62 protein-coding genes, 1 tRNA gene and 3 pseudogenes (2 of these 66 only partly in view) are annotated in these 53,937 nt (G+C 64.1%); 38 read left to right on the forward strand and 28 right to left on the reverse strand.

The window, feature by feature from the left end; genetic code table 11:
• The 3 genes and pseudogenes from FPZ08_RS15205 to FPZ08_RS15215 all read left to right on the forward strand — a co-directional run.
• A pseudogene (locus FPZ08_RS15205) lies at positions 1–769 on the forward strand (zinc-dependent alcohol dehydrogenase family protein); it begins 247 nt to the left of the window's first position.
• Positions 770–813: 44 nt separating this feature from the next.
• Complete coding sequence (locus tag FPZ08_RS15210) at positions 814–1,041, forward strand: tautomerase family protein (RefSeq protein ID WP_146290790.1); 228 nt, start codon at positions 814–816, stop codon at positions 1,039–1,041.
• A gap of 9 nt (positions 1,042–1,050) precedes the next feature.
• Positions 1,051–2,034: an aldo/keto reductase gene (locus tag FPZ08_RS15215; RefSeq protein ID WP_146290791.1), complete on the forward strand. Its 984-nt coding sequence runs from the start codon at positions 1,051–1,053 to the stop codon at positions 2,032–2,034.
• A gap of 46 nt (positions 2,035–2,080) precedes the next feature.
• On the opposite strand, the gene FPZ08_RS15220 is transcribed toward FPZ08_RS15215, so the two are convergent.
• Positions 2,081–3,073, reverse strand: a complete 993-nt coding sequence (locus tag FPZ08_RS15220; RefSeq protein WP_146290792.1) for a 2-hydroxyacid dehydrogenase — start codon at positions 3,071–3,073, stop codon at positions 2,081–2,083.
• Positions 3,074–3,288: 215 nt separating this feature from the next.
• On the opposite strand from FPZ08_RS15220, the gene FPZ08_RS15225 reads away from it, so the two are divergent.
• The 4 genes from FPZ08_RS15225 to FPZ08_RS15240 are packed head-to-tail and all read left to right on the forward strand — an operon-like array spanning position 3,289 to position 6,713.
• Positions 3,289–3,657 (forward strand): Rieske (2Fe-2S) protein, encoded by a 369-nt coding sequence (locus FPZ08_RS15225; protein ID WP_146290793.1) that lies wholly within the window; start codon positions 3,289–3,291, stop codon positions 3,655–3,657.
• Positions 3,641–3,955 (forward strand): hypothetical protein, encoded by a 315-nt coding sequence (locus FPZ08_RS15230; RefSeq protein ID WP_146290794.1) that lies wholly within the window; start codon positions 3,641–3,643, stop codon positions 3,953–3,955. Before FPZ08_RS15225 ends, FPZ08_RS15230 begins: the two co-directional genes overlap by 17 nt.
• A 31-nt stretch (positions 3,956–3,986) precedes the next feature.
• Complete coding sequence (locus FPZ08_RS15235) at positions 3,987–5,216, forward strand: amidohydrolase family protein (RefSeq protein WP_146290795.1); 1,230 nt, start codon at positions 3,987–3,989, stop codon at positions 5,214–5,216.
• 27 nt (positions 5,217–5,243) lie between these two features.
• Positions 5,244–6,713, forward strand: coding sequence for an aldehyde dehydrogenase (locus FPZ08_RS15240; protein ID WP_146290796.1), 1,470 nt, complete (start codon positions 5,244–5,246; stop codon positions 6,711–6,713).
• Here FPZ08_RS15240 and FPZ08_RS15245 read toward each other — a convergent pair.
• The 5 genes from FPZ08_RS15245 to FPZ08_RS15265 form a co-directional block, all read right to left on the reverse strand.
• Positions 6,710–7,678, reverse strand: coding sequence for a LysR family transcriptional regulator (locus tag FPZ08_RS15245; RefSeq protein WP_146290797.1), 969 nt, complete (start codon positions 7,676–7,678; stop codon positions 6,710–6,712). The genes FPZ08_RS15240 and FPZ08_RS15245 overlap by 4 nt on opposite strands.
• A 68-nt stretch (positions 7,679–7,746) precedes the next feature.
• On the reverse strand, positions 7,747–8,601 hold the full coding sequence (locus FPZ08_RS15250; protein WP_186767029.1) for a polysaccharide deacetylase family protein: 855 nt from the start codon (positions 8,599–8,601) through the stop codon (positions 7,747–7,749).
• Positions 8,602–8,654: 53 nt separating this feature from the next.
• Entirely contained in the window at positions 8,655–9,470 is an 816-nt protein-coding gene (locus FPZ08_RS15255) for an IclR family transcriptional regulator (RefSeq protein ID WP_146290799.1), read from the reverse strand.
• Positions 9,471–9,542: 72 nt separating this feature from the next.
• Entirely contained in the window at positions 9,543–10,526 is a 984-nt protein-coding gene (locus FPZ08_RS15260) for a Bug family tripartite tricarboxylate transporter substrate binding protein (RefSeq protein ID WP_186767030.1), read from the reverse strand.
• On the reverse strand, positions 10,523–10,963 hold the full coding sequence (locus FPZ08_RS15265; protein ID WP_210246818.1) for an NIPSNAP family protein: 441 nt from the start codon (positions 10,961–10,963) through the stop codon (positions 10,523–10,525). The genes FPZ08_RS15260 and FPZ08_RS15265 overlap by 4 nt, the downstream gene beginning before the upstream one ends.
• A gap of 211 nt (positions 10,964–11,174) precedes the next feature.
• Between FPZ08_RS15265 and FPZ08_RS15270 the strand changes: the two genes are divergently transcribed.
• Genes FPZ08_RS15270 through FPZ08_RS15295 form a run of 6 tightly spaced genes read left to right on the forward strand, consistent with a single transcriptional unit; the run spans position 11,175 to position 15,640 of the window.
• The gene (locus tag FPZ08_RS15270; RefSeq protein WP_210246819.1) at positions 11,175–11,942 is read left to right on the forward strand and encodes a class II aldolase/adducin family protein; all 768 of its coding nucleotides are present in this window, start codon (positions 11,175–11,177) and stop codon (positions 11,940–11,942) included.
• A gap of 31 nt (positions 11,943–11,973) precedes the next feature.
• Entirely contained in the window at positions 11,974–12,453 is a 480-nt protein-coding gene (locus tag FPZ08_RS15275; RefSeq protein ID WP_186767031.1) for a tripartite tricarboxylate transporter TctB family protein, read from the forward strand.
• 3 nt (positions 12,454–12,456) lie between these two features.
• Positions 12,457–13,959: a tripartite tricarboxylate transporter permease gene (locus tag FPZ08_RS15280; protein ID WP_146290802.1), complete on the forward strand. Its 1,503-nt coding sequence runs from the start codon at positions 12,457–12,459 to the stop codon at positions 13,957–13,959.
• Positions 13,960–13,980: 21 nt separating this feature from the next.
• Entirely contained in the window at positions 13,981–14,463 is a 483-nt protein-coding gene (locus tag FPZ08_RS15285; protein ID WP_246132678.1) for a nuclear transport factor 2 family protein, read from the forward strand.
• A 23-nt stretch (positions 14,464–14,486) separates the two neighbouring features.
• Positions 14,487–15,311, forward strand: coding sequence for a fumarylacetoacetate hydrolase family protein (locus FPZ08_RS15290; RefSeq protein WP_146290803.1), 825 nt, complete (start codon positions 14,487–14,489; stop codon positions 15,309–15,311).
• A 17-nt stretch (positions 15,312–15,328) separates the two neighbouring features.
• Positions 15,329–15,640: an antibiotic biosynthesis monooxygenase family protein gene (locus FPZ08_RS15295; RefSeq protein WP_146290804.1), complete on the forward strand. Its 312-nt coding sequence runs from the start codon at positions 15,329–15,331 to the stop codon at positions 15,638–15,640.
• Positions 15,641–16,312: 672 nt separating this feature from the next.
• On the opposite strand, the gene FPZ08_RS15300 is transcribed toward FPZ08_RS15295, so the two are convergent.
• From FPZ08_RS15300 to ubiT, 5 genes are read right to left on the reverse strand one after another with little or no spacing between them, the layout of a single operon-like run.
• The gene (locus FPZ08_RS15300; protein ID WP_246132679.1) at positions 16,313–16,720 is read right to left on the reverse strand and encodes a YbaN family protein; all 408 of its coding nucleotides are present in this window, start codon (positions 16,718–16,720) and stop codon (positions 16,313–16,315) included.
• Positions 16,717–17,091, reverse strand: coding sequence for a hypothetical protein (locus tag FPZ08_RS15305; RefSeq protein ID WP_146290805.1), 375 nt, complete (start codon positions 17,089–17,091; stop codon positions 16,717–16,719). The genes FPZ08_RS15300 and FPZ08_RS15305 overlap by 4 nt, the downstream gene beginning before the upstream one ends.
• A complete protein-coding gene (gene ubiV, locus FPZ08_RS15310; RefSeq protein WP_146290806.1) occupies positions 17,088–18,014 on the reverse strand; it encodes a ubiquinone anaerobic biosynthesis protein UbiV in 927 nt (308 codons plus the stop codon). Before ubiV ends, FPZ08_RS15305 begins: the two co-directional genes overlap by 4 nt.
• 5 nt (positions 18,015–18,019) lie before the next feature.
• Complete coding sequence (gene ubiU, locus FPZ08_RS15315) at positions 18,020–18,997, reverse strand: ubiquinone anaerobic biosynthesis protein UbiU (protein WP_146290807.1); 978 nt, start codon at positions 18,995–18,997, stop codon at positions 18,020–18,022.
• A 2-nt stretch (positions 18,998–18,999) separates the two neighbouring features.
• A complete protein-coding gene (ubiT, locus tag FPZ08_RS15320) occupies positions 19,000–19,494 on the reverse strand; it encodes a ubiquinone anaerobic biosynthesis accessory factor UbiT (protein WP_146290808.1) in 495 nt (164 codons plus the stop codon).
• Between the two features lie 106 nt (positions 19,495–19,600).
• On the opposite strand from ubiT, the pseudogene FPZ08_RS15325 reads away from it, so the two are divergent.
• A pseudogene (locus FPZ08_RS15325) lies at positions 19,601–21,110 on the forward strand (UbiD family decarboxylase).
• On the forward strand, positions 21,107–21,673 hold the full coding sequence (locus FPZ08_RS15330; RefSeq protein WP_146290809.1) for a UbiX family flavin prenyltransferase: 567 nt from the start codon (positions 21,107–21,109) through the stop codon (positions 21,671–21,673). Before FPZ08_RS15325 ends, FPZ08_RS15330 begins: the two are co-directional and overlap by 4 nt.
• On the opposite strand, the gene hemN is transcribed toward FPZ08_RS15330, so the two are convergent.
• Genes hemN through FPZ08_RS22020 form a run of 3 tightly spaced genes read right to left on the reverse strand, consistent with a single transcriptional unit; the run spans position 21,670 to position 24,142 of the window.
• Positions 21,670–23,016, reverse strand: a complete 1,347-nt coding sequence (gene hemN / locus FPZ08_RS15335; protein ID WP_146290810.1) for an oxygen-independent coproporphyrinogen III oxidase — start codon at positions 23,014–23,016, stop codon at positions 21,670–21,672. The two genes, FPZ08_RS15330 and hemN, sit on opposite strands and share 4 nt — an antisense overlap.
• Positions 23,013–23,699 carry an NnrU family protein gene (locus FPZ08_RS15340; RefSeq protein ID WP_146290811.1) on the reverse strand — a complete coding sequence of 229 codons (687 nt, stop codon included), beginning with the start codon at positions 23,697–23,699 and terminating at the stop codon, positions 23,013–23,015. The genes hemN and FPZ08_RS15340 overlap by 4 nt, the downstream gene beginning before the upstream one ends.
• Positions 23,696–24,142 (reverse strand): hemerythrin domain-containing protein, encoded by a 447-nt coding sequence (locus FPZ08_RS22020; protein ID WP_246132921.1) that lies wholly within the window; start codon positions 24,140–24,142, stop codon positions 23,696–23,698. The genes FPZ08_RS15340 and FPZ08_RS22020 overlap by 4 nt, the downstream gene beginning before the upstream one ends.
• 138 nt (positions 24,143–24,280) lie before the next feature.
• On the opposite strand from FPZ08_RS22020, the gene FPZ08_RS22025 reads away from it, so the two are divergent.
• Positions 24,281–24,736, forward strand: a complete 456-nt coding sequence (locus FPZ08_RS22025) for a globin family protein (protein WP_186767033.1) — start codon at positions 24,281–24,283, stop codon at positions 24,734–24,736.
• Here FPZ08_RS22025 and ccoS read toward each other — a convergent pair.
• From ccoS to ccoN, 8 genes and pseudogenes are all read right to left on the reverse strand, one after another.
• On the reverse strand, positions 24,733–24,906 hold the full coding sequence (ccoS, locus tag FPZ08_RS15350; protein WP_082555283.1) for a cbb3-type cytochrome oxidase assembly protein CcoS: 174 nt from the start codon (positions 24,904–24,906) through the stop codon (positions 24,733–24,735). The genes FPZ08_RS22025 and ccoS overlap by 4 nt on opposite strands.
• Positions 24,903–27,154: pseudogene (locus FPZ08_RS15355) on the reverse strand (cation-translocating P-type ATPase). Before FPZ08_RS15355 ends, ccoS begins: the two are co-directional and overlap by 4 nt.
• Before the next feature lie 3 nt (positions 27,155–27,157).
• Positions 27,158–27,955 carry a DUF2189 domain-containing protein gene (locus tag FPZ08_RS15360; protein WP_146290813.1) on the reverse strand — a complete coding sequence of 266 codons (798 nt, stop codon included), beginning with the start codon at positions 27,953–27,955 and terminating at the stop codon, positions 27,158–27,160.
• 20 nt (positions 27,956–27,975) lie between these two features.
• Positions 27,976–28,191 (reverse strand): hypothetical protein, encoded by a 216-nt coding sequence (locus FPZ08_RS15365; protein WP_146290814.1) that lies wholly within the window; start codon positions 28,189–28,191, stop codon positions 27,976–27,978.
• Complete coding sequence (gene ccoP / locus FPZ08_RS15370; protein ID WP_146290815.1) at positions 28,188–29,069, reverse strand: cytochrome-c oxidase, cbb3-type subunit III; 882 nt, start codon at positions 29,067–29,069, stop codon at positions 28,188–28,190. The genes FPZ08_RS15365 and ccoP overlap by 4 nt, the downstream gene beginning before the upstream one ends.
• The gene (locus FPZ08_RS15375) at positions 29,057–29,233 is read right to left on the reverse strand and encodes a cbb3-type cytochrome c oxidase subunit 3 (protein ID WP_082555284.1); all 177 of its coding nucleotides are present in this window, start codon (positions 29,231–29,233) and stop codon (positions 29,057–29,059) included. Before FPZ08_RS15375 ends, ccoP begins: the two co-directional genes overlap by 13 nt.
• On the reverse strand, positions 29,233–29,961 hold the full coding sequence (ccoO, locus tag FPZ08_RS15380; protein WP_146290816.1) for a cytochrome-c oxidase, cbb3-type subunit II: 729 nt from the start codon (positions 29,959–29,961) through the stop codon (positions 29,233–29,235). Before ccoO ends, FPZ08_RS15375 begins: the two co-directional genes overlap by 1 nt.
• A gap of 5 nt (positions 29,962–29,966) precedes the next feature.
• Positions 29,967–31,610, reverse strand: coding sequence for a cytochrome-c oxidase, cbb3-type subunit I (ccoN, locus tag FPZ08_RS15385; protein WP_146290817.1), 1,644 nt, complete (start codon positions 31,608–31,610; stop codon positions 29,967–29,969).
• Positions 31,611–31,869: 259 nt separating this feature from the next.
• On the opposite strand from ccoN, the gene FPZ08_RS15390 reads away from it, so the two are divergent.
• From FPZ08_RS15390 to FPZ08_RS15405, 4 genes are read left to right on the forward strand one after another with little or no spacing between them, the layout of a single operon-like run.
• A complete protein-coding gene (locus FPZ08_RS15390; protein ID WP_146290818.1) occupies positions 31,870–32,121 on the forward strand; it encodes a DUF2249 domain-containing protein in 252 nt (83 codons plus the stop codon).
• Between the two features lie 12 nt (positions 32,122–32,133).
• Positions 32,134–33,492 (forward strand): hypothetical protein, encoded by a 1,359-nt coding sequence (locus FPZ08_RS15395; RefSeq protein ID WP_146290819.1) that lies wholly within the window; start codon positions 32,134–32,136, stop codon positions 33,490–33,492.
• Entirely contained in the window at positions 33,489–33,998 is a 510-nt protein-coding gene (locus FPZ08_RS15400; protein ID WP_146290820.1) for a DUF2249 domain-containing protein, read from the forward strand. Before FPZ08_RS15395 ends, FPZ08_RS15400 begins: the two co-directional genes overlap by 4 nt.
• Entirely contained in the window at positions 33,995–34,324 is a 330-nt protein-coding gene (locus FPZ08_RS15405) for a metal-sulfur cluster assembly factor (RefSeq protein WP_146290821.1), read from the forward strand. Before FPZ08_RS15400 ends, FPZ08_RS15405 begins: the two co-directional genes overlap by 4 nt.
• Here the strand turns inward: FPZ08_RS15405 and FPZ08_RS15410 are convergent, their stop codons facing one another.
• From FPZ08_RS15410 to nirK, 4 genes are all read right to left on the reverse strand, one after another.
• Positions 34,325–35,539, reverse strand: coding sequence for an NnrS family protein (locus FPZ08_RS15410; protein WP_146290822.1), 1,215 nt, complete (start codon positions 35,537–35,539; stop codon positions 34,325–34,327).
• Between the two features lie 87 nt (positions 35,540–35,626).
• On the reverse strand, positions 35,627–36,283 hold the full coding sequence (locus FPZ08_RS15415) for a Crp/Fnr family transcriptional regulator (RefSeq protein WP_146293224.1): 657 nt from the start codon (positions 36,281–36,283) through the stop codon (positions 35,627–35,629).
• Between the two features lie 115 nt (positions 36,284–36,398).
• Complete coding sequence (locus FPZ08_RS15420) at positions 36,399–37,289, reverse strand: SUMF1/EgtB/PvdO family nonheme iron enzyme (RefSeq protein ID WP_146290823.1); 891 nt, start codon at positions 37,287–37,289, stop codon at positions 36,399–36,401.
• Between the two features lie 66 nt (positions 37,290–37,355).
• Positions 37,356–38,486: a copper-containing nitrite reductase gene (gene nirK / locus FPZ08_RS15425; RefSeq protein WP_146290824.1), complete on the reverse strand. Its 1,131-nt coding sequence runs from the start codon at positions 38,484–38,486 to the stop codon at positions 37,356–37,358.
• 221 nt (positions 38,487–38,707) lie between these two features.
• Here nirK and FPZ08_RS15430 point away from each other — a divergent pair, with 221 nt between their 5' ends.
• Positions 38,708–39,154, forward strand: a complete 447-nt coding sequence (locus tag FPZ08_RS15430; protein WP_146290825.1) for a pseudoazurin — start codon at positions 38,708–38,710, stop codon at positions 39,152–39,154.
• A 112-nt stretch (positions 39,155–39,266) separates the two neighbouring features.
• Positions 39,267–40,811 (forward strand): PAS domain S-box protein, encoded by a 1,545-nt coding sequence (locus FPZ08_RS15435; RefSeq protein WP_146290826.1) that lies wholly within the window; start codon positions 39,267–39,269, stop codon positions 40,809–40,811.
• Here the strand turns inward: FPZ08_RS15435 and FPZ08_RS15440 are convergent.
• Positions 40,801–41,523, reverse strand: a complete 723-nt coding sequence (locus tag FPZ08_RS15440) for a response regulator (RefSeq protein ID WP_146290827.1) — start codon at positions 41,521–41,523, stop codon at positions 40,801–40,803. The two genes, FPZ08_RS15435 and FPZ08_RS15440, sit on opposite strands and share 11 nt — an antisense overlap.
• A gap of 117 nt (positions 41,524–41,640) precedes the next feature.
• Between FPZ08_RS15440 and FPZ08_RS15445 the strand changes: the two genes are divergently transcribed.
• Both FPZ08_RS15445 and FPZ08_RS15450 read left to right on the forward strand, forming a co-directional pair.
• The gene (locus FPZ08_RS15445; protein ID WP_146290828.1) at positions 41,641–42,315 is read left to right on the forward strand and encodes a helix-turn-helix domain-containing protein; all 675 of its coding nucleotides are present in this window, start codon (positions 41,641–41,643) and stop codon (positions 42,313–42,315) included.
• Positions 42,316–42,332: 17 nt separating this feature from the next.
• Positions 42,333–42,656 carry a hypothetical protein gene (locus FPZ08_RS15450; RefSeq protein WP_146290829.1) on the forward strand — a complete coding sequence of 108 codons (324 nt, stop codon included), beginning with the start codon at positions 42,333–42,335 and terminating at the stop codon, positions 42,654–42,656.
• 222 nt (positions 42,657–42,878) lie between these two features.
• On the opposite strand, the gene FPZ08_RS15455 is transcribed toward FPZ08_RS15450, so the two are convergent.
• Positions 42,879–42,968 (reverse strand) — tRNA-Ser (locus tag FPZ08_RS15455).
• A 119-nt stretch (positions 42,969–43,087) separates the two neighbouring features.
• On the opposite strand from FPZ08_RS15455, the gene FPZ08_RS15460 reads away from it, so the two are divergent.
• From FPZ08_RS15460 to FPZ08_RS15525, 14 genes are all read left to right on the forward strand, one after another.
• Complete coding sequence (locus FPZ08_RS15460; protein ID WP_146290830.1) at positions 43,088–43,552, forward strand: gamma-glutamylcyclotransferase family protein; 465 nt, start codon at positions 43,088–43,090, stop codon at positions 43,550–43,552.
• A 58-nt stretch (positions 43,553–43,610) separates the two neighbouring features.
• The gene (locus FPZ08_RS15465; protein ID WP_186767034.1) at positions 43,611–44,375 is read left to right on the forward strand and encodes an MBL fold metallo-hydrolase; all 765 of its coding nucleotides are present in this window, start codon (positions 43,611–43,613) and stop codon (positions 44,373–44,375) included.
• 225 nt (positions 44,376–44,600) lie between these two features.
• Positions 44,601–45,386, forward strand: coding sequence for a 50S ribosomal protein L21 (locus FPZ08_RS15470; protein WP_146290832.1), 786 nt, complete (start codon positions 44,601–44,603; stop codon positions 45,384–45,386).
• Positions 45,387–45,398: 12 nt separating this feature from the next.
• Positions 45,399–45,665 carry a 50S ribosomal protein L27 gene (gene rpmA, locus FPZ08_RS15475; RefSeq protein WP_146290833.1) on the forward strand — a complete coding sequence of 89 codons (267 nt, stop codon included), beginning with the start codon at positions 45,399–45,401 and terminating at the stop codon, positions 45,663–45,665.
• A gap of 116 nt (positions 45,666–45,781) precedes the next feature.
• Positions 45,782–46,309: a GNAT family N-acetyltransferase gene (locus FPZ08_RS15480; RefSeq protein WP_146290834.1), complete on the forward strand. Its 528-nt coding sequence runs from the start codon at positions 45,782–45,784 to the stop codon at positions 46,307–46,309.
• Positions 46,306–46,872, forward strand: a complete 567-nt coding sequence (locus tag FPZ08_RS15485; RefSeq protein WP_146290835.1) for a GNAT family N-acetyltransferase — start codon at positions 46,306–46,308, stop codon at positions 46,870–46,872. Before FPZ08_RS15480 ends, FPZ08_RS15485 begins: the two co-directional genes overlap by 4 nt.
• A 21-nt stretch (positions 46,873–46,893) precedes the next feature.
• The gene (gene obgE / locus FPZ08_RS15490) at positions 46,894–47,937 is read left to right on the forward strand and encodes a GTPase ObgE (protein ID WP_146290836.1); all 1,044 of its coding nucleotides are present in this window, start codon (positions 46,894–46,896) and stop codon (positions 47,935–47,937) included.
• Positions 47,937–49,082: a glutamate 5-kinase gene (proB, locus tag FPZ08_RS15495; RefSeq protein ID WP_146290837.1), complete on the forward strand. Its 1,146-nt coding sequence runs from the start codon at positions 47,937–47,939 to the stop codon at positions 49,080–49,082. Before obgE ends, proB begins: the two co-directional genes overlap by 1 nt.
• Positions 49,069–50,349, forward strand: coding sequence for a glutamate-5-semialdehyde dehydrogenase (locus tag FPZ08_RS15500; RefSeq protein ID WP_146290838.1), 1,281 nt, complete (start codon positions 49,069–49,071; stop codon positions 50,347–50,349). The genes proB and FPZ08_RS15500 overlap by 14 nt, the downstream gene beginning before the upstream one ends.
• 6 nt (positions 50,350–50,355) lie before the next feature.
• Complete coding sequence (locus tag FPZ08_RS15505; RefSeq protein ID WP_342780136.1) at positions 50,356–50,997, forward strand: nicotinate-nucleotide adenylyltransferase; 642 nt, start codon at positions 50,356–50,358, stop codon at positions 50,995–50,997.
• 178 nt (positions 50,998–51,175) lie between these two features.
• Positions 51,176–51,568: a ribosome silencing factor gene (gene rsfS, locus FPZ08_RS15510; RefSeq protein ID WP_210246820.1), complete on the forward strand. Its 393-nt coding sequence runs from the start codon at positions 51,176–51,178 to the stop codon at positions 51,566–51,568.
• A gap of 9 nt (positions 51,569–51,577) precedes the next feature.
• A complete protein-coding gene (gene rlmH / locus FPZ08_RS15515) occupies positions 51,578–52,060 on the forward strand; it encodes a 23S rRNA (pseudouridine(1915)-N(3))-methyltransferase RlmH (RefSeq protein ID WP_146290839.1) in 483 nt (160 codons plus the stop codon).
• A gap of 105 nt (positions 52,061–52,165) precedes the next feature.
• Positions 52,166–53,545 (forward strand): murein hydrolase activator EnvC family protein, encoded by a 1,380-nt coding sequence (locus FPZ08_RS15520; RefSeq protein WP_146290840.1) that lies wholly within the window; start codon positions 52,166–52,168, stop codon positions 53,543–53,545.
• Between the two features lie 7 nt (positions 53,546–53,552).
• Positions 53,553–53,937, forward strand: partial view of a S41 family peptidase gene (locus FPZ08_RS15525; protein WP_146290841.1) — the 5' end (the start) only. Its footprint extends 1,040 nt past the window's final position; only the first 385 of its 1,425 coding nucleotides appear in the window; the start codon lies at positions 53,553–53,555; its stop codon lies beyond the right edge, outside the window.

Raw genomic sequence — 53,937 nt, forward strand, 5'->3', positions numbered from 1 at the left:
GCTCCTTTGCGACCTCCGACAATAGCTGTCCGCATTGCCGGCATGGTTTCCAGTCCTCCTGCGAGCAGCGCGAATTCATGACCGGCGCTCAGGCGCCATACGCCCGCGTTCCCCTGGCGGACGGCACCCTCGTCGCGCTGGACGCCGCGCCGGACGACGACCTGCTGCCCAGCCTGCTGGCGGCCTCCGACGTGCTAGCACCGGCTGGTACGCAGCCGATGCCGCGCGGGTGCAGCCTGGCTCGACGGTAGCGGTGGTCGGCGACGGGGCCGTGGACCTGATGGGTATCCTTGCTGCCAGGCAGATGGGTGCGGAACGCATCATCGCCATGAGCAGGCACAAGGCCCGGCAGGAGCTTGCACTGGAATATGGCGCGACCGATATCGTGACCGAACGCGGCGACGCCGGCGTCGCCCGCATCAAAGCCATGACCGCCAATGTGGGCGCCGATGCCGTGCTCGAATGCGTCGGCACCAATGAATCGATGCATCAGGCCATCAACGCAGCCCGGCCCGGCGGATCCATCGGCTTTGTCGGCGTGCCGCACGGCGTGGAGCTCAAGGGCGAGTTTCTGTTCTACTCACAGAAGAACCTGCTGGGCGGTCCGGCACCCGTTCGGCGGTTCCTGCCCCATCTCATCGATCTGGTGCTGACCCGCACGATCAATCCGGGCAAGGTATTCGACCAGACCCTGCCCATCGCCGACGTCGCCGAAGGCTACAGGGCCATGGACGAACGCCGGGCCATCAAGACATTGCTGCTGGTCTGATCGGCCGCACTGCACCGCACCATCGCACGGAGGAATGCTCCCCAATGCCCCATGTGATCGTCAAGCTCTATCCCGGCAAGAGCGAACAGCAAAAAACGGAACTGGCCGAGGCCATCACGGCCGATGTCACGCGCATTCTCGGCCATGGCGCCAATGCCGTCTCGGTCGGCCTCGAGGAAGTCTCGCCGGCCGACTGGCCGGAGCAGGTCTACCGGCGCGACATCGTCGCCAAGCCGGACAGTATCTACAAGCAACCCGGATACAGGATGTAGGAGGTCATCATGCAGAAACGCACACTAGGCCAGGGCTTTACCGTCTCGGCGCTGTCGCTGGGCGCCATGGGCTATGGCAAGGCCCGCGACATTCCCGACCGCCCCGAAATGATCGCCCTGCTGCGCAAGGCCGTCGATCTCGGCATGGATTTCTTCGACACCGCCGAGACCTACGGTCCCTGGACCAATGAGATCATGGTGGGCGAGGCCTTCACCGGCCTGCGCGACAAGGTCAAGATCGCCACCAAGTTCGGCTGGGACATCGACCAGGACACCGGCGAGCATCGCGGCGGCGTCAACAGCAGGCCGGCCCAGATCCGTCGTGCCGTCGAGGGCAGCCTCCGGCGGCTCAACACCGACTATATCGACCTCTACTACCAGCACCGCGTCGACCCTGATGTGCCGATGGAAGACGTGGCCGGCATGGTCAAGGACCTGATCGCCGAGGGCAAGGTGCTGCATTTCGGCATGTCGGAGGCCGGCGCCCCGTCCATCCGCCGCGCCCATGCCGTGCAGCCCGTCACCGCGCTGCAGAGCGAATATTCCCTCTGGACCCGCGAGCCCGAGGACGAGATCATTCCGACCATAGAGGAGCTGGGCATCGGCCTCGTGCCCTATAGTCCGCTGGGCAAGGGCTTCCTCACCGGGAAGATCGCCGTCGATACCGAACTGGACAAATCCGACATGCGCAACACCATCCCGCGCTTTGCCGCCGAGGCGCGCGAAGCCAACCAGCGCCTTGTCGATCTCCTCCGCACCATAGGCGTTTGCCACAAAGCCTCCCCGGCCCAGGTGGCACTGGCCTGGCTGCTGGCACAGAAACCATGGATCGTCCCGCTTTTCGGCACTCGCAAGCTGGAGCGCTTCGAGGAGAATATCGACGCACTTGGCGTCACCCTTACGCAGACCGACCTGGCCGAAATAGAAGCGGCGAATTTCCAGACCACCGGCGCGAGATACGCCGAAGCCATGCTGAAGCGATCGGGCCTTTAAGCGAAAGGAGGCGCGGGCCCATCCCACATACTTGAGATGCAACGCCTTAGGTATCTGCCCACCGGCGGAGCCAGGTCTCTGCTACCGTCCTGTTGCGCAAGGTTTTGGGCAAGGTGCCTGACATCAGGGCACCCACATTGGCAACTGCGAGATCGACCAGGGCGGCACGGCTTTGCTTGGTCTGGCCGATCATGTGTGGGGTCAGCAGGATGTTCGGCAGGCGCCGCAAGGGGCTGTCCATGGGCAGGGGCTCGGTCTCGAAGACATCGAGGGCAGCGCCGCGGAGGTGACCGGACGACATGGCCTGGAACAGGGCGGTTTCGTCGATCAATCCGCCCCGCGCGGTATTGATCAGGATCGCGTCGGGCTTCATCAGCCGCAGCCTGGTGGCATCGATCAGGTGCCTCGTCTGCTCGGTGAGGAGCATATGCAGCGTCACGATATCGCTGGTTCGCAACAGGTCATCGAGCGGCAATAGCTCGATCCCGTCGGGCACGTCCCTGGCGAAGGGATCGTGCGCCTTGAGCGTAATATCCCAATTCGCCAGCAGTGCCGCGACGCGCCGGCCGATCTGGCCCAGTCCGACAATGCCCAGTGTCTTGCCCGCCAGCAGTTCTGCGACTGGTTCAGCAGGGCGGGCAGCGCCGCTCTCCATGGTGTGGCGCGCCTGCGGCAGGCCATAGCTTGCCGCCAGGATCATCATCACGGTTGCCTCGGCCATGCCCTGCGTGTGTTCGTCCGGCTGGCCATTGACCACGGCGATGCCGAGCCGGGTCGCGGCTTCCATATCGAAGCCGTCGGTGCCCACCCAGGGCGACACCACGGCGCGTAGCCGAGGTGCCGCGCGCATCACCTCCTCTGTGCAGCGGAAGTGGCCATAGGCCAGCAGCACATCGGCATCGGCAAGAGCTGAGGCGGGAATGGCGTCACCGGCTGTGTGCCGGATATGGACGGGCGCTATGCCGGCGCGCTGCAAAGCGGCCTCGATGCGCTCGAAAAATGCCGCTGTGCCACTTTCGCTCAGCATGACTACGCCCATGCGCCTACTCCGGGATTGGGGATACGCAACGCTGACCGAAAACCGCCCACAAGTCCAGTATGTTGCGCAACGTTCATTATACTGAACTAATAATGATTAGCCTGGCTTATCACATTGTTCGGATTATGCAGGTTGAGGCGCGGGGTCGATAGCGCCACAACGGGTCCAAGGAGCGCCTCAAGGCATCCTGTTCAATCAAGTGGAACAGCGCATCAATGACGGAAGTATTCGTTGCCAAGACAGGGGAAATGGCCAGTGGTGACCGGCGCATCGTCTCCCATGAAGGCGTAGAGGTCGGGGTCTTCTGCTGGGAAGACAACTATTACGCCTATTCCAATATCTGCCTGCATCAGGGCGGACCGGCTTGTGAAGGCCTGCTTATGCATCAGGTCGAGGACGTGTTGCGTCCAGACCGCAGCTTCAAGCAGCAGAAATTCTCCGAGACCGAGATCAACTTCGTCTGCCCCTGGCATGGCTACGAATATGATCTCAAGACCGGCCGGGTGGTCGCCGATCCGGCGCGGCGGCTCAAGTCATTCCCGATCATCATCCGCGAGGGGAACGTCCATGTCGACATCAATTGAAACCCTGTCCAAGCCGGTCAAGCCCGACAGCAAGCTCGCTTCCGCCATCGACCGCGTGACCGCGGCGCTTGGTGACGACGATGCCGGAATTTCGGCGGAAGCCCTCGCTCTCCTGCTGACCCAGGCCACGCGCTGCTACGTGCAGCGCCTGCAGCAGGGCGAATATTTCAGCCCCTTCCACCCCGATATCGAGATCACCGCCACCGAGGCGATGATCCTCAGTACCGAGGTTCTCAAGAGCGCCGACCTGCAACTGTTCGAACTGGGCATGTGGCAGTCGATGGGCAGCCCCACGTGATCATCGCGTCGGCAACACGGACAAACCACCCATGACCAAGACCAATTTCAACATCCCCCTCAGCGGCGATCGCAGCATGCCGATCGAGGGCTTCGATACCTCGCTCCACCTCAAGCATGCGGCCGACCAGGCCAAGGCGCGCGGCTTCGACCGCTTTCCGATCATCGATGTGGATTCACACCACTACGAGACCGAGTCGTTCAGCGAAATCCTCGAATATCTCGAGGATCCGGTGCTGCAGCAACTGGCCAAGACCGCCAGCGCCAGCCGCCACGGCGCCTTCGGCATGCTGCCGGGCAATATCGGCTACCAGGATATGGGTGGCCGCGTGGCGCGCTATCCCCTGCGCCAGCTGGAAAAGACCGGGCCGGAGGCGCATCGCGACATCACCATGGCCAAGCGCTGGATGGATGCGCTGTCGGTCGATATCGCCATTCTCTTTCCCACGCCCATGCTCAATCTGGGCCTGCATCCGCAGATCGAGATCGAGGTGGCGCTGTCGCGGGCCTATAATCGCTGGCTGACCGAGAAGATCCTGCCCAACGATCCGCGCTTGCGCTCCATGCTCTACCTGCCCTTCAACGACCCACAGGCCACTTACGAAATCGCCAAGGAGTTCGCCGGCAAGCCGGGCGTGCTGGGCTATATGGTGACAGCGACGCGCAATCGCGCCGTGCATAACGACGCCTATATGAAGACCTATGCCTTCCTCGAGGAGGCAGGTCTGCCGCTGGGGTTCCATGCCTCCTACAACTGGAACGACCAGACCATGGCGATGATGAACAAGTTCCTGTCCGTCCATGCGCTGGGCTTTGCCATTTCCAACATGGTCCACCTGACCAACTGGGTGATCAACGCGTTGCCGGTGCGGTTCCCCAAGCTCAAGGTGATCTGGATCGAAAGCGGGCTGGCCTGGATTCCATTCCTGATGCAGCGCCTCGACCACGAATACTACATGCGCAAGTCCGAGGTTCCCTCGCTGACCAAGCCGCCGAGCGATTACATGCGCGAGATGTTCTACACGTCCCAGCCCATGGAGCGGCCCAACGACATCCGCGAGCTGGAACAGACTTTCCGCATGATCAATGCGCCGACCCAGCTCATGTATTCGTCCGACTATCCGCATTGGGACTTCGACGTCCCCAGCGTGATCTACGACCTGCCGTTTCTCTCTGAGGAGGAGAAGCGGGCGATCCTTGGCGGCAATGCTGCCCGGGTCTTCAACATCGACATCAAGGAAAAGCTGGCCAAGAGCATCTAGCGGCGGCCGCATCCAGGGGAAGACAGCATGCAGACCTATGACATGTATATCGGCGGCGAATGGGTGCCGCCGGCTTCCGGGACCTATCTCGACAGTATCGATCCCTATACCGGCAAGGCCTGGGCCCGCATCGCCCGCGGCAACGCGAAGGATGCCGACCGGGCGGTCGAGGCGGCGCATAAGGCGTTCAGCGAAGGTCCCTGGTCAAAGCTGACGGCGAGCCAGCGTGGCGCGCTGCTGCGCAAGCTGGGCGACCTGCTCGCCGCCAATGCCCGCCGCCTCGCCGAAATCGAGGTGCGCGACAATGGCAAGCTGATGGCCGAGATGTTCGCGCAGGCCAGCTATATCCCGCAGTGGTACTATTATTTCGGCGGCCTGGCCGACAAGATCCAGGGCGCCGTCATCCCGATCGACAAGCCCGGCGTGCTCAATTACACGCGCCGCGAGCCGCTGGGCGTGGTCGTGGGCATCACGCCCTGGAACTCGCCCCTGTTGCTGGCGACCAACAAGATCGCCCCGGCTTTGGCCGCCGGCTGCACGCTGGTCATGAAGCCCTCCGAATATACCTCGGCCTCGCTGCTCGAATTCGCCAAGCTGGTGGAGGAGGCTGGGTTCCCGCCGGGTGTGTTCAATGTCGTCACCGGCCTGGGCGCCGAGATCGGCGAGCGCCTGACCACCCATCCGCGCGTGGCCAAGATCGCCTTTACCGGCGGTGAGCTGGGCGGCAAGGCGGTCTATCAATCGGCGGCGCGCAACCTCAAGAAAGTCTCGCTCGAGCTGGGCGGCAAGTCGCCCAATATCGTCTTCGACGACGCCAACCTCAACAATGCGGTCAATGGCGCCATTTCCGGCATCTTCGCCGCCAGCGGACAGACCTGCATTGCCGGTTCGCGCCTGCTGGTGCAGGAAACCATCTACGACGAATTCATGGAAAAGCTGCTGGCTTTGGCCCGCACCGCGCAGATGGGCGACCCAAGCCGCAGCGACACGCAGGTCGGGCCGGTCACCACCAAGGCGCAATACGACAAGATTCTCGGCTATATCGCCATCGCCAAGGCCGAAGGCGCCACCTGCGTGCTGGGTGGCAAGGCGGCCAATCGCGGTGGCTGGTTTGTCGAGCCGACCATCTTCACCGGCGTCACCAATGACATGCGCATCGCCCAGGAGGAAGTGTTCGGCCCGGTGCTATCAGTCATCAAGTTCAAGGATGAGGACGAGGCGGTGGCTATCGCCAATGACGTGCTCTATGGCCTAGCGGCCGGCGTCTGGACGCAGAGTATCGCCCGCGCGATCAACGTCTCCGACCGGTTGCAGGCCGGCGTCATCTGGGTCAACACCTATCGCTCGGTCAGCTATTCCTCGCCGGTCAACGGCCACAAGATGAGTGGTATCGGCGCCGAGAACGGCATCGAGGCGATCGATGAATATCTGCAGACCAAGAGCATCTGGATCAACACGGCCTCGGAAGTGCCGAACCCCTTCATCATGCGCATCTAGGACTGTGCCGCCCGGGGCTGGCGGGTGGTCGCGGCAGTCAGCCGCGCGCCCGGCAGCCCATCCTCACCCAGTTGCTGCAGGGTCTGCAGCAACACTTCGCGCAATGCCGTCGCCGCGGGTGACAGCGAGCGTTCGCGTGGCGTGATCAGCCCGATGGAGCGGTGGATGGTCGGCTCCACCATCGGGCAATGGTGGAACTTCCGCCCCACCGAAAGGGACGACAAGGCCAGCGTCGGCAGCACCGACACCAGCCCGCTCTCCGCCACGATATCGAGCACCGTGGAAATGCGCGTCACGGAATAGGTGGCACGTCCGCGCAGGTCTTCGAGTCCGCCGACATCGGCGACGAGGTAGGAGATGCCGCTCCATTGCACCATCTGCTGCATGCCGAGCCCCGTCAGCTCGCGCCAGCTCATCTGCTTGCGTGTCGCGAATTCATGATCGAGCGGGCAAACGAAATGCAACTCGTCCTCGATCAGCGGGCTGAAATCGAGCGCCAGATCCTGCTTGAACATGACCGAAACCGCGAAGTCGGCCTCGCCCTGCCGCACGCGATCGCCAATACCCACCGCATCGACTTCGAGCACCTGGATCTTGAGGCCCGGATGCTGGCGGCGGAAATTGTCGACCACGGCCGGCATGAGCCGGAGCAGGGTAGAGGACATGCAGGCCACGGTCACCGAGCCGGTATCCGGCTCGCCAGCATTGCGGATGAGGTCGACACCGACGGCCAGGTTGTCGAGGACGCGCACGGCATGGGGCAGGAAGGTCTGCCCGGCGCTGGTCAGGGCCACATGCCGTCTGTTGCGCTGCAGCAGCGGCACGTTGATGAGAAACTCGATCTGCTTGATCGACTGGCTCAGCGCCGATTGGGTAACGCCGAGCGATTGGGCGGCCCGCCGGAAGTTCTGGAACCGCGCCAGAGCCACGAACATCTGCAATTGCCGGATCGTCGGCAAGCTCACCACGGCCGCACCTCATCCGCGCCGAAATTCGCGGCGCCACGGCGTCATTGCTAGCACAGCCTGCCGGTTCAGGCGAAGAACCGCTGGGCGTAGGGCACGGCCTCAATCCCCGTGCCGCCGAACCAGGTGGCAAGCTCGTCGTGCCGCGGAAACCACACGCCGTCATGTCCCTTGAGATAGGCCAGGATTTCGCTGAACACCGAGGAGACCAGCGGACGCCCGCCGAACTGGCTATGCAGCGTCAGGTTGATCAGCGAGCCCGGCTCATTGGCATAGAGATAGTCGAACGTGTCCTTGTAGGCGTCGAAATAGGCGCGCGGGCTCTGTCGCAACACGCGGTTATCAGCGAAATCGGTGTGGGGCAGGCCGATCACGGAACCCTGCGGCGTCTGCACCACCCGCGGCAGGTCCTCGTCATTATAGTCGCCGTGCCAGAGGAAGCCCTCGCCCGCCAGCAATTCGGCCGTATGGTCGGTCGAGGCCAGCACCGGGCTGATCCAGCCTTTGGGCTTTTCCCCCAGATGGGTGACGAAGACATCCGAGCAGCGCCGGATCATCGCCAATTCCTCGTCGCGGCTCATATAGGCCATCAGCGCATCCTGGGTATAGGAATGCGCGGCGATCTCATGACCATTGGCGACGGCGATGCGCATGGCGTCGGGGATCAGTTCGATGGAACGGGCATTGGCGCAGATCGTGCCCTTGATGCCGTGCTGGTCGAGGATGCGCATGATGCGCCACACGCCGGCCCGCACCCCATAGGAGGCCCAGGTCACCCCGGCCCGGTCATAGGTGCCGGGCTTGAGCGGCGTCGTCATCGGCGAATAGGGCGGAGCCTTGCCGTCCGACCAGCTCTCCAGCAGCACGGTCACCATCACGGCGATCTTGTGATTATTAGGCCATTGGAAGGACGGCTGGGTCATTTGGCATACCTGTCTATTGCCGCCCATGCGGGTCGGCGGAGATTGTCGAAATGTCAGAGGCGGCTTTGCATCGCCTCGACGAACCGGTCCAGCACCGGGCGCAGCTCCATCTGCCGGTCCAGCGTACCGTTCACCTTGGCGGCGGTGATGCTGATCGACAGCAGGCGATCCTCGCGGTGGTCGGTGGTCAGCGCGCGTGCCACGCAGGCTATGCCGGGCAGCACTTCCTCGTCGTCGAGCGCATAGCCCTGTTCACGGATGGTCTTGAGCTCGCGCCGCAGCTTGGGGACGGTGCTGACCGAATTGGGGGTAAGCACCGATAGCTTGCGCAATCCCACCAGCCGGTTTTCCAGATTGTCCTCAGGCAATGCAGCCAGCAGCGCCTTGCCCGATGCCGTGCAATTGGCCGGCACGTGGCGACCGATTTCCGAGCGCAGGCCCAATTGCAGCCGGCTGTTGTGATCCTGCCGGGCCAGGTAGACCGCGTTGAGCTGGTCATCGAGCACCGAGAGCTGGATGATGGCGCCCAGATCGGCATCGATCCCGTTGCAGACCTCGTAGAACTCCCGCACCAGATCGACGCTGGCCACATAGGCCGAGCCCAGTTGCACCAGCCGTCGGCCAAGCTGATAGCCCGACTGACTCCGTCGCACGAACTGGGCCAGGACCAGCTCGGAGCAGATGTTCAGCGCTGTGGATTTGGGAATATCGAGGCGCCGGGCGATTTCGGCGAGCGAGAAGGCCCGGTGTGGGGTACCCTCCAGCAGAGCCAGCAGACGGGCGGCCCGCTCGATGGCAGGCACGAGGCCCTTGGTTTCGGGGGTCTCGGTGGCGGTCGGGGCGCTCAGGGTGGTCGTTTTGCTTTTCACGGCTACTCGCGCTTGTCTGGTGTGGCTAAGGCCCACCCGCCCGGCTGAGCGAATGGGCCGGATTGGCTGCGGCTATTCTTCGAGCAATGCCGGATTGTCCTCGACGACGCCGCGATACAGGTCGTAGGTCGCCTGTGACAGGGCAGCGAACTCTTCCGGCGTCGATCCAACCGCGTCGGTTCCGACCTCCAGCAACTTATCGACCATCTCGGGCTCGTGCATCACCTTTGCGATTGCGGCAGCCAGCTTGTCGACAACCTCGGGAGGCGTGCCCTTGGGTGCGAAGACCCCGGTCCAGTAGACGTCGACCAGGTCGATGCCCGTTTCCTGCAGCGTCGGCAGGTCGGGCAGCAGGACGGAACGTTCGGCGGTGGTCACCGCGAAGGCCTTGAGCGTGCCGGCCTTGATATCGTTGGAGCGTGCCGGCAGCCCATCGATCACCATGCTCACGCGCCCGGAGATCAGGTCGGCCGTTGCCGCGCCGGTGCTCTGATAGGGAATGTGGATAAGATCGAGCCCGGCCTTGGTCTTGAACAGTTCGCTCAGCAGATGCACGGCCGTGGTATTGCCCGACGAGGCATAGCTGTATTCGCCCGGATGCGCCTTCACCTCGGCGATGAACTCCTCCATCGTATCGGCAGGAAAGTTCGGTCCCACCACGATGGCCGAAGCGAATGCGGTGACCTGGGAGACCGGGATGAAATCGGCGAACCAGTCATAGGGCAGGTCGTCGCGCACGGCTGCCTGGGCCGGGCCCGAGGACGAGTGGTACAATAGCGTATAGCCATCGCCGGCCGAGCGGTGCACCTCGGCGGCGCCGAGCGAACCGCCACCGCCGCCGATATTCTCGACAATGATGTCGGTCCCCAGTTCCTCGCCCAGCTTGTCGGCCATGAAGCGCGCGGTGGTGTCGATGCCCCCGCCCGCATTGAATGGCACGACGAGACGGATGGGCTTGTTGGGATAGTCCTGCGCCGTCGCCCCGCTCGCGCCCAGAAGCACGAGCGCAGTGCCCAGCGCCGCTACACTGCCCGTGAGCAGCTTGAATTTATTCATGATTTCCTCCCCCTGTGAATGTAGGCTTGCAGATGCTCCGTGAAGAAAGGTGCTGGCTTGAGAATGGTGGTGTGCTGTGTCGTGACCCATTCGCGGGCATGCTTCAGATACGCCATCCATTCCGGATCGCTCGCCAGCTGCTGCCTTTTGCGGGTCCGCTCGTCGAGCGAGGCGTAGTACCAGCTCATCACCATCTGGTTGAGGGGCCCGATCTCGGTGGAATAATACCCGACCGGGTTGCCGAGATGACCGATCTGCACGGCGCGACCATTCTGCTCGTAATAGTCGAGGAATGCCGGTGTTGCGCCCGGCTTCAGCGTATAGACGCGCTGCTCAACAAACATCGCGTAACCTCCCCACGATCCGGCCGGCAGCACGTCGCCACAGGTCGGTGAACGTCGGTCAATGTATTGAACGATTGTCAGGTTGGCAAGCAATCGAATCGAAATCCGCCTGATACCAAGGGATGACCCGCGCCTTCGACGGCATCGAAAGATGCATTATCTAGCTGAAATCAAACGATAATTACAAATCTCAAAAAGTCACATCGATCATGAAACATCGTTCAATATGCTGAACTCAATTCAATCCTGTTGACACGCTGTGTTTTGCGGCCGTAGCCTGACGGCACCAAAACGGGGGAGACAGATGGTCCAGACACCTCAGATGCAGCATGCCAAACCGACAGGAATGGCGGATGCGGAATGGGCGGCGCGTATCGATCTGGCCGCCGCTCACCGGCTCGCCGACATGTTCGGTTGGACCAACCTAGTCTACAACCACATTACGCTCCGCGTTCCCGGCCAGGACAACTGCTTTCTGCTCAAGCCCAATGACGAATTGTTCAACGAGGTGACCGCGTCATCGCTGGTCAAGCTCGACCTGGACGGCAAGGTGCAGGACGGGGCGCGGCAGGTGAATGTCGCCGGCTTCAATATCCATACCGCCGTGCTCGGCGCGCGGCCCGAGATCAACTGCTCGATCCACGTCCATACCAAGGCCGGCATGGCCATATCGGCGCTCGACACTGAGATCCTGCCGCTGACCCAGGGCTCGATGCGCTTCTACAAGCGCGTGGCCTATCACGACTATTACGGCATTTCCGACAAGGATGCCGAGCGCGTCCAGATCGCCGCCGATATCGGCACGAAGAAGGCGATGATCCTGCGCAATCACGGCCTGCTCACCTGCGCGCCCAATATCGGGGAAGCCATGATGAGCATGAAATACCTCATCGACAGCTGCGAGGTGCAACTGGTGGCGCAGGCCAGCGGCGCGCCGTTGCGCCTGCCGCCGCCCGATATCTGCGAACTGGCGGCCAAACAGTGGGACGTGCACGATACGCGCGGCAATGTCGCCGAATGGGCCGCGCTGATGCGTATGGCCGAGGCTTTCGATCCCAGCTTCAAGCGCTGACGCGCCAGCCGACCCGGGAGGGGGTTCGCTCGTGATTATCAAACGCGAAGATTTTCTGGCAGGCGCCTTCTGTGTCCTGCTGGGCGCCGGTTTTGTTCTCTATGCCCTGATGACCCTCAAGGTCGGCACGCCGTCCAAGATGGGCAGTGGCTTCTTTCCCGTCATGCTCGGCGGCCTGCTGGCGCTGCTCGGCCTGGTCATGGGCTTTCGCGCCTTCAGTCCCCGCGCCGCCGAGGCCGCGCCGAGCGAGGAGCCACCGCTCGGGCCGCTGCCCTGGCGGGCCATCGTTACGCTCTCCATTGCCCCGGTCGTCTTCGCCATGACCGTGCGCAGCCTGGGCCTGGCGCTGGCCACGGCGCTCTGTGTCGGCATCGTGTGTTTCGCCAGTCCCCGCATGACCCTGCGCATGGCGATCGGCGTGACCATCGCCCTGACCATCATCTGTGTCGGCGTGTTCAGCTTCGGCTTGAAACTGACGCTGCCGCTCCTGCCAACCTTCATGGTGGGCTGAGCCATGGACATGCTTGGTAATCTGGCGCTCGGCTTTGCGACCGCCACGTCCCCCGAACACCTGATCTTCTGCTTTCTCGGCGCATTGCTCGGCACGCTGATCGGCATCCTGCCCGGTGTCGGCCCCACGGCGACCATCGCCATGCTGCTGCCCATCACCTTCACGCTGCCGCCCACGGCCTCGCTGATCATGCTGGCCGGCATTTATTACGGCGCCCAATATGGCGGTTCGACCACCGCCATCCTGATCAACCTGCCGGGCGAGGCATCCTCGGCGGTGACCGCCATCGACGGCTACCAGATGGCGCGTCAGGGGCGGGCGGGTCCGGCTCTGGCCATCGCGGCCATCGGCTCTTTTGCCGCCGGCACCATTGCCACGCTTCTGGTGGCTGCCTTCGCGCCGGTGCTCACCCTGGTCGCCATCGAATTCGGGCCGGCGGAATATTTCTCGCTGATCACGGTGGGCCTGGTCTGCTCCATCGCGCTGGCGCATGGCTCGGTATTGCGTGCCCTTGCCATGGTCGTGCTCGGCCTCCTGCTCAGCGTCATCGGCACCGATGTCTATTCGGGCCTGCCGCGGCTGAATTTCGGGCTGCTCGAACTCTCTACCGGCATTAATGTCATCGCGGTGGCCGTGGGCATTTTCGGCGTCGCGGAAATCCTGCGCAACCTGAGCGGCGGCGGCGAACGCTCGGGCGAAGTCAACAAGATCGGCAAGCTCATGCCGACGAAAGATGATCTCAAGCAGTCGACCGCGCCGATCCTGCGCGGCACCGCCATCGGCTCGGTTCTCGGCATCCTGCCGGGCGGCGGCGCGCTGCTGTCATCCTTTGCCTCCTATGCACTGGAAAAGCGGCTGTCGCGGCACCCCGAACGCTTCGGGCATGGCGCAATCGAGGCGGTGGCCGGCCCGGAATCGGCCAACAATGCCGGGGCACAGACCTCATTCATTCCCATGCTCACCTTGGGCATTCCCAGCAATCCGGTGATGGCGCTCATGCTCGGCGCCATGCTGATCCAGGGCATCGCGCCGGGGCCATCGGTCATCACCACGCGCCCCGAGCTGTTCTGGGGGTTGATCGCCTCGATGTGGATCGGCAACCTGATGCTGCTGGTGCTCAACCTGCCGCTGGTCGGCTTGTGGATCCGCCTGCTCAAAGTGCCCTATGAGGCGCTGTTCCCGGCCATCATCATCTTCTCGGCCATCGGCACCTACGCCATCAATGGCAGCGCCTTCGATCTCTATCAGATCTCGCTGTTCGGCCTGCTCGGCTACATGCTCTACCGCCTGCGCTGCGAGCCGGCGCCGCTGCTGCTCGGCTTCGTGCTCGGGCCGCTGCTCGAGGAAAACCTGCGCCGGGCGATGATGATGTCGCGCGGCAATCCGGCCATCTTTTTCGATCGCCCGATCAGCCTGGGCCTGTTGCTGGTCGCCCTGGCACTGCTGGTCGTCTCGGTGCTGCCCATGATGGTGCGGCGCCGCAAGGAGATTTTCGTTGAAGACTGAACCTACCGGCGGAGACCGCAATTGAATCCCTATTCCGACCCCCTGATCGGCCAGCGCGCCGAAGCCATGGAGCGGACCATCCGCACCTATTTCGACGGCTGCAACGAGGCCGATGCGGACAAGATCATGGCCTGCCTCACCGAGGATGCTGTGCACTACTTCCCGCCGGGCATGTATCAGGGCCCGTTTCGCGGTGCCCGCACCATCGCCGATCGCTGGATCGGCGCAGTACGGGACCTCGGCTCCTATTGGAGCGTCGATACCCTGCTGATCGAGCCGGTCAGCTATCGCGCGGTGATGGAATGGACCCATTTCAAGACCAGGCAGGGTAAGAAGCTGCGCGGTGATGAATGGTACGGCTTCGATGCCGCCAGCGGCCGTATCAACGAAATCCGCGCCTATTACGCCTCGCCCCAGGCCGCTGACCTGACGGACCTCGAGCTCGGGGACTTCGACTATGCCGGCCGCGGCTATCCGGCGGCGCCCCCGCCCGGCACGCGCTGACCTATCCATCTGGAGCACTTGATATGACTGAATTCCGACGCGTACAGATTGATGGCGTGGCCCGCAGCGTCACCGTCGAGAATGGCGCCTTCACCTGGATCGATGGCAGCCGGCACAAGGTCGACGACGTCGTGCATCTGCCGCCCGCCATCCCCACCAAGGTCATCTGCGTCCATCTCAATTACCGCAGCCGCCTCGACGAGTTGAAGCGCCAGCAGCCGCCGGCGCCGACCTATTTCTGGAAGTCCGTCTCCTGCCTCAATGGCCATCGTGGCACGGTGGTCCGGCCGGCCAATTGCCGCTTCCTCAATTACGAGGGCGAGTTCGTGCTGGTCGTCGGCCGCACCACCCGCAATATCACGCCGGAACAGGCGCCCGACTATATTGCCGGCTACACCATCGCCAATGATTTCGGCCTGCACGACTTCCGCGATACCGACGAGAACAGCATGGTGCGGGTCAAGGGCAGCGATACGCTGGGCCCAGTCGGCCCGGCTCTGGTCACCGACTGGGACTTCCGCAACAAGCGCCTGCGCACGCTCATCGATGGCCGCGTGGTGCAGGATGCCAATACCAATGACCTGCTCTGGGACCCGCATTACCTGCTGGCCGACCTGGCGCGCACCATCACCTTCGAGCCGGGCGACATGATCATGACCGGCACGCCGGCCAATTCCCGCCCGATCGAGCCCGGCTCGACCATCGTGGTGGAAGTCGAAGGCCTCGGCGCACTGGAAAACCGCATCGTCGCGGCCGAGATCGCCGTGCCGTCCGGCTTCGGCGCCCAGCCTTCCGATTCCGACGGCGTGCAATCGATCGCGCTCGGCGGCGATTTCCGCAAGGCGTAAGCGTACGAGCCGGTCCAATGATACTCGAAATCGCCCAGATCGACATCAAGTCAGGCTTCGAGCAGGAGTTCGAGGAAGGCGTCCGCCGCGCCCCACCGCTGTTCAATCGGGCGGCGGGCTTCCAGTCCTTCCAGCTGCGCAAGGTGGTGGAACTGCCCCGGCGCTATCAACTGGTCGTCCGCTGGCGGAGCGTCGAAGACCATGTCGCCGGCTTCGGCGGTTCCCAGGATTTCCTCGCCTGGCGGCAACTGGTCGGTCACTGCTTCGAGCGCCTGCCCTATGTCGAGCACAGCTCGGAGGTATTCGGCTGGTTCAAGGACGAGGTCTGATCAGCGTCTTCATCGCCGGCACAGACCTCGAACAGCTTGACCGCCCATTCGATATCGGAGCGATTGTCCGAGCTGGTCCAAATTGAACCGGCAGCAGTTCATGGCTACGAGACCGCGGGCTCAGATAAATTGCTGAATGAAAATGGGTTCGGGATAAGTGGCGGAGAGAGAGACTCTCCGGGAGTTCAAGAGATGCGGTGCTTTCAGCGGTATAGTCTCAAAATCCAATGTGTATGATGCACATTTCGAATTCAAGTTCGCGGCGCCATTGATGAGCTAGACCGAGTTCGTATCTTTTCGGGCGCGCCGGTCAGAATAGAACTGCGAACACCTATTTCATTGAAATCAAAAGATGATTTCCGCCCCACCCTCTACCCATCTCTATTTCTTCAAGCCTGACCAGTGCTGAAACGGGGCCGACTGCAGACCAACAGCCTTGGGTGCCCTCCAGACATATCGGACGTTGATCCGCCCAAGTATGGTTCAAGACTCAAAATGCGTGTCTGCCCCTCAAGGTAGTGGGCGTTCTGTTCGCGCCAAGCCACCGGAGACGTTAGCCGCGCGTTGTGGCCTCCTGGACGCTCGGTCTCAGAGGCACATCGATGGGCCGGGTACGAGTTATCACCGAGGTCCTTGTGGACTGCTCAGCGCTTCAACCGTGTGATTCGGAAGTTAACTCCGGCCTCGACCGGAGTTAGCTATTGACTTGGGCAGGAGTGGACGGGGGCGGGTCACGATGAAGGCGGCGACAGTCAGCAGAAGCAGGGCGAGTCCGCTGGCCGGAACTGATCCGAGTTCGCTGAAATGCATCGTGAGCCCATAGCCGATGAGCATGCTGGCCACAGCCACCAGTTTGGTCGGCGTGGAAATCGCTCCTTCGCGCTGCCAGGCCTGAAGCGGTTTGCCCAGTACGGGATGGGCCAGCAACCAGGCCGTCAGCCGGGGTGAGGAGCGGCCGAAGCACCAGGCCGCGGCCAACAGGAAAGGCGTGGTGGGCAGGAGCGGCAGCACGGCGCCGGCGGCACCGAGACCGAGCATGACCCAGCCGGCAATCAGATAGACAAACCGGAAGCGGTTCACGGCACGGCCCCATCATGAGAGATCATCTGCATGGCGGCCGAGCCCAAAGCGGCCATGCGGGCGATGTCATCGAAGATATGCGCCAGTTCGGCAAAGACGCTGCGGTCGCCTTCCTGCCAGCTCACATCCTCCAACTCACCGAGCAGGTCCACCAATGCGGCAATGGAGGCCCTGTGCTGGCGTGCATCCAGCAGGCATTGTCGGTCATGGCGCTGCTGCTCCTGCGTCATGAACCGCTGCAAGGCATCGTTGACGCGTTGCCGGCAGTCGCAATCGAGCGCGACCGTGCCGATCAGGTTGCGGATGCGCCGAGTGAGCTGCCCGGCATTTTCCGAGGTTTCAACGGCTAGCGGCGGGCCATAATATATCATGCTGAAACCCGTTCTGCCGCGGTGGGGACCCAGTCGGCCCCGGTCGTGCCGTGGTGGAAGCCATTGGAAAAGGGCACATCGGGATAGAGGACGCGCAACCGCGCCTCACCTTCGGCTGCGTCGATCCTAAGGTCGCGGACATGGGCAAAGGTCTCGGCCACCTCAGCCATGTCGCAATGTTGCGGCGACAGGCGGATATGGCTCACGCCCGCATCCCGCAGGGCCGGCAGTTCGGCCAGTAGCACCTGGCAGGTATGGGACATGGTCTGCACGCCATTGAGCGTCAGGAAGGATTGGCCGTCGAGCGTATCCACCGCCAGTCCGTCGGGATCGTCCTGGCAGACAAACTGGCAATTGTCCTTGCTGTGCCCCTTGGCACGGGCATGGGCGCAGCGGGCCGAAATGGCCAGCGGCAGGCGGCCGAAGGCAAAGACCTCGAAATCCGTTTCCGGCGCAACGCCGACGATTTCAGCCACCGAGGTCAAGGACAGTTCCGGCCCCAGGCAGATGCGCGTGGCGCCGCGGCTGACCAGCATACGGGCGGTGGCGCCGTTATAGACGTTGACGAAGGGGCCGATGAGATGCGGCCGCCCGGAGAGGAGGCCCAGCGCCGACAGGTCATTGGCTTCCACCGGCCATTGGCTGGCTTGGACCAGCTTCCGGGTCAGCATGGCTTCGCGTTCCAGCGTCACCATGGCCATGGAGGCCAGCGCCACGTCCTTGCCGGCATCGGCAAGGCGGGTGGCGACGGCATCGATAAAAGGCTGGGTGAAGTGGAGGCGCTTGGAGCAGACCACTTCACCCAGAGTTACCGCATCAATCCATGCGCAGTCGGCGATGCGGAAGTAGAAGTCGCGCCATGCCTCGCCGTCCCACAGATAGGGGACGGGACCGAGGGTGATCCGGAGGCTCCTCCCGGTCATCGGGATCACCGCCACTTCTTTTCGTAAGCGCCCGCCGTGGTCCGCTGGCCTTCGCTGAGGCGGCGGAGATGGGCGAGCAAAGCCGGGCGCTGTTCGGGGGTGGCGGCGAGCGCCTGGCGCAGCCGCGAGACCACTTCAGCGACATAGGCCTTGCCGCGCTGGCGCCCCTCGATCTTGAGCGCGGTGACGCCGGCATCGCGCAGGGCGTCGAGATGCTCCATCACATCGAGGCTCACAGGGTCCTCGAAGGCATAGCCCTCGTCATCGGCAATGTGGAAGCGCCCCTTGCACAAGGTGGGATAGCCAGCCGGCTCGTCGGCGCCGAAGCGGTTGATCGTATAGCCGCCCAGTTCGGACACCATCTCGTCGCCGTCCTCGCGGTAGCGCACATGGCTGGCCGGCGAGCAGACGCCCTGCATGTTGGGCGACAATCCCGTGGCATAGGAGGAGAGCGAGCAGCGCCCCTCGGCCATGACGCAGAGGCCACCAAAGGCGAAGACTTCCAGCTCGCAGGCGACCTTGGGCGCCAAAGCCGCGATATCGGCGACCGTCAGCACACGGGGCAGCACGAGCCGCCTCGCCCCGAAGCTCTGTACCAGGAAACTGATGGCGTCGGCATTGGAGGCCGAGGCCTGCACCGAAACATGCAGGCGCTGCCTGGGGTGGGTGCCGGCAATATAGGCCATCAGCGCCAGGTCGGCGACGATCAGCGCATCGGCGCCCAGAAGCACGGCATCGTCGGCGGCTTTGTACCATAGCCGTTCAGCGCCGGCCCGCATGAACGTGTTGAGCGCCACATAGGTCTGGACATTCCGCGCCTTGCCATAGGCGATGGAGGCGGCCAGCTCCTCGCGGGTGAAGTTGAGGCCGGGGAAGTTGCGCGCATTGGTTTCGTCGCGGAAGCCGCAATAGACCGCGTCGGCGCCGGCATCGACGGCTTCGCGATAGGCGGCGGGCGTGCCGGCGGGGCAGATCAGTTCCATGTCTAGACCAGCCCGACCAGGGCGCGCTGGCGGACCATTTCGGCCAGTCGCGTGACCAGTGGTGCAAGCGGCCCGGCCACCTTGCCCAGGTCGCGCGGCAGGTCGAACCCGCTGTCATCAAGCGCATTGCGCAGGGCCAGCATGGCCTCCATGTCGCCGGAGATGGACAGGCTGCGGGCAAAGAACATGGCGTCGCCGTCGATCCGCCCTTCCAGCAGCGCCAGCAGGGTCAGCAGCGGTCCGCCCGCCGAGGCATCGGCCGGCATGCGGGCCGATTTGCGCGACACGGTGATACTGCGCCGCGCCGGCACGATAAGGAAGCTCAGGTTCAGATCGGCTGGGGTGAAGCGGAAGCTCTTGGTGGCATGATCGCCCAGCCGGTCGAACAGGGCCGGATGCTGGCGCAGCATCTGGTTGAACACCAGTTTCGCGCCCTGCTGGATGATAGGCAGGGGCAGGCGATTGATCGGCTGCGAAATGGCTTTGGGCAGGATCATGCGGGGCCTCCGGCAGGTTGCGACACGCTCAAGCTAGGCCGGCCCGGCCGCCAATACTTTGCGCTGGCGCAAGGACTGCGCGCGCAGCATCCCTATCGTCGCGCGCATGAGCACCGCCCTCCCGCGCGAAAGCGCCTTTCCCCCCGCGACCGACCTGCGTGGCTTTCTCGATGCACTGGAACGGCGCGGGCGCCTGCACCGGATCGAAAAGCCGGTGAGCCTGGTGCATGACCTCACCGAGATTCACCGTCGCGTGCTGCTTGCCGGCGGACCGGCGCTGCTAGTCGAGCGGCCGGTGGATGCGGCGGGACGGGTCGGTGAGATGCCGGTGCTGGTCAACCTCTTCGGCACGCAGGAACGCATCGCCTGGGGCATGGGCATCGCGCCCGGTGCCATGCCTGAACTGGGCGAGGCTCTAGCCGACCTACGCAATCCCCGCCCGCCGCGCGGGTTGAAACAGGCCTGGGCGCAGCGCGGCTTGCTGTCGAGCGCCCTCAACATGCGTCTGCGGCAGGTGGATCGCGCCCCCAGCCAGAGCCGGGTGCTGACGGGCGACGCCGTGGATTTGGGCCGTCTGCCCATCCAGTGGTGCTGGCCGGGCGAGCCGGCGCCGCTCATCACCTGGCCACTGGTCATCACCTGCGCGCCCGACGATCCTGATGATATCAATGTCGGCATCTACCGCATGCAGGTGCTCGGGCCCAATCGCGTCATCATGCGCTGGCTGGCCCATCGCGGGGGGGGCGCGGCACCATCGCATGTGGCAGAAACTGGGGCGCGACATGCCGGTGGCGGTGGCTATTGGCGCCGATCCGGTCACGATCCTTGCCGCCGTCATGCCTCTGCCCGAGGGCATGAGCGAACTGGGCTTTGCCGGCCTGCTGCGCCGCCGCCGCACCGAGGTGGCCACGGGCATGACGGTGCCGCTGCCGGTGCCGGCCCATGCGGAAATCGTGCTCGAAGGCCATGTCTCGGCCAGCGAAACCGCGCCCGAGGGGCCCTATGGCGATCACACCGGCTATTATAACAGTGTCGAACCTTTCCCGGTGATGACGCTCAGCGCCATCACCATGCGCGACAAGCCCATCTATCTCTCGACCTATACCGGCCGCCCACCCGACGAGCCGTCCCGACTGGGCGAGGCGATGACGCCGCTGTTCGCGCCGCTGGCTCGCCGGCAATTCCCCGAAATCATCGACCTGCATTTGCCGCCCGAGGCTTGTTCCTATCGGGCCATGGTCGTTTCCATCGACAAGCGCTATCCCGGCCAGGCGCGGCGGCTCATGCTCGGCCTGTGGTCCATGCTGCCGCAGTTCAGCTATACCAAGCTCATCATCGTGGTGGATGGCGACATCGACATCCACAAATGGGATGATGTCATCTGGGCGCTGGCCACGCGGTTCGATGCGCCGCGCGACCTGGTCGTGGTGCCCGATACGCCCATCGACTATCTCGATTTCGCCTCCCCGAGCCCGGGCTTAGGGGGCAAGCTAGGGCTCGACGCCACCAACAAGCTGGGGCCGGAAACCAGCCGCGACTGGGGTCGGGTGCTCGCCATGACGCCTGAAGTAACGACGCGCGTCGATGCCATCTGGCACGAACTGAACCTGCCATGACGCGCGTGGTCCTTGCCATGACCGGGGCATCCGGCGCCGCCATCGGGCTGCGGTCCGCCGAATTGCTGCATGCGCTGCCGGACGTGGAAATTCACCTTGTGCTGTCGCAGGCCGCCGAACGGACCCTGGCGCATGAAGTAGGCCCCGATGCCGCCGTCAGGCTCCGTGCATTGGCCGATGTGGTTCACCCGGTGGACGATATCGGCGCCAGCATTGCCAGCGGCTCCTTCGGTTCGACTGGCATGCTGGTCGCGCCCTGCTCGATGCACTCGCTGGCCGCCATCGCCTCCGGCATTGCCGACAATCTGATCGTGCGGGCGGCCGATGTGCATCTCAAGGAGCGCCGCCGGCTCGTGCTGATGGCCCGCGAGACGCCGCTGCATCTGGGCCATTTGCGCAATATGGTCGCCGTCACCGAAATGGGTGCCGTGGTCATGCCGCCCGTGCCGGCCTTCTACCATCGACCCGCCAATGTCGCCGACATCGTCAACCAGCTCGCCGCCCGCGCCATAGACCTGCTTGGTCTGCCCCATGCGCCGCTGGCGCGGGAATGGCAGGGCTAGACGGCCAGCGAATGGCGAGCCGCGCCCTGGGCGAGATAGGTATCGAATTTTGCCGCAATGGCCCGAACGAAGGGCCGGCCGCGCGCGGTCACGCCGAAGCGATCCGCATCGGCCGTGGTCAACCCATCCTCATCCGCTGCGGCGATGGTTCGGGCCGTCTCGAACAGCGCCGCGCCCGCCTTGCCAAAGGCCCGCAATTCATCGCGCGTCAGCGCGAAGCGGCACAGCAGCGCCTCGATGGCAAAGCCATGCAGCCGGTCCTCCGGGCTAAGCGCAAATCCGCGCGCCGTGGCGCCACCACCGGCCAGCACAGCCTTCTGGTATTCGCCTGTCGGCGTGATGTTCTGCACATAGCCCTGCGGCAATTGCCCAATGGAAGAAGCGCCCAGCCCGATCAGCAGGTCCGCGCGGTCGTCCGTATAGCCCTGGAAATTGCGCCGCAACTTGCCGGTCCTGTCCGCAATGGCAAGGCTGTCGCTCGCACGGGCGAAATGGTCGAAGCCGACAGGGTGCAATCCGCCAGCATCGAGCAGGCCTGCCGCAAGCTGGGACTGTGCAAAGCGCAACCTGACATCGGGCAAGGCCGCATCCGGAATCATCTGCTGGTGCTTCTTCATCCAGGGCACATGCGCATAGCCGAACAGCGCCGTGCGGTCGGGCCTCAGCAACAGCACTTGCGCGATGGTTACCTCGATACTGGCGAGCGTCTGGTAAGGCAGGCCATAGAGCACATCGACATTGACCGAATGCACGCCCCGTGCCCGCACCTGGTCGATGACATGTTGGGTCTGCTCGAAAGTCTGGATGCGGTTGATGGCTTTCTGCACCCGCGGATCGAAGTCCTGCACGCCCACGCTGGCGCGCGTCAGCCCGAAATCGGCCATGGCATCGAAGCGGTCTTCGCCCAGATCGTTGGGGTCGATCTCGATGCTGATTTCCGCATCATCAGCAATGGCGAAGCGCTCCGCCAGCCGCGCCTTGAGCGCCGCCATATCGGCCGCAGAGAGCATGGTGGGCGACCCGCCGCCGAGATGGATGGCAGTCACCCTGCCCCGGCCGGCCAGTTCCGCCGATACCCAGTCGATCTCGGCATAGAGCGCCAGCAGATATTGGGTGACCGGCTCATAGCGCAGAGTATGCTTGGTGTGGCAGCCGCAGAACCAGCACAGCCGGTCGCAATAGGGAATGTGCAGGTAAAGCGAGATGGTCGCCGCTTCCGGTACCTCGCCCAGCCAGCGCGCATAGGTGTCCGGCGTGATGCCGGCATGGAAATGCGGCGCCGTGGGATAGCTCGTATAGCGCGGCACAGGAGCCGAATAGCGCTCGATCAGGTCGGTTGTCATGTCGTTGCCATCGCCAATGGATCGGCACCAAACAGCACGGCATGGCCACCCAGCAGCAACCAGACGGTGAGCGCCGCGCTGATAAGAATAGCGATGGCCAGCGCCCCGTCGAAGCGCAGCTTCGTGCGACCAACCAGCACCGCGGCAAACGGCAAAACCGAGGTCGTGCGGGCAATCTCCGCCCATTGTGCCCCCAGTCTTCTCCGACTGCGCCGATCCGTAATGACCATGCCGAGCAGGGCGAAGGCCAGGAGCGCGCCGAACAGCAACAGGCTGCGCAGATCGCCATTGGGTACGAGGTGGCTGCCGGCCCACAGCGCAAAGCCCCACAGCACCGGATGGCGGGTCACCGTGGTGATAGCGCCCGACCTGAGGTCCGGTTTGCGCAAGGTGATCGAGGCCGGATTGGGGCTCACCAGCCCCGCCAGCAGCAACACCAATGCAATCGGCGTCAACACCAGCGGAAACCAGGCCTGCCAGGGCGCCGGGTCCCAGAGCGGTACGAAATCGAGCTGCAAGGCGGCATGGAACAGCCAGGCCAGCGCCAGCAGCGAAACCAGCGAATAGACCATGAGATAGGCCCGTCGTCCCACCGCCGCGACGAGCGTGGCTCGCAGGGCAGGAATGGCGGGCACCATATGCAGCGCCAGGAACAGGACCAGCGCGAGAAGAAACTGGGTCAATTGATGCTCTTTCCTTCCGCATCAGGCAGGAACAACCGAAGCAGCTCGATTTCGCCATGCACATGCCGGCGCATGCTGCCGAAAAAGGACCGCAGCAGATAACCCACTGCGTCCGGCGACAGTGTCGAGCGGCCCGCGACGAAGCTCTGCAGGGCCTCGCTCACCTCGCCCACCGTGTCGCTGTCGGAGAGGTGCTCCCGCCGCAGCCGCGCCATGGTCCGATCCAGTTCGGGCCGGTGCGATGCCACGAGAATGGGAAACAGCACGGCTTCCTCCAGCTCATGGGTGTTCTCGACCAGCGCTTCGAGCGCATCGGCCGTCGCCAGGCACAGGCGTGCGTCGGGATGGGGCAGGCTGTCGGCAATCGCCTCCAGCGCATCGCAAAGGTCGAGCAGGCTCCGATAATTCTGCTCAAGCTGTCCTGTCTTGCCGTGCGGCACCACCAACGAGCTCCTCCCGCCGCCTGTTATCCGGCCACCATAGCAGGACAAAAAGCCCGGGCGTTTGACCCCGATCAACTTCATCATGGTTTGGCGGGCTAGAGTGTGCCATGCCGGGAGCCAGCCGAGACGTCGCCATTCATGCCCTTTCCACCCTTCGCCCCCTCCGTTTATTTCGATGAAGCCGATCTCGCCGCGCTGGTCGCCGAGTTCAGCGAGCGGGTGCGACGCAATCCGGATCTGCGCCCGGCCATGGACCGGCTGGTGGGTAATCGCTGGGAAGAGGCGGAAGAGGCGGCGGCATCCTTTCTGCAGGCAACTCTGTTCCTGGAGAAGCGCCCCGACGTGGATGGCGACTGGCTGGCCAGATCCATCCGCATGCTCGATGGCGCGACGATCGATCAGTTGACCGATATCCTGCTCGATTGCGCCCTGGTCGTCCTGCCGCTGCATAGCGCCGCCGTGGTGGCGGAAGTCAGCGATGCGCTGGCGCGGCTGCTCAAGGACGTGGTCATCCATGATGGCGTGATGCGCCAGCGGCTCCTGCTCAAGGTCCAGTCGCGGCTGGCCGCCGGCGCACTGATGAGCGGTATCTAGGAATTGTTCTTCTGCTGGTCGCGGCGCGGCTCGTCATCCTCATAGAGAATCCGTTCGGCGGCGCCGTCGAGATCGTCATATTGCCCATCCCGCAGCGTCCAGAGGAACACAACGAGCCCAATGGCACCCAGGACGATCGAAATGGGGATCAGGTAGAAAAAGTCGCTCATGGCCGCACCGCCACGGCCTGGTGCAGCGGCCAGCGATAGAAGCGATAGCCGCCCCAACCCAGCCGCAAGGCGTTCAGCACCACGACAATGGACGACAGCGACATGGCGATGGCGGCAATGAACGGATTGACATAGCCGGCAATGGCGATGGGCAGGGCGATGGCATTGTAGAGCGCCGAGAGCGCAAAATTCTGCCGCACCAGCCGCCCGGCATCGCGCGCCACGGCCAAAGCCAGCGGCACGGCCGACAAATCATCGTGCAGGAAGACGAAATCGGCCGCGCTGCGTCCCACATCGGCCGCACTCGACGGGGCCATGGAGACATGCGCCGCCATCAGAGCCGGGGCGTCGTTGAGCCCATCGCCCACCATGAGCACTTTGCGGCCTTCGGCCCGCAGGGCCGTGATACGGTCTGCCTTGCCGCCCGGCAATACGCCACCCGCGCTGTCCGCGATCTGCAATTCGTCGGCCACATCAGCGACGGCCTTGCTGGTATCACCCGAGACGATTTCGACCGCTAGCCCGGCTTCGCGCAAGGCAGAGACCGCGCTGTGCGCACCGGCCCGCAAACCATCGGCAAAGGCGAAGCGGGCCAGTTCCATGCCATTGCGGCTCAGTACCGTGCCACCGGCACCCTCCGCATCCGACAAGGCCCAGTCGGCGCGACCAAGGCGGTAGCGGTCATCGCCCAGCAGGGCCTCAACGCCAAATCCGGGCAACTCGCTGATAGTGGTGAAGCCCGGCATGGCGCCGAGGCCCGCGCCTGCCCTGGTGATGGCGCGCGAATAGGGGTGGCGCGAATGGACCGCCAGCGCCGCAGCCTGCGCCAGTGTTTCCGGCGCGATATCGCCCAGGTCGAGCAATTGCGGCGAACCCAGGGTCAGCGTGCCCGTCTTGTCGAAAACCACGCTGTCCACCTCAGCCAGCCGCTCCAGCGCCGAGCCATCCTTGACCATGATGCCGGCATCAAACAGGCGCCGCGCCGCCACGACCTGCACCATGGGCACGGCCAGGCCGAGCGCGCAGGGGCAGGTGATGATGAGCACCGCAATGGCCACGGTGACGGCATTGTGCAGGTCGCCATTGAAAGCCATCCAACCGAGGAATGCCGCAAAGGCTGCCAGATGCACGATCGGCGAATAGAGTTCAGCGGCGCGGTCGGCGATGCGGCGATAGCGGTTGCGCCCGCTTTCGGCCACTTCCATCAGCCGCACCATCTGCGCCAGCGTCGAATCCTGCTCCCCCGCCGCGGCGCTTATGGTCAGCGGCCCGGTAAGGTTCAGCACCCCGGCTTCAAGCCGGGTGCCCGCCTCGGCCGCCACCGGCAGGCTTTCCCCGCTGATCAGGCTCCGGTCGAGGTCCGATGCGCCGCTCAGCACCACCGCATCGACCGGCACGCGCTCGCCGGCCGCCAGCAGGATCGTCATGCCGGGCATGATCTCGCGCAAAGGCAGATATTCCGGGGCGCCATTGTCGCCGAGCACCAGCGCGCCGCGCGGAGCGAGTTTTGCCAGACCCTTGACCGCGGTGCGCGCACGCTCCCGCATCACATGGTCGAGCGTGCGCCCGATCAGCAGGAAGAAGATCAGCGACACGGTCGCGTCGTAATAGACCTCCTGCCCCGAATGGATCGTGTCATAGAGGCTCAGCGCAAAGGCCAGCGCGATGCCGATGGTGATCGGTACATCCATATTGGTCCGGCCATGGCTTATGGCGTTCCAGGCCGAGCGATAGAAAACCCGCCCCGAATAGAGCAAAGCCGGCAGGGTCAATCCGGCGCAGATCCAGTGGAGGATATCGCGCGTCGCACCATCGGCGCCCGACCAGACCGAGCCCGACAGCATCATGATATTCATCGAGGCAAAAGCGGCCACGGCCAATGCCCGGATCAGGCCCGGCAAGGTGCGATCTTTCTGGCTATCCTCGGTCTCGTAGAGATGGGGCTCATAGCCTAGCCCGACCAATGTCTCGACCATGGCGGGCGGCGCGCCCCCACGGGCCAGCGAATAGCGACGCGCTTGGTCGAAAGATTTACCCGCGCCGAATCCACGCCCTCGAGCGCGTTCAGCGCCTTTTCGATGGTCTGGATGCAGCCGCCGCAATGCACTGCCGGCACCGACAGGTCGGTCTGTCGCATTCCCTTACCGATGTCGCGGCTGGCCAGTCTTATTTCATCATCCGAAGGGCCGCGCCGGATCGGACCGGCAGCGGCCTCGATAAATTCCGGCGGCGGCAGGCAGCAGCTCATGGTCTAGTCCCGCACCGCCGCATAGGCATGCCAGGTGGCGTGGCCGAGCAGCGGGAAGATGATGATGAGCCCAATCAAAGCCGTCCCTAGGCTGAGCAGGGTCAGCACCAGGATAATGGCGCCCCAGAGCAGGGCCGCGGGCAGGTTGTTCCACACCAGCGACATGGACATGGCCATGGCCGAAAAGGCGTCGAGCTTCCTGTCCAGCAGCATGGGAATGGAAAAGGCGCTGATGGCGAAGGAAAAGGCGGCGAACAGCCCACCGATCGCCGTGCCCGTCACCAGCATGGTCAGGCCCACGGGCGTCGTGAACAGCATGGCCACGATATGGTCGAAGCCGGGGAAAGGCCGCCAGCCGAAGAACAGCGCATAGAGCAGCACGGCGGCGCGCATCCAGACCAGCATCAGCGTCAGCAGGATGGCGCCGACAAACAGCAGATGCGTGCCCGCACCGCGACCGGGAAACAGCATGCGCCACAGGGAAACGGGCTCGCCCGCCTCCAGCCGCCGGCTCTTTTCATAAAGCCCGGTGGCCAGCAACGGCCCGACCACGAGAAAGCCCGACAGAGCCGGGAACAGAACCTGCGTCCAGCCGAAATTGACCATGGCGGCGATGACCAGCAGGGAGAGCAGAGCCACGCCCAGTCCATAGAGCAGGCTGGGCAGCGGCTTGGTCCACAGGTCGCGCCAGCCCAAAGCCAGCCAGCGGAAAGCGGCGCTGGCCTTCAGGTGCCGGTTGTGATCGACCGCCTTGGGCAGGGGCGCCACATGGGCAGGAATGGGATGCAGCGTCTTGGCCATGGGCGAATTCCCTTTATTGGTCAGCAGGCCGATTTGGCGGCGCGATAGGTGCCATGTTCGCCTTCGCCCTTGAGATGGGCCACGCAGTCGGGCTGCGAGGAGAAGGCGACATAGACGAGGTGGGCATTGGCGGCCAGCAGCACGCCGACGATCACGATGGCGGCGATGGCCAGCATGCGGCGCGTGCTGCGCCGGCGTCGGTCGTCGCTGTCATGGGCAAGCGTCGGCGTGCTCATTGTTCATTGGCCCGCAGGTCGAGAACATAGAGCGTCAGCAGCTTGATATGGGTGGGCGACAGCCGCCCTTCCCATGAGGGCATGGTGCCGGCGCGGCCATAATAGACCGAGTGGCGGATCGTGGCGCGGTCGCCGCCATAGGTCCAGTAATGGTCGGTCAGGTTGGGCGCACCGGTATCGGTCATCCCCCTGGCGTCCTCGCCATGGCAGCCAGCGCAATTGTCGGCGAAGATGCTGGCACCGGCGGCCAGCATGCCGGCATCCATGCCCGCCGCCAGTTCCGGCTGCGACAGGGTCTCGACATAGCTCACCACGGCATCGATATCGGCGCGTGCCAGCATCTGGTCGCGGCCAAAGGCCAGCATCTGGGCATAGCGCGCTTCCGGGCTGGTGCCGTTGATGCCGACACGAATGGTCTCGGCCACGGTTTCGGGATCGTCGCCCCACATGACGGGAGCCGCGACGAGGTTGGGATAGCCGGGATTGCCCCGGGCATTGGTGCCGTGGCAGGCGGCGCAATTGTCGCCGAACAGGGCTGCGCCGGTTTCCCGCACGATGGCCATGAGGTCCGGATCGGCCTGGATGGTCGCGAAGTCCTCGCTATCGATGCGGCTGGTCCAGCTTTCCCGCTCGACCGCCGCCTCTTCCACGCTCTGCGTCACGGCCACGCGCTGGTCCACGCCGAGCAATCCGCGGAAATAGCCGTTGATGCCCGGCCAGCTCGGCATCAGCACCGTCCAGCTGACGGAGAAAATGGTGGCGGTGATGAGGAAGGCCCAAAGGATGCTCGGAACCGGCGTATTGAGTTCCTTGATGCCGTTCCACTCATGCCCGGTGGTCATCTGCCCCGAGACTTTGTCGCGTTCTAGCCGCGCCATGGCCGGTCCTCCTCTTCCAGAACAGGGCGTTTGGCGGCTTCGTCAAAGCCCTTCTTGTTGGATGGCCAATAGGTCCAGACCAGCGCGATCACGCTGAGCGCAACGAGATAGAACAGGCCGAACGACTTGGAAAAGCCGACGACGGTGTCGTGGTCGAATGGCATTATTCGGCCTCCGGCTGGGGTTGGTGGGCGGCGTCGGTCAGGTTGCCGAGCACCTGCAGATAGGCGACCAGCGCATCCATGTCGGTCAGGCGGGTCGCTTCGCCGTCGAACAGGCGGATATTGGTGGCGTCGCCATAGCGTTCCGCCACGCCGCCGGCGGCGGCGCTATCAGGGTTGGCCTGGCCATAGGCGTCGAGCGAGGCATTGGCGATCTGCTCGTCGGTATAGGGTACGCCCACCGCGCGCAGGGCCGCCAGGTGCTCGCCCAGATCGTCGGCCTGCAACTGGTCGCGCAGCAGCCAGCGATAGGCGGGCATCTTGGATTCAGGCACCAGGTCGCGCGGATTGTTGAGATGGGTGGTGTGCCAGGCGTCGGAATATTTGTTGCCCAGCCGCGCCAGGTCCGGCCCGGTGCGCTTGGAACCCCAGAGCTGGGGGTGGTCGTAGCTCGACTCCACCGCCAGCGAATAGGGCCCGTAGCGCTCGACTTCGTCGCGCAGCGTGCGGATCATCTGGCTGTGGCAGGCATAGCACCCTTCGCGGATATAGATGTTGCGCCCGGCCACTTCGAGCGGAGTATAGACGCGCATATCGGGCGCCTGCTCCACCGTTTCGTCGATGGTGAAGAGCGGCGCGATCTCGATCAGGCCGCCGATCGAGGCGACGAGCACGATGAAGGCGACCAGGCCGACCGCACTGCGTTCGAGGTTATAGTGTAGGCCGAACATGGATCTTACTCTCCGGCTTGCATTGCGGGCTGGACGGGGATGTCGAGCGCGGCATCGTCAGGTGCCGGAGCCGGCATGCGGATGGTCATGATGACGTTGTAGAGCGCGACAAGGGCGCCGAGCAGGAACAGCAGGCCACCGAAGGCGCGGGCGATGTAATAGGGATGCATCGCCACCAGGCTATCGATGAACGAATAGGTCAGGCCCCCGCTCTCGGTATAGGTGCGCCACATCAGGCCCTGGATGACGCCCGAATTCCACATCGCGAAGACGTAGATAACGGTGCCCGACAGGGCGAGCCAGAAGTGAACCTCGACCAGCTTCTGCGAGTAGATGCGCTCGCGCTTGAACATGGACGGCACGATCGAATAGAGCGAGCCGAAGGTGATCATCGCCACCCAGCCCAGCGCCCCGGCATGCACATGGCCGATGGTCCAGTCAGTATAGTGGCTGAGGGAATTGACCGCGCGGATGGCCATGAACGAGCCTTCGAACGTGGTGATGCCGTAGAAGATCGCGGCCAAAGCCATGAAGCGGAGCACCGCGTCGTCGCGCACCTTGTGCCAGGCCCCGTTCAGCGTCAGCAGGGCATTGCCCGCCGAGGCCCAACTGGGCACCAGCAGCACGACCGAGAAGGCCATGCCTAGTGTCTGCACCCAATGGGGGAGAGCCGTGTAATGCAGGTGGTGCGAGCCGGCCCACATATACATGAAGGTGATGCCCCAGAAGCTGATGATCGACATCCGGTAGGAGAAGATCGGCCGGCCGGCGCGCTTGGGCAGGTAGTAGTACATCATGCCCAGAAAGCCCGCGGTGAGGAAGAAGGCCACCGCGTTATGGCCATACCACCACTGCGTCATGGCATCCTGCACGCCCGAGAACAGCGAATAGGATTTGGCGCTGCCGAAGGACACCGGCACGGCCAGGTTGTTGACGATATGCAGGATGGCCACGACCAGGATGAAGGCCATGTAATACCAGTTGGCCACATAGATGTGCGGCTCCTTCCGGCGGGCCAGGGTCCGCATATAGATGGCGAAATAGACCACCCAGACAATCACCAGCCAGATATCGGCATACCATTCGGGCTCGGCATATTCCTTGGACTGCGTCAGGCCCATCAGGTAGCCGCTGGCAGCGATGACGCAGAACAGGTTGTAGCCCAGCAGCACGAACCAGGGGCTGATCTGGTCGGGCAGGCGCGCGCGCGTGGTGCGCTGCAGCACATGGAAAGAGGTGGCGATCAGTGCATTGCCGCCGAAGCCGAAAATGACGCCTGACGTATGGACGGGACGCAGGCGCCCGAAGCTCAGCCAAGGCACGTCGAACGTCATGTCCGGCCAGGCCAGCAGCGCCGCGACCCAGAAGCCGACGCCCATACCCACCACGGCCCAGAGCAGAGTGAGGATCAGGCCGACACGGGTCGGCGCGTCGTAATATTCGTTGAGCCGCTCGGGGTTGGGCTCGGGCGCGTCCCGGCCGCGCATCACGGCGACGAAGCCGCCGAGCCCCGCCGCCAGCACGATCCAGCCGTGGATGCCCAGCAGGTCGTTGCGGCCGCCAATGGCCATGGCCAGCCCCACCAGCCCGAGCGCTCCGAGGATCAGCATGGCCCAAAGCCGCTCGGTCCGCGTCAGATCTGCAATCATGTTTTCACCCTGCCTCAACCCAGGCGTGAAGCCTGCCTTGCTGGCGAGCCGTAGCGGAAAAACCGCCCCGGTCTTTGATCCAGGACAAAGATCGCGCCGTATCGCGCCCGCATGTGCGCGCCGTGCCGCTCTGCAGCGATGATTTTGTTTGTCCGGCGACAAAGTGGCACGGCCCCGATAGCGCTAAGGCATGGTCCAGCCGGGTTCTTGGCCGCCGCCCGGCGCCTCCCCTGGGCGGCTATACGGAGAATAGACCGCCATGTCCGAAACCGAGGCTTTCCCCTCCTTCATCGATGTCCGCATCGTGCCGCCCGGCCAGCGCCATCCCCGCATCTTCGCCATGGCCCATGCGCTCGAAGTCGGGGAATCCTTCACCATCATCAACGACCACGACCCCAAACCCCTGCACTACCAGTTGCAGGCCGAATATCCCGGCCAGTTCTCCTGGACCTATCTCGAAAGCGGCCCGGAAGTCTGGCGCGTGGAGCTGGGCCGACAGGCCGAAGCCTGACGGGCGATTGCCATGCCCGGAGCGAGCCTCAGCCGTTGGACCCTCACCTATTTTGCCTGCGCCCTCCTCTGCCTGGTCGGCGCCGAAGCACTGATGGTCATGGGTTTCGGCTTTCCGGGTGCGACAATCGAAGCGCCTGAAACGCTGATCCTGGTGCATCTCGTCGCCATCGGCTGGCTCAGTCTGCTGATGTGCGGCGCGCTGTTCCAGTTCGTGCCCGTGCTGGTGGCGCGGCCCCTCCTGGGCGACGAACTGCCGCCCGTGGCGCTGGCTTTCATCCTCACCGGGCTTGTCATCCTGCTGTCCGGCTTTGCCGGCATGACGGGGCTGGTTGCCGTACCGGCCGAGGCCATGCCATTGGGCGGGCTTCTCCTCCTTCTTGGCTTCGGTACCGCTATCCTCTCGCTGGGCCGCACGCTCTGGGCGGCGCGACCGCTGACCATGCCGGCGCGCTTCGTCGTGGTGGGGCTTGCGGCACTGGCGGGCACGGCCCTGTTCGGCGAAAGTTTCGCGCTGATCCTGTCCGGGCTGGTGGGTGGCGAGGCAGCCCTGTCGCTGCTGCTCAACGGCGTGCCGCTCCATGCCTTGCTGGGTCTCGGCGGCTGGCTGACCTTCACCGCCATGGGCGTCAGCTATCGGCTGCTCGCCATGTTCATGCTGGCGCCGGAGACCGAGCGGTTCTCGACCAGCGTCGTCCTTGCCACCGGAACCCTGACGCTGATGCTCATCGCCGCCGCGACGCCCTTTGCCCTCGCCGCCGAATCCGGGCTGGCCGGCATGCTGCTGGCTGCGGCGGTGACCGGGCTCTGTGCGCTGGGCGTCTATGGCAGCGACATGCTGGCGCTCTACCGGCAGCGCAAAAGGCGCAATATCGAGCTTAATGCTGTGGCGGCAATCGGCGCCTTTGCCGCCCTGCTCGCCGCGTGCTTGCTGCTGGTTTTCCTGCTGTTTTCCGGCAGCTTGCCCGAACATGTCGGGGCGCTGACCTATCTCTTCGCTTTCGGCTGGCTGGGTGGCTTGGGCCTGGCCAAGCTCTACAAGATCGTCGCCTTCCTAACCTGGCTCGAATGCTTCGCGCCGGTGCTGGGCAAGCGCCAGACACCCCGCGTTCAGGATCTGGTCGACGAGCGCCATGCCGCACCGTGGTTCGGCGTCTACTACCTGGCGGTGGGCCTAGGTACGCTGACCCTGCTGGTGGAGCTGCCGCTGGTCTTCCGCATCGTTGCCGGCGTCCAGCTCTTCGCCACCTTGGCGATCATCCGCCACCTCTATCGCGCGCGCGAATTGCTCAATGTGCCGCCCGACCTGCGGCGCGGCTTCGCACGGCCCCATCCCTTTTGGCCCCAACCCATCGCGAGGAAACTGCCATGAACGATCTCGAACTCGATGTCCGCCCCATCCTGCGTCATGGCGGGGAACCCTTCGGCGCCATCATGGGAGCAGTGAGCCGGCTGGCCAAGGGGCAACGGCTCAAGCTCTATGCCACGTTCAAGCCCGAGCCGCTGTTCCATGTCATGGCCAGCCAGGGCTTTTCCAACGAGGCGAGCCCGCTGGAAGACGGCGAGTGGATGGTGATCTTCACCCCCGTCGACGGCGAGCGCGTCGCCGTGGTCGAATCCAGCCCCGAATCTCCCGAGACCTGGCCCGACCCGGCGCATTATCTCGACTGCACGGAACTTGATCCGCCAGAGCCCATGGTGCGCATCCTGGCCCAGCTCGAGATCATGCCGGAAGGCGAAGTGCTGTTCGCCCTGCTGGCGCGCGAGCCCATCTTCCTTTTCCCCGAGCTCAAGTTGCGCGGCCATGCCTGGGTCGGCAATTTCGACGCGGCCGGGGAGGCCTACCGGCTGATGGTCCGGGCCGGGGGGCAGAAATGAGCGAAGACGCGGAGGAGGAGGACGATGCCCTGGTGGCGCAGATACGCGAAGCCCTGCGGGCCGTCATCGACCCCGAACTGGGGCAGAATGTCGTCGATCTGGGCCTGATCTACGCGATCGAGGTCACCGATGGCTGTGTGGCCAGCATAGTCATGACCACGACGACCCGCGGCTGCCCAGCCACGAGCTTCCTGAAACAGGCCGTGCAGGACGTGGCCTGGGCCGTACCTGGCATCGAATTCGTCGACGTGGACCTGACCTACGAGCCGCCTTGGTCACCCAGCTTCATCGCACCCGAGATCGCGGGCCTGCTCGGCGCCAGATAGTCATTCCGGCCGGTCACGGCGCGTCCGCACCAGCACCGGGCCGTATTCGGCCACATAGAGCGTGAAGGCCACGATCCAGCACAGGCCGGTGGCCGAAAGCAGCTCGGTATAATAATCCGGCCAGACGCTCGCCAGCGGGCGCAGCAGGGCGGCGAGGATCAGCGCGGCATAGCTCAGCGCGGTGATCCGCGAGGCTTCCAGCGGCAACCCGGTATGACCCCGCGTCGCCCGGCTCATGATGGCCAGGGTCATGACGCCAATGGCGCCGACGGTAAAAACATGCAGGGCCGCAACCGGCTCGGCCCAGCCCAGTTGCGCGGCGGCGATGGCGAGGAAACCCAGCGGCACGAAGGCATAACCCAGATGCAGCACCAGGACGAGTTTTTCGTCCCAGCTCTGCCAGCCGCGCCAGCGCCACAGGCGCAGCAGATGCAGAATGCCGGCTACGAGGCAGGCCGAAGCCGTCCAGATTGTGCCGGGCAGGGCGACCCAGAGCGCCAGGGCCGCCAGCCCCGTGAGCAAGGCCACGGTGTCGAAGCGGTTGTAGGGGGTGGGCAGGTCGATGACATGGCGCTTGACCAGCCAGTTCCGCGTAAAGCTGGGCACGACGCGCCCGCCCATGATGGAAACCAGCATGACGAAAGCGCCGACCCCCAACCGATTGGCAAAGCCCGCATCGCCGCCCAGGGCAATGAGCAGGTGAAAGCCGATATTGGCAATGGCGAGGGCAAGGATGCCGCCGAGGATCTTGAGGTCCTTCCATTTACGGCCGGCAATGATTTCGCGGGCGCAGATGGCCAGCAGCAGTGGCAGGAAGGCGGCGTCGATCAGGATCGACGGGACGAGCCCCAGAACATCAGGCGCCAGCAGCACCAGCCGCCCCGCGCACCACACGGCGAAGAGCACGATGAGCGGGGTGCCCGAAACCGGCAGGCGCCCCGTCCAGTTGGGCACGGCGGTGAGCAGGAACCCTGCCAAGGCGGCCGAGCTATAGCCGAACAGCATTTCATGGGCGTGCCAATAAGGCCCGCCATAGCTGCCACCGATCTCCCAGCCCGCGGCCAGCGCTCCGATCCACAAGGCCATGGCGACAATCGCCCAGAGCCCGGCCGCCAGGAAAAAGGGGCGGAAGCCATAGGAGAAGATTACCGGCCCGCTGCGGGCGATACCGCGCGGCACGGGTATGCGCTTGGCGGCAGGGGAAATCTCGTTCATGGCGGCTCCGGCTGAACAGGGTGGTTCAGCGGGCGCTTTATTCCGGGCTTTGGCCAGCGTCTTTGTTCTGGCGCAAGGATGGGACGCCTAGCTCTCGCCCTCGGCCAGCGTGGCAAGACCGGCCGCGTCGCGCACCAGCAGCTTCTGCCGCCCGCCTTCCACCAGCCCCTTGGCCTCCCAGGCGCTGAGAATGCGCGAGACGGTGTGGAGCGTAGTGCCGGTCATTTCGGCAATGTCCTGCCGGGAGATGGGGAAGTCGATGCGGATGCCGTTGCCTTCCTTGCGGCCTGCCTGGTCGATCAGACGCAGCACGGCATGGGCCACGCGGCGCTCGACTTCCTCCGTGGCCATTTCGCGGATACGGGTATGGGCCTCCTGCAGACGCTGGCCGATGGTCTGCATGGCGTTGACCGCCAGATGCGGGTTCTGCTCGACAAAGAGGCCCCACACTTCGGTGGGCCAGCACAAGACCAGGCTCTCAGCCGCGGCGGTGGGCGTGCCGGGATAATCGTCGCGCATCAGCGCTTTGGCAAAGCCGAAAATGTCGCCCGGATGGACCACGCGCACGATGATCTGCTGTCCGTCGGATGTGACCTGGGTCACCTTGAGCCGGCCATGCAGCAAAAGGAAGAACTGGGTGGCCTTCTGCCCCTGCTCGAACACGGCCTCGCCTGTTAGCACACGGCGCAAGGTGGCGCGGGCCAGCATCCGGTCGAGTTCGGCATCACTGAGCTTCTCGAACATCGGCAAGGCGCGCACGAGGCTGCGGTCAATTGCTGCCAAGATCGGAATCCTATCGTGTTGACGGCCTTGCCTTACACGATAGTCCGGGGCGCCGGTATTCGGCAATCGGCCGCAGTCAGCGACCGAAGAAGGCCAATAATGGTTCGTACCAGGCCTGCTGCCGCACCAGGCGGAAGCCGAGATTGTCCGGCGGAATGCCCACCGAGCAGCCCCCGCTCTTGGCGTCGCGGATGAAGAAGCTCATCGGCGTGCGATGCTGGCCGTCGAGCACCTTGATGGTGCAGGCGGGCACCTCGCTCAGCAGGGCACCGGCCGCATCGACATGCACGCGGCGATGGCAGGTCTGCGTCCATTCCCACACATTGCCGCCCATATCGGCAATGCCGTTTTCGTTGAGGCCGAAGCTACCCAGAGCCAGCGGTAGGCGACCGGCATCGCTTTCGCGGGCCGCTTCCTTCTCGTAATTGGCCAGCCAGCGTTCGGCAGGATTGGTATTGTCGTCATCGATGCCCAGCGCATCATCGGCAAAGCCCTTGCCGGCGGCGAAGGCCCATTGCCGGTCGGTGGGCAGGGCCCAGTCCTGGCCGGTTTCTGTCGAGAGCCACGCCGCGTAAGCCACCGCATCATTGTAGTTGACGCCGGTCACCGGCACATTGCCCACGCCGATATTGCGCGGCTCGGCCGGGGCGCAGGCGCCGTCGGCGACGCAGGCGGCATAATCGGCAGCGCTCACCTGATATTTCATGATGACCAGCGGCGCATCGAGCCTGGCGGTGACCATGGGGGCATCGACGGGATTGCCGTTGCGCAGAAAGTGCCCTTCGGCGCGATAGGTGAAATCCACCGGCGCCAGCGTCACGGTTTCCGGCCCATTGGCATCAGGAGCCGGAATGAGGCCGGGCAGGTCGAGCTGGACGCCGATCAGCAGCGCGCCCGCAACCAGCAGGATGGCCGGCAGGGCGACCGAATTGCGCAATCTGTCGATGGGGTGTGCAAGGGCGGTCATTTCAAAAATCTCCGCTCGGGAGAGGCATGGCGCACGTGGCGCCATGCCGTTTCGCGTCAGCCCGGATCAGATCGGGCTGGGGGCCAGCACGCTGGTCATCAGGTCGTCATTCCACTCGCCGGTCACCTTGAAGTGGGCGGCGGCGCCCAGTTCGAAGGCCTCGATCAGGTTGTGGTTGACATAGGCGTAGACGCCCGGCTGCAGGAACGTGTAGAGCGCCGCGCCCGCCGCACCGCCAGGCACGAACCAGGTTTCCTGGTCGACATCGGGGGCGTTGTGGAACTTGCCGGTCTGCCAGACATAGTTGCCATGGCCGCCGATCAGGTGGGGCCGCGTATCGCGGTTGGCTTGCGAATGCAGGATCAGCACGCGTTCGCCCACGGCGGCCGTCATGGCATTCTCGCCGGTCAGCGCCCCTACCCTGCCGTTGAACACGACATGGCTCGGGATCAGCTTGCGCATCACTTCGAGTGCATCGGCATAGCCGTCGCCGATGCTCTCATAGGCGATGTAATTGCCGTCTTCGTCCCGGGGCACATAGAAGTCCTGCTCGCCCACATAATAGACCCGGTCATAGGCAAGTGCATTGCCCTTGCCGTCAGTCAGGCCCTCGCGCGGCAGCACCATCATCGCGCCGTTCATACCGGCGGTGACGTGCCAGGGCACCATACCCTCGGGCGCGCAGTGGTAGACGAAGACGCCGGCCTTGGTGGCCTTGAAGCGCAGGATCGCCTTTTCGCCCGGGTTGACGATGGTCAGCCCCGCGCCACCCAGGGCGCCGGTGGCCGAGTGGAAGTCGATATTGTGCTGCATCATGTTGGTGGCGGGATTGATCAGCGTCAGCTCGACATAGTCGCCCTCATGCACCACCATCAGCGGGCCAGGCACCGAGCCGTTGAAGGTCATGGCCCACAGCGTCGTGCCCTCATCGTCCACTTCATGCAGCTTTTCCTCGATCGTCATGGTGAACTCGACGATTTTGGGGCCGCCGGTCGCCACCTGCTCATGGGCATGGACGAAAGGCGGGGGCACCAGCTCGACCTTGACGCGCTCCAGCGTGCTCAGATCGACGGCCGCGGCGGTAGCTGCGGCTTCCTGTGCGGCTGCTGGCAATATTGCCGACAATTGCACGGCTGCCCCAATAGCTGTGGCACCAGCAAGTAACGCTCGGCGCGAAAGTCCCTGACGATTTGCCATTTTATTATCCTGTTCTTGGGTGGAGCATTTTCTCTACCCGTATGATCATGGATATTGCATGGTTCGTCCATTTTCTTTGATCTAAAGCAAATATTCGAACGAATTCAGGGCCAACGAAAATTCAAACAAGTTTGACATGCGTCAAAGAAGCATTGCCCCGCCAGGCATAGAGCAGGACCGAAACGGGCCCGCGAATGGACCCGCATTGAAGGAGATCCAACATGCGCAACGCCCTCACCCCGCTGGTCGCGGCAATCGCCTTTGCGGGCCTGGCCATCGCCCCCGCCTTCGCCGCCGATTACGAAGTCCACATGCTCAACAAGGGCGCTGCCGGCGCCATGGTGTTCGAGCCTGCCTATGTGCAGGTGCAGCCGGGCGACACGGTCACCTTCATCCCTACCGACAAGGGGCACAATGTCGAGACCATCAAGGAAATGCTCCCCGAGGGCGTCGAGACCTTCAAGAGCAAGATCAACGAGACCTACACGGTCACCTTCGACATTCCCGGCGTCTATGGCATCAAATGCACCCCGCATTTCGCCATGGGCATGGTCGGGATGATCTTCGTCGGTGACGAGAATGCCAATCTGGATGCCGTCAAGGCGGTGAAAGTGCCCAAGAAGGTGGGCGAACGCTTCGACGAAATCTACGCCGCACTGGGGCTCTGAGACCTCAACGCTCACGCCCCGTCCCCCGCAGGTGCACCTGCGGGGGTTTTTGTTTGTGCCAGCCGCCCCGCCTCGCTACGATTCACCGACGATCCAGAGTGGCGAGCCCAACGTGTCCGACCTAGAAGAACGCAATTCCTCCCTGCTTGGCCAAGCCCGCAAGTTGCAGGCCATGCTGGAATCGGCGGTCGACGCCATCATTACCATCGACGGCTCGGCCACCATCACCACGGTCAATCCGGCCGCCGCGCGCCTGTTCGGCTACGAGCAGCACGAATTCCTGGGGCGCAACGTGCATTTCCTCATGCCCGAGCCCTATCACTCCGAGCATGACGGCTATATCCGCAATTACCGCACGACCGGCCGCCGCAAGATCATCGGCATCGGCCGCGAAGTGACCGGAAGGCGGCGCGACGGCACCTTGTTTCCCATGCATCTGGCCGTGAGCGAATTCGAAATGGATGGGCGGGTGCATTTCACCGGCATCATCCACGATCTCTCCGCCCACAAGGCCACCGAAATGGCCCTGCGCCAGGCGCAGAAAATGGAGGCCATGGGCCAGCTGACCGGCGGCATCGCCCATGACTTCAACAACCTGCTCACGGTCATCATCGGCAATCTCGAAATGCTCGAGGGCAAGCTCACCACGCCCCTGCAGCGCGAATTGACCACCGAGGCGCTGGAAGCGGCCGATCTGGGGGCCCGCCTCACCGCGCGGCTGCTCGCCTTTGCCCGACGCTCCCACCTCGAGCCGGAAAGCGTCAATCTCAACAATTTCGTGGTCGGCCTCACCGATATGCTGCACCGCACATTGGGGGCGACCATCTACCTCTCCAATGCGCTGACGCCCAATCTCTGGTCGGCGCGGGTCGATCCGTCTCAGGTGGAAAGCGCCATCGTCAATCTGGCCGTCAATGCACGCGACGCCATGCCCGAAGGCGGTCGCCTGCTGATCGAGACGGACAATGCCGCCATCGACGCCGACATGTCCGCCACGCTGGATGGCCTGCCACCGGGCGACTATGTCCGCCTCTCCGTATCCGATACCGGCGCAGGCATGCCCTTATCCGTGCGCGAACGCGCCTTCGAGCCCTTCTTCACCACCAAGGAACAGGGCAAGGGCACTGGGCTGGGGCTGTCCATGATCTATGGCTTTGCCAAACAGTCAGGGGGCCTGGCCACGATAGAAAGCGTCGAAGCCAAGGGCACCACGGTTACCATCTATCTGCCGCGGCACCGCGTCGAACCGGTGCGCCTGCATGGCGCCGACGATCTCACCGCCATGCCGGGCGGCGGCCAGGTTATCCTGGCCGTCGAGGACGACGAGCGCGTGCGCAAGCTCACCGTCACCCGGCTCTCGCAACTGGGCTATACCGTACTTGCCGCCGCCAGTGGCACCGAAGCGCTGGAACTGCTGAAGAGCAAGGCGGTCGACCTGTTGTTTACCGATGTCGTGATGCCCGGCGGCATGTCCGGCTATGAGCTACGCCAGCAGGTCCGCGAGCTTTATCCGCACATGCCGGTGCTGTTGACGTCAGGCTATGCGGAGGAATTGGCGGGCAATCAGGTCAAGCCCGATGCCGACCTGCGGATATTGCGCAAGCCCTACCGCATGGCCGATCTGGCTTCGGCCATCGACGAGGCCCTCAAGGTGTGAGGTTTTTCGGAGTGAAGCTGTAGCCGGTTCCCCGCACCGTCTTGAGCAGGCGCGGCTGGTCGCTGTCGGCTTCGATGAGCTTGCGCAGCCGGGCAATCTGGTTGTCGATGCTGCGATCGTTCGGCGCCCAGTCATGCCCCTTGAGCAGGTCCATGATCTGGTCGCGGCTCAAGACGCGATGCGGATGTCGCGCAAACAGCACCAGCAGGTCGAATTCACCGCTGGTGATGCGGATTTCCGCCCCGTCGGGCCCGCTCAGCTCGCGCCGGTCCACATCGAGCGCGAAGCCGTCGAAACCAATCCGCGTGCCGGCTGATACCGCGGGCGCGCGCTCGCTGCGCGGCCCGGCCCGGCGCAGTACCGAGCGCACCCGCGCCAGCACTTCGCGCAGGTGAAAGGGCTTGGCGATATAGTCGTCAGCGCCGATTTCGAGCCCCACTATGCGGTCGATCATGTCGCCCTTGCCCGTGATCATGATGATGGGCAGGTCCCGGCTCTGCCGCACCGCGCGGGCAATGGTGAGCCCGTCCGTGCCACCCAGGTTGAGATCGAGCGTGATGAGATCGATATCCCCGGCCAGCGCGGCATTCACCCCGGCCTGGTCCGTGGCCTCGGATACCCGATAGCCCTCATCCTCGAAACAGCGCCGCAGCATGCGCCGCACCTGGTCATCGTCATCAACGACCAGAATGTGATGTTGCGCCTCCGCCATCCGCCGTCCCGTTACAAAGCGTTACAATTCAGTACGAAGCACCCGCACGGCGCTTACATGACCGGTGTCTATATGGCCACAACGACGACAGGACGTTGAGGGTCCGGGGCAGATATCATGCAGCTTTCCACTATCGCATTGGCAGTTGAGACTCAAACGTCGGCCATGGGCGCCATCGGCTCGGGCGGCGTGCGGCTGCTCTCCCCCTACGATCCCCTGTTCCGGGAAGGCGATGAAACCACCGGCTTCTACGAAATCCTCAGCGGCGCCGTCCGCGCCTACAAGATTTTTCCCGATGGCCGGCGGCAGATCGTGGCCTTCGCCTTTGCCGGCGACATTGTCGGCTTCGGCCATGGCGACACCTATCGCTTCGATTGCGATGCGCTGACCACGACCCGCGTGCGGGCCATTCCGAAATCCTCGCTGCTGCGTGCCATGCGCGAACGGCCCGAACTGGGCGAAAAACTGCTCGAAGTGGCCGGCGGGGAAGTCGCCAACATGCAGGATCTCTCCATCCTGCTCTGCCGCAAGACCGCCATCGAGCGCATTGCCAGCTTCCTGCTCACCATGGCCGGCAAGAGCGCCGGCCCACTGACCGGCCGCCAGTTACCGCTGCCCATGTGTCGGGCGGACATTGCCGATTATCTCGGCCTCACCATCGAAACAGTCAGCCGCAACATGACGCGGCTCAAAGCCATGCGGGTCATCGACCTGCCCAATCGGGGCAACTTCGTCGTACGCGACATCGATCGCCTGCGTCTTCTGGCGCAGTGCGAAGGCAACATGCACTGAGGACGGGAGGCAAGACCTTGGATCGTAATCGTCGGCGCGTTGCCATCGGCGTCTTTGCTACACTCGGCGACGCCGAAAGCGTAGTTGTGCGGCTCACGGCGCTCGGCATCACCCATTTCGAACGCCTGCCGGCTTCCGCCGACCAGGCTGCGGCCGACCCCGATCGCAAAGCATCGGACCAATCGCTCGGGGTTTCATCCCAATCGAACAGCCCTTCCTCCAACGCGGTCTCGCTGCGGATTTACCTGAACACGCCTGACGAAGAACAACTCGTCGCCGCCACTCTGCTGGCGAGCGCGGCCCGCAGCGTACTGCTACACGATGTCGACCCAGCCGCATGACGGCATCCCTTGTACCCGTCGTCAAGCTGTCTAGGCAGGGCAATGATGCGTCGGATTTGCAGCAAGAACGAACGTAGCCACTCTCGCTATTTCGACCGTCGGGATACCATCGAAATTAGATTGATTGTCGTGCCTGGTGCCAAGCAGGCCTCGGAAACAACCCGAAACCAGCGCTCGGACAACCTTCTCAAAAGCTGGTCATATAGTTTTTGGAAGGTCGACTGGCGGAGAGAGAGGGATTCGAACCCCCGATGGAGTTGCCCCCATGCCGCATTTCGAGTGCGGTGCATTCAACCACTCTGCCATCTCTCCGCGAGATCGATTGGGGCACCCGGAAGGGTGCCGGCTGGTCGACACGGGCGGGCTTATGACATAGCAATGAAAGCCCCGCAACACCTGTTGTGGGCTTCATTCGCCTTTGGACCCGGTCCATGCTCTTCATTTATGGCACGCTGCAGGATGCCGATGTGCTGGGCGCCGTATTGGGGCGACCGGTGGTAGTGGCCGGCCTGCGCCGGGCCGTGGCGCCCGGATTTCGGGCCGTGGTGCATCCCGGACGGGTCTATCCGGCATTGGTCGCATCCGGCGACGAAGCGGCGCCCGGATTGCTGCTCGACAACTTGTCCCACCTCGACCTGGCCGTGCTCGATGCCTTTGAGGGCGAGGAATATCGGCGCAGGCCCATCTCAGTGCTGGTCGATGGCGTCGGGCATCCGGCCGATGCCTATCTGCCACTGGCCGCCATTTCGGCCAATGCGCCGGTCTGGTCGCTGGCCGACTGGACATCAGTGCACAAGCCGGCAGTACTGGGTCGGGAGACCGAGACGGCAACGGCATTGCGGCAGCGCCTCGCGGCACAGGTGCCCGATGATCGTCACGATTTCGTGCAACAGTGAACTCCGCCGCCTTCACTTGCGTTCGAAGAACGCAAGCTGGCGATCAAGGGAGGATCCGATGGTAAAGCGCCGCGACGTCGTGGCCGGACTGGCAACGCTGCCACTGGCCGGAACCCTATCATTCATGCCCGCCTGGGCACAGCAGGTGACTTTGGAGGGCGACGCCATCGCCACATCGGATGGCGACATCATCATCCATCCGGTCGATCATGCCAGCCTGGTCCTGGGCTTTGGCGACGCCGTGATCTACGCCGATCCGGTCGGCGGCGCCGCGCTCTATGAGGGCCTGCCGCCGCCAACCGCCATTCTCGTCACCCACGGCCATGGCGACCATTTCGACGTGCCGACGCTGGAAGCCATTGCCGGATCGGCGCCGATCCTCACCAGCCAGGAAGTGTTCGACAAGCTGCCCGAGGCGCTCAAGGCCAATGCGACGGCCATCGCCAATGGCGCGGATACCAGCCTCGATGGCATCGCCATCCGCGCCATTGCCGCGCACAACATCACCGAAGACCGCATGCAGTATCACCCGGTGGGCGTGGGCAATGGCTATGTGCTGACCCTGGGCGACAAGCAGGTCTATATAGCCGGCGACACCGAGCCGACCGACGATATGCTGGCTTTGACCGATATCGCCGTCGCCTTCCTGCCGATGAACCTGCCCTATACGATGACGCCGGAACAGGCAGCCCAGGCCATCAATACGTTCAAGCCGGCCATCGCCTATCCCTATCACTATGGGGACAGCGATCTGGCGCCGCTGGAAACGGTGGGCGACCATACCGAGGTGCGCCTGCGCGACTGGTATGCGAGCGGCGCCTGAAGGCTCGAGCTAAGCCTTGACTCTTGGGGCGTTTGCCCCGATAAGCGCCCACGAAACGTGCGCTGGCCCTGCTGGCGCGCTTTTCTTTGTTTGAAAACGCTGTTCGAGGCTGGCCGCCGGTTCGCACCGGCATCCATTCGAAGTCCGCAGGAAAAGGGCCAAAAACCTGCGGCGCCACAGAGCGCGACACAATGGGACCGGGCGTTTGACGCTCCCGGTTATGCTATGACTTTCGCCGTGATCAAGACCGGTGGCAAGCAGTACAAGGTTGCCGCCAACGACGTTCTCAAGATTGAAAAGCTCGATGCCGAAGCCGGCACCATCGTCACCTTCGACCAGGTGCTGATGGTTGGCGACACCGTCGGTGCCCCGCTCGTCGAAGGCGCGCTCGTCGCTGCCGAACTGCTCGAGACCCGCAAGCAGAAGACGGTCATCATTCTCAAGAAGAACCGTCGCCACAATTATCGTCGCCGCAACGGCCACCGCCAGCTGCTGTCGACCGTGCGCATCACCGAAATCCTGACCGGCGGCGCCAAGCCGACCATCAAGGCTGCCGGCGTCGCGACCAAGACCGATGCCGTCACCGAGGCAAAGCCCGCCAAGGCCAAGGCTGAAGCCAAGACCGCTGAAACCAAGACTGCTGCCCCCAAGGCGGCCGCTCCCAAGGCCAAGGCAGAGCCCAAGGCTGAAGCCGCGACCGAAGCCAAGGCCGCTGCGCCCAAGAAGGCCGCCAAGCCTGCCGCCGATTTCAACGATGACATCAAGCTCATCGGTGGCGTTGGTCCGGCGCTGGAAAAGAAGCTGAACGCCGCCGGCGTCACCAGCCTCACCCAGATCGCCGCCTGGAAGAAGGCCGATATCGCCAAGTTCGACGAAGAGCTCGACCTGCGTGGCCGCGCCGAGCGCGACGAATGGGTTGCCCAGGCCAAGGATCTGGTCGCTGGCAAGCCCCCGCGCGCCAAGGTCGACCAGGAAGCCGTGGCCGACAAGGCCGAAGACAAGACGAAGTAAGGAGCCCGCACCATGGCACACAAAAAAGCAGGCGGTTCATCCCGCAACGGTCGTGATACCGCTGGCCGTCGTCTCGGCGTGAAGAAGTTCGGTGGCGAAGCTGTCGTCGCCGGCAACATCATCATCCGCCAGCGCGGCACCAAGTGGCATCCCGGCACCGGCGTCGGTCTGGGCAAGGATCACACCATCTACGCACTCGTGGACGGCTCCGTGTCGTTCCGCACCCGTGCGAATTCGCAGGTCTTCGTTTCCGTCGACCCGGCAGAGGCCGCCGAATAGTCCGGCAGGTCCTTCGAACCAGCCGGTGACCAGTTCCCCGGCTCGCGTTCGCAGCAAGCGAAATTGAAGGGGAACCGGTTCGCCGGTTCCCCTTTTCGCATTCAGGCAGACCGCAGATGGACGCTCTCAAGGACAGCCTTCCCGCCACGCTGACGACGGATCGCCTGGTGCTGGCCATGCCCACCCTGGCGCATGCTTCCGATATCGCGCGATTGGCCAACAATCGGCGCATCCATGAAGTCATGTCGCGGCTACCCTTTCCCTATACCGAGACCGACGCCCGCTTTTTCATCGAGCAGATCGTCCCGAGCCCCGAGGAGCTGTGCTACGCCATCCTGGGCGATGCTACATTCATGGGCATTGTTGGCCTGACCTTCGCCGATGGGTCGCCACCGGCGCTGGGCTATTGGCTGGGCGAGCCCTATTGGGGCCACGGCTATGCCACCGAGGCCGCCCATGCCGTGGTCATCGCCGCGCGGCAAGCAGGTTGCCCGGCTTTGCAGTCCCGCGCCCTGCTGAGCAATGCCGGCTCGCGCAATGTGTTGCGCAAAGTCGGCTTTATCGAAACCGGCGAGACTGTTGATGAAGCGGGCACACTGGCTGGCCAGCGGGTCATGCAGATGCGGCTGGAGTTTGCGGCATGAATGTCACCCTGCGCACACCCCGCTTCATCCTGCGCCAGCCCCAGGTTGGCGATGCCGAAGCCATTGCCCGCTACCTCAACGACTTCGAGGTCGCCGGCAATCTGGCACGCGTGCCCTTTCCCTATCACCTGAGCGATGCACGGGCCTGGCTGCGCACCCGCCTGCCCAACCTGCCGCTCGAGGAAACCAATTTCGCCATCGACCTGCCCGATAGCGGCATGGTCGGCCAGGTCGGCTTTCATCGCGGCCCTGACGGCCCCATTATCGGCTATTGGCTGGGCCGCCCCTTCTGGGGCCGCGGCATCATGACCGAAGCGGTCGCGGCCAGCCTCGACTGGCTGTTTTCCGCCTCGGACATCCCAGCCGTCTATTCCGGCGTGTTCCATTTCAACGCGGCTTCGCTGGCCATCCAGACCAAGCTCGGATTTACCCAAACCGGCCGCTCCACCCTGCTCTGCCTTGCGCGCGGCGCCGAGGTGGAGCATATCGACACGATAATGACGCGCGAGCGTTTCCAGCAAAAGTGGCAGCCGGTTTTGCGGCCCGGAAACGCAACACGGTAGAACCTGGAAGGCCTCAAGCAAATGAAGTTCCTCGATCAGGCCAAGGTCTATGTCCGTTCCGGCGATGGCGGCGGCGGCGCCGTGTCGTTCCTGCGCGAGAAATTCGTCGAATTCGGCGGTCCCAATGGCGGCAATGGCGGGCGCGGTGGCGATGTGGTCATCGAATGCGTCGACGGGCTCAACACGCTGATCGATTATCGCTACCAGCAGCATTTCAAGGCCAAGACCGGCACCCATGGCATGGGCAAGCAGCGCACCGGCGCCGATGGCGCCGACGTGGTGCTGCGCGTGCCCGTCGGCACGCAGATTTTCGAGGACGACAACGAAACCCTGATCGCCGACATGACCGAGGTGGGCCAGCGCGTCGTGCTGCTGTCCGGCGGCAATGGCGGCTTCGGCAATGCCCATTTCAAGACCAGCTCCAACCAGGCGCCCCGCCATGCCAATCCCGGCCAGGTTGGCACGGAAAAATGGGTCTGGCTGCGCCTCAAGCTGATCGCCGATGCCGGTCTCGTCGGCCTGCCCAATGCCGGCAAGTCGACCTTCCTCGCCGCCGTCTCGGCCGCCAAGCCCAAGATTGCCGATTATCCGTTCACCACGCTGCATCCCAATCTCGGCGTCGTCTCGATCGGCGAACGCGATTTCGTGCTGGCCGATATTCCGGGGCTGATCGAAGGGGCCAGCGAAGGCGCGGGCATCGGCGACCGCTTCCTTGGCCATGTCGAACGCTGCGGCGTACTGATCCACCTGATCGACGGCACGCAGGACGATGTGAAGCTGGCCTACAAGACCATTCGCAACGAACTGGCCGCCTATGACGAGCGACTGGCGGAAAAACCGGAACTGGTGGTGCTCAACAAGATCGACGCCATCGAGCCCGACGACCTCAAGGAAAAGCTCAAACTGCTGAAAAAGCTCAGCAAGCAGGATGTGCTGCTGGTCTCGGGCGTCACCGGCAAGGGCGTCGACCAGGTGCTCTATGGCGTGATCGAGACGCTGGATGCCGAAAAGGCCGCCAGGCTCGAAGCCACCCGCCGCAAGACCGAGCCGAACTGGGCCCCCTGATGAGCGCCAATGCCCTCGCGCCCTATAAGCGTCTGACCATCAAGATCGGCTCTGCCCTGCTCGTCGATAGCAAGGGCAAGCTGCGCGCCGCCTGGCTGGCTGACCTGGCCGCCGATATCGCCGCGCTCAAGGCCGAGAAGCGCGACGTGGTTATCGTTTCCTCGGGCGCCATCGCGCTGGGGCGAGGTCTGCTGGGTCTCTCCGCCGTGGCGCTGACGCTGGAACAGAGCCAGGCCGCCGCCAGCGCCGGGCAGATTGCCCTGAGCCAGGCCTGGGCCGAAGCACTGGGCCGGCACGGCATCGTCACCGGGCAGATTCTCATCACGCCCAACATTACCGAAGAGCGGCGCTATTATCTCAATGCGCGCACCACGATTGCGACATTGCTGGGCCTCGGCGCCATTCCCATTATCAACGAGAATGACAGCGTCGCCACCGCCGAAATCCGCTATGGCGACAATGACCGCCTGTCGGCCCGCGTCGCCACCATGATCGAGGCCGATTGCCTGGTGCTGCTCTCCGATGTCGATGGGCTCTATACGGCGCCTCCCGCCAAGGACCCAGATGCCGAACACCTGCCTGACATCAAGGTCATAACGCCAGCCATCGAGGCCATGGCGGGCGGCGCGGCCAGCCACCTGTCGCGCGGCGGCATGACCACCAAGGTCGAGGCCGGCAAGATCGCTACCCAGGCCGGCACCGCCATGATCATCGCCAAGGGCACCGAGAGCCATCCGCTCAAGGCCCTGACCGAAGGCGCCCGCCACACCCTGTTCCATGCCGCCCAGAGCCGGGCGCAGGCCCGCAAGCGCTGGATCATGGGCACGCTGGCGGTATCAGGCACGCTGACGGTCGATGCCGGCGCCGCGCGGGCCCTGCTGACCGGCAAGTCGCTGCTGCCCATCGGCGTAACGAAAGTCACCGGCGCCTTCGAGCGCGGCGATACCGTGGCCGTGCTCAATCCCGATGGCATGGAAATCGCCCGGGGCCTGGCCGGATTCGACAGCGAGGATGCGCGCCTGGTCATCGGCAAGCGCAGCGATGCGGTGATCGAACTGCTCGGCTCGGGCAATCGCGGCGCCATGGTGCATCGTGATAATCTGGTATTGGTGGGCACTATGGAGGACAGCAATGAGCGCGCTTGAAGCTGAAAAGCCCGTCACCGAAGTCATGGCCGAAATCGGCCGCAACGCCCGCATTGGCGCCAGGGCTCTGGCCATCGCCATATCGGAGCAGAAGCGCACCGCCCTGTTGACCGCCGCCGGCGCCATCAATGCGCATCGCAAGAAAATCCTCGCGGCCAATGCCAAGGATATGGAAGCGGCGCAGACGAAGGGCATTTCCAAGGCCTTTCTCGACCGCCTGCTGCTATCAGATGCCCGCATCGACGGCATTATCGAGGCGGTGAAGACCATTGCCGAACTGCCCGACCCCGTCGGCACCACCATTGCCGAATGGGACCGGCCCAATGGCCTGCATATCGAGCGCGTGCGTACGCCGCTCGGCGTCATCGGCGTGATCTTTGAAAGCCGCCCCAATGTGACGGCCGATGCCGGCGCGCTCTGCATCAAGTCGGGCAATGCCGTGATCCTGCGCGGCGGCAGCGACAGCTTCCATTCGAGCCACGCCATCGTCGAATGCATGCTCGATGGCCTGCATCTGGCCGGCCTGCCGGTGGAATGTGTGCAACTGGTCCCCACCACGGACCGCGCCGCCGTGGGTGAAATGCTCAAGGGGCTGGGTGGCAATATCGACGTCATCGTGCCGCGCGGCGGCAAGACGCTGGTCGCTCGCGTGCAGGACGAAGCGCGCGTGCCGGTCTTCGCCCATCTCGAAGGGCTGGTGCATGTCTATATCGACAAGAGCGCCGATCTCGAAAAAGCCGTCAACGTCACCCTCAACGCCAAGATGCGCCGCACCGGCATTTGCGGCGCCGCCGAGACCCTGCTTGTGCACCAGGACGTGGTCGGCACCCACCTCAATCCCATCCTTGACGCGCTCATGGCCAAAGGCTGCGAAATTCGCGGCGATGCTGTGGTCAATGCTAACAGTCCGCTAACATTAAGGGCCACTGAGGAGGACTGGAAAACCGAATACGAGGACGCCATCATCTCAGTGAAAGTGGTCGACGATGTTGCGGCGGCCATCGCCCATATCGAGCATTATTCGAGCCATCACACCGAGGCGATCATCGCCGAAGACCCTGTCGCCGTTGAAAAATTCTTCAACGAGATCGACTCCGCCATCCTGCTGCACAACGCCTCGACCCAGTTCGCCGATGGCGGTGAATTCGGCTTTGGCGGCGAGATCGGCATCGCCACCGGCAAGATGCACGCCCGCGGCCCGGTTGGCGTCGAACAGCTCACCAGCTTCAAATACCGCGTCCGCGGCAATGGCCAGACGAGACCCTGACCCCTATTGACCCTGCGCCATCCCATCCGCATTGCCGGGATTACCGAACTGCCTCCATCTGGCAGCGGCATGCGCATTGGCCTGTTCGGCGGCAGCTTCAACCCCATCCATGAGGGCCATCGCCTCGTCGTGGAGGAGACCTTGCGCCGGCTTGAACTCGATGCGCTCTGGGTGCTGGTGACACCGGGCAATCCCCTCAAGAACCACAATGATCTCGCGCCGCTGGCCGACCGGGTGCTGGCTGCAAGGCAATTGCTCGACCACCCGAAGGTCCGCGTCACCGGCTTCGAGGCCGCGCATGGCTTCACCTATTCCTGGCAGACGGTTCTCTTCCTGACCAAGACCATGCCCGACCGCCGTTTCGTCTGGATCATGGGCGCCGACAACCTGGTGGATTTCAACCGCTGGGAGCGCTGGCGGGAAATCGCGGCCATGGTGCCCATGGCGGTCTATGTCCGCCCCGGTTCCAGCCGGCTGGCACCGGTCTCGATGGCCGCCAGCTACCTGGCGCGCTGGCGCATCGATGAGGATGACGCCCCCCGCCTCGCCGCACTACCGCCGCCCGCCTGGGTCTACCTCCATGGCCGGCAATCGCCGCTCTCCTCGTCGGCCATACGGGCAGGCCGGCAACACGTTAAGCCAAAGTGACGCCCCAATCTTGCGAAACTGTCACGTAAAGCGCATATTGAAGCGTGTGATTTTTAGTCACCGGAACAGGAACTGACTGCTTGCCGTTTGCCAAACGCCTGCAACATTCCGATCAACAACCAAGGATGCTGACCCCACGCATGACCCATGCACTGGCATGGGCGGAAGGCCATTGCTGATGGCCGCGCTGCCCGAGAACACCGTCACCAAGTCCGAAGCGCCCGTCGCGGCCCCGGAACGCCCCATGATCGATGTGATCCTTGAATGCCTTGACGATGCCAAGGCCGAGGAGATCGTTGCCGTGGACATTACCGGCAAGTCCTCGCTGGCCGACCACATGGTCGTGGCCTCCGGCCGTTCGCAGCGCCACGTCGGCGCGGTGGCCGACCAGATGATCACTGCCCTGCGCGATGCCGGCTACGGCAAGCCGCGCGTGGAAGGCCTGCCGCATTGCGACTGGGTCCTGGTTGATGCCGGCGATGTCATCGTCCACATCTTCCGCCCCGAAGTGCGCGAATTCTACAATATCGAGAAGATGTGGCAGGCGGACTTCGCCGCCGACGCCCACTAGCCGGCGCACATGCGGGTAACCGTTGCGGCTGTCGGCCGGATGAAGGCCGGGCCGGAGCGGGAACTGGTTGCCCGCTATCTCGATCGGGCTGCCGGCGGCGGCAAGCCGCTGGCGCTTGTTGGTTTCGACGTCATCGAACTCAATGAATCCCGCGCCTCCTCCTCGGCCAGCCGCAAGGCTGACGAGGCCAAGGCCCTGCGCGCCGCCCTGCCCGATGGCATCGTGGTCGCGCTGGACGAACGCGGCAAATCCATCGCCTCGGAACCCTTCGCCAACCAGCTCGGTCGCTGGCGCGACGACGGCCGCCCGGCGGTGAGTTTCGTCATCGGCGGCGCCGACGGGCTGGATCCTGCCTTCGTGCAATCGGCCGACCTGGTGCTGAGCTTTTCGCCCATGGTCTGGCCACACCAACTGGTCCGCATCATGCTGGCCGAACAGCTTTATCGCGCCACCACCATCCTCAGCGGTCACCCCTATCATCGTGGCGATTGAGCTGCCGGCAATCACGTCATGGTTAAGCAGTGTTAACCTGCGGTTTGCGGGCGTCTTGCTATTGTGGCCCGATTGATTCGGGCGCGTGCGCCTGCTGGAGACGTCATGGCGCTGAGGCCGGGCAAAAGACTGACAATCCTGCTGGCTGGCCTGCTGCTGGCCGGCGCGGCAAACCTGCCTCTGCTCGCCCAGACCGAGCCCCCGGCCACGCCCGCCGAAGCGGGGCCGGCTGCAACGCCCGCTCCAGCCACGGAAGCGCCCGCCGAGCCTGCGGCAACCGAAACACCTGCCGGACCCGTCGTGCCCACGCCGGCCGATCTCGAAGAGATCGAAGCGTCGCTGACGCTCAGCCAGGAGCGCATCGAGGAGCTCAAGGCGGAAATCGCCGAGATGGAAGGCGACCGCACGCGGCAGAATGCAGCGCTCATCGCCGCCGCCCAGCGTGTCAGCCTGGCCGAAATCGAAGTCGCCGATGTCGAGCAGCGCCTGTCGGACCTCATCGTCAACGAGTTTGAAGTGCGCGGACGGCTCGACGGCTCCAATGCCGAAATCGCCAATGTGCTGGCGGCGCTGGAACGCATCACCCTCAACCCGCCGCCGGCCCTGATCGTCGACCCCGACGACGCGCTGGGTTCGGCCCGCAGCGCCATTCTCATAGCCGCCATCGTGCCGCAACTGCGCGCCAAGGCCGATGCGGTGACAGCGGACCTCAAGGCGCTGACCGACATCAAGCTGCAGGCCCTGGAAGAAGAGGCGACGCTCAAGGCCAATTACGCGGTGCTGGAAGAAGAGCGGCTGCGCATCGCCACGCTGATCGCCGCCCGCAAGCAAGGCATCGAAGTGCGCAGCGATGAGCTGGCCGCCGAGGAAGCCGAGGCCGTCGCCCTCGCCGCCCGCGCCACGACGCTGCAGGAATTGATCGGCAGCCTGTCGGAACGGGCCAGCTCGGTTTCCACGGCCACCCCGGCCGCCGATCCGGATGCGCCCCTGCTGACGCCCGAACAGGTGCGGGTCGCGCTGGCCAATTCCGCCCGCACCGAGCCCGCCCTTCCCTTTGCAGCCGTCCGCGGCTACCTGACCATGCCGACCAATGGCGTCAACGTGCTCGATTATGGCGCCGGTGATGGCTTCGGCGGCATCAGCCACGGCATATCCGTGGTCACCCGTGCCGAAGCCCAGGTGGTGGCGCCATCCGACGGCTGGGTGCTTTATAAGGGCCCCTACCTCAATTATGGCCAGATCGTCATTCTCAATACGGGGCAGAACTACACCGCCCTGCTTGCAGGCCTTGAAACCGTGACTGTCGATATCGGCCAATTCGTGCAGATGGGTATGCCGCTTGGCACCATGGGATCACGCACAATTGGGCGCTCGATAACCACCAATGCTGGCGCCGCCCAGCCGACCCTCTATATTGAACTCCGTCATAACAACGAGCCCGTCGATCCGACCGGATGGTGGGCAAACCCGACACAGAGTGGATAGAACCCTCATGCGCCTGACCTCCCTTCGCGTTGCCGCCATCATTCTGGCGCTGTCGCTGCCTGCCGGCCTGCTGGTCGCCCAGGAAACGCCGGTGCCTGCCCCTACCGAGGAGCAGACCCCGCCTGCCGAACCGGCACCCAGCGGCGAGCAGCCCGAACCCACGCCGGAGGAGAATGCCGCGGCGCCGCGTGACCCGCTGGAGATCTATGCGGACCTCAATCTGTTCGGCGAAATCTTCGATCGCATCCGCGCCGAATATGTCGATCCGCCGGATGAAAAGGAGCTGATTCGCGCCGCCATCCAGGGCATGCTGACCTCGCTCGACCCGCATTCAGGCTATCTGCCCCCGGCAGACTATGACGATATGCGCGAGGATACCTCGGGCGAATTCG

Source organism: Devosia ginsengisoli (assembly GCF_007859655.1).
Taxonomy (GTDB): Bacteria; Pseudomonadota; Alphaproteobacteria; order Rhizobiales; family Devosiaceae; genus Devosia; species Devosia ginsengisoli.

Excerpts from the sequence above, each read along its gene's own strand:
- FPZ08_RS15210 (WP_146290790.1), top strand. The coding sequence starts at position 814 with ATGCCCCATGTGATCGTCAAGCTCTATCCCGGCAAGAGCGAACAGCAA.
- FPZ08_RS15215 (WP_146290791.1), top strand. The coding sequence starts at position 1,051 with ATGCAGAAACGCACACTAGGCCAGGGCTTTACCGTCTCGGCGCTGTCG.
- FPZ08_RS15220 (WP_146290792.1), bottom strand. The coding sequence starts at position 3,073 with ATGGGCGTAGTCATGCTGAGCGAAAGTGGCACAGCGGCATTTTTCGAG.
- FPZ08_RS15225 (WP_146290793.1), top strand. The coding sequence starts at position 3,289 with ATGACGGAAGTATTCGTTGCCAAGACAGGGGAAATGGCCAGTGGTGAC.
- FPZ08_RS15230 (WP_146290794.1), top strand. The coding sequence starts at position 3,641 with ATGTCGACATCAATTGAAACCCTGTCCAAGCCGGTCAAGCCCGACAGC.
- FPZ08_RS15235 (WP_146290795.1), top strand. The coding sequence starts at position 3,987 with ATGACCAAGACCAATTTCAACATCCCCCTCAGCGGCGATCGCAGCATG.
- FPZ08_RS15240 (WP_146290796.1), top strand. The coding sequence starts at position 5,244 with ATGCAGACCTATGACATGTATATCGGCGGCGAATGGGTGCCGCCGGCT.
- FPZ08_RS15250 (WP_186767029.1), bottom strand. The coding sequence starts at position 8,601 with ATGACCCAGCCGTCCTTCCAATGGCCTAATAATCACAAGATCGCCGTG.
- FPZ08_RS15260 (WP_186767030.1), bottom strand. The coding sequence starts at position 10,526 with ATGAATAAATTCAAGCTGCTCACGGGCAGTGTAGCGGCGCTGGGCACT.
- FPZ08_RS15270 (WP_210246819.1), top strand. The coding sequence starts at position 11,175 with ATGGTCCAGACACCTCAGATGCAGCATGCCAAACCGACAGGAATGGCG.
- FPZ08_RS15280 (WP_146290802.1), top strand. The coding sequence starts at position 12,457 with ATGGACATGCTTGGTAATCTGGCGCTCGGCTTTGCGACCGCCACGTCC.
- FPZ08_RS15290 (WP_146290803.1), top strand. The coding sequence starts at position 14,487 with ATGACTGAATTCCGACGCGTACAGATTGATGGCGTGGCCCGCAGCGTC.
- FPZ08_RS15295 (WP_146290804.1), top strand. The coding sequence starts at position 15,329 with ATGATACTCGAAATCGCCCAGATCGACATCAAGTCAGGCTTCGAGCAG.
- FPZ08_RS15305 (WP_146290805.1), bottom strand. The coding sequence starts at position 17,091 with ATGATATATTATGGCCCGCCGCTAGCCGTTGAAACCTCGGAAAATGCC.
- ubiV (WP_146290806.1), bottom strand. The coding sequence starts at position 18,014 with ATGACCGGGAGGAGCCTCCGGATCACCCTCGGTCCCGTCCCCTATCTG.
- ubiU (WP_146290807.1), bottom strand. The coding sequence starts at position 18,997 with ATGGAACTGATCTGCCCCGCCGGCACGCCCGCCGCCTATCGCGAAGCC.
- ubiT (WP_146290808.1), bottom strand. The coding sequence starts at position 19,494 with ATGATCCTGCCCAAAGCCATTTCGCAGCCGATCAATCGCCTGCCCCTG.
- FPZ08_RS15330 (WP_146290809.1), top strand. The coding sequence starts at position 21,107 with ATGACGCGCGTGGTCCTTGCCATGACCGGGGCATCCGGCGCCGCCATC.
- hemN (WP_146290810.1), bottom strand. The coding sequence starts at position 23,016 with ATGACAACCGACCTGATCGAGCGCTATTCGGCTCCTGTGCCGCGCTAT.
- FPZ08_RS22025 (WP_186767033.1), top strand. The coding sequence starts at position 24,281 with ATGCCCTTTCCACCCTTCGCCCCCTCCGTTTATTTCGATGAAGCCGAT.
- ccoS (WP_082555283.1), bottom strand. The coding sequence starts at position 24,906 with ATGAGCGACTTTTTCTACCTGATCCCCATTTCGATCGTCCTGGGTGCC.
- FPZ08_RS15360 (WP_146290813.1), bottom strand. The coding sequence starts at position 27,955 with ATGGCCAAGACGCTGCATCCCATTCCTGCCCATGTGGCGCCCCTGCCC.
- FPZ08_RS15365 (WP_146290814.1), bottom strand. The coding sequence starts at position 28,191 with ATGAGCACGCCGACGCTTGCCCATGACAGCGACGACCGACGCCGGCGC.
- ccoP (WP_146290815.1), bottom strand. The coding sequence starts at position 29,069 with ATGGCGCGGCTAGAACGCGACAAAGTCTCGGGGCAGATGACCACCGGG.
- FPZ08_RS15375 (WP_082555284.1), bottom strand. The coding sequence starts at position 29,233 with ATGCCATTCGACCACGACACCGTCGTCGGCTTTTCCAAGTCGTTCGGC.
- ccoO (WP_146290816.1), bottom strand. The coding sequence starts at position 29,961 with ATGTTCGGCCTACACTATAACCTCGAACGCAGTGCGGTCGGCCTGGTC.
- ccoN (WP_146290817.1), bottom strand. The coding sequence starts at position 31,610 with ATGATTGCAGATCTGACGCGGACCGAGCGGCTTTGGGCCATGCTGATC.
- FPZ08_RS15390 (WP_146290818.1), top strand. The coding sequence starts at position 31,870 with ATGTCCGAAACCGAGGCTTTCCCCTCCTTCATCGATGTCCGCATCGTG.
- FPZ08_RS15395 (WP_146290819.1), top strand. The coding sequence starts at position 32,134 with ATGCCCGGAGCGAGCCTCAGCCGTTGGACCCTCACCTATTTTGCCTGC.
- FPZ08_RS15400 (WP_146290820.1), top strand. The coding sequence starts at position 33,489 with ATGAACGATCTCGAACTCGATGTCCGCCCCATCCTGCGTCATGGCGGG.
- FPZ08_RS15405 (WP_146290821.1), top strand. The coding sequence starts at position 33,995 with ATGAGCGAAGACGCGGAGGAGGAGGACGATGCCCTGGTGGCGCAGATA.
- FPZ08_RS15410 (WP_146290822.1), bottom strand. The coding sequence starts at position 35,539 with ATGAACGAGATTTCCCCTGCCGCCAAGCGCATACCCGTGCCGCGCGGT.
- FPZ08_RS15415 (WP_146293224.1), bottom strand. The coding sequence starts at position 36,283 with ATGTTCGAGAAGCTCAGTGATGCCGAACTCGACCGGATGCTGGCCCGC.
- FPZ08_RS15420 (WP_146290823.1), bottom strand. The coding sequence starts at position 37,289 with ATGACCGCCCTTGCACACCCCATCGACAGATTGCGCAATTCGGTCGCC.
- nirK (WP_146290824.1), bottom strand. The coding sequence starts at position 38,486 with ATGGCAAATCGTCAGGGACTTTCGCGCCGAGCGTTACTTGCTGGTGCC.
- FPZ08_RS15430 (WP_146290825.1), top strand. The coding sequence starts at position 38,708 with ATGCGCAACGCCCTCACCCCGCTGGTCGCGGCAATCGCCTTTGCGGGC.
- FPZ08_RS15440 (WP_146290827.1), bottom strand. The coding sequence starts at position 41,523 with ATGGCGGAGGCGCAACATCACATTCTGGTCGTTGATGACGATGACCAG.
- FPZ08_RS15445 (WP_146290828.1), top strand. The coding sequence starts at position 41,641 with ATGCAGCTTTCCACTATCGCATTGGCAGTTGAGACTCAAACGTCGGCC.
- FPZ08_RS15460 (WP_146290830.1), top strand. The coding sequence starts at position 43,088 with ATGCTCTTCATTTATGGCACGCTGCAGGATGCCGATGTGCTGGGCGCC.
- FPZ08_RS15465 (WP_186767034.1), top strand. The coding sequence starts at position 43,611 with ATGGTAAAGCGCCGCGACGTCGTGGCCGGACTGGCAACGCTGCCACTG.
- FPZ08_RS15470 (WP_146290832.1), top strand. The coding sequence starts at position 44,601 with ATGACTTTCGCCGTGATCAAGACCGGTGGCAAGCAGTACAAGGTTGCC.
- rpmA (WP_146290833.1), top strand. The coding sequence starts at position 45,399 with ATGGCACACAAAAAAGCAGGCGGTTCATCCCGCAACGGTCGTGATACC.
- FPZ08_RS15480 (WP_146290834.1), top strand. The coding sequence starts at position 45,782 with ATGGACGCTCTCAAGGACAGCCTTCCCGCCACGCTGACGACGGATCGC.
- FPZ08_RS15485 (WP_146290835.1), top strand. The coding sequence starts at position 46,306 with ATGAATGTCACCCTGCGCACACCCCGCTTCATCCTGCGCCAGCCCCAG.
- obgE (WP_146290836.1), top strand. The coding sequence starts at position 46,894 with ATGAAGTTCCTCGATCAGGCCAAGGTCTATGTCCGTTCCGGCGATGGC.
- proB (WP_146290837.1), top strand. The coding sequence starts at position 47,937 with ATGAGCGCCAATGCCCTCGCGCCCTATAAGCGTCTGACCATCAAGATC.
- FPZ08_RS15500 (WP_146290838.1), top strand. The coding sequence starts at position 49,069 with ATGAGCGCGCTTGAAGCTGAAAAGCCCGTCACCGAAGTCATGGCCGAA.
- rsfS (WP_210246820.1), top strand. The coding sequence starts at position 51,176 with ATGGCCGCGCTGCCCGAGAACACCGTCACCAAGTCCGAAGCGCCCGTC.
- rlmH (WP_146290839.1), top strand. The coding sequence starts at position 51,578 with ATGCGGGTAACCGTTGCGGCTGTCGGCCGGATGAAGGCCGGGCCGGAG.
- FPZ08_RS15520 (WP_146290840.1), top strand. The coding sequence starts at position 52,166 with ATGGCGCTGAGGCCGGGCAAAAGACTGACAATCCTGCTGGCTGGCCTG.